The following is a 57,671-nucleotide window of genomic DNA, read 5'->3' as shown; positions in this document are numbered from 1 at the left end:
TAACCTGAACGTTGCTTTCGTCGGCGACCTGAAGTACGGCCGTACCGTTCACTCACTGACCCAAGCCCTGTCGAAATTCAACAATGTAAACTTCTTCTTCATTGCACCTGAAGTACTGGCGATGCCGGATTACATCTGCGAAGAGCTGGATGAGGCAGGCATCAACTACAGCCTGCATACCAACATCGAAGACGTCATTCCGCAGCTGGATATCCTGTACATGACCCGAGTCCAGAAAGAGCGTTTTGACGAATCTGAGTATGCTCACATGAAAGCAGCTTATATCTTAACAGCCAGCATGCTGACAGAAGCCCGTGCAAACCTGAAGATCCTTCACCCGCTGCCACGTGTCGATGAAATCACTGTTGACGTCGACAAAACCAAGCACGCTTATTACTTCCAGCAGGCTGAGAACGGCGTTTATGCACGCGAAGCCCTACTGGCACTAGTACTGAACAAACAACTTTAAGCACAGGAGATGACAGCAATGGTGAAAGAAACTCAACTGCAGGTAGAAGCGATCAAAGACGGCTCTGTTATCGACCATATCCCGGCTCATATCGGCATCAAGGTCCTGAAGCTTTTCAAGATGCACAAAACCAATCAGCGCGTTACCATCGGTTTAAACCTGCCATCTTCAGCCCTAGGCGCAAAAGATCTGATCAAGATTGAAAATACATTCCTGACAGAAGAGCAAGCCAACCAGCTGGCTCTGTATGCACCGAAGGCAACCGTCAACCAGATTGAAAACTACGAAGTCGCGAAAAAACTGACCCTGTCGCTACCAGAGCAAATCAATGCGATCTTCAAATGCCCGAACAGCAACTGCATCTCTCATGGTGAACCGGTAGACAGCAGCTTCATGGTGCTGACTAAAAAAGACGACGTCCGCCTGAAATGCAAATATTGCGAAAAGGTCTTCTCACGCGAAATCGTTACCGAACACAACTAATCTTCGGCTAATATAAATTGCCTTGAAAATAAGACAGCCGGCTCATTATTGAGCCGGCCTTTTTATTCTCATATCTAAAACATCTGCTCCTCGTAAGCGACCTCTACCTTTGATAAATCACTATAACCAATACCTCACAGGGTCAAAGCCCTGCTGCTGGCTAATGATTTACATAGGAGCGCGGTATGAAAATGACCTCGCATTACCGTTGCTTACATACCTGCTGCCAGGCTTTCAGCCTCACTCTATTCTCTTTTCTAACTGTCTTAATTTCCGGCTGCATTATGAGCAACGGCCCTGTCAGTGATACAAACAGCCACAATGCCAACCAAATGGTGATGATTGGCGTGCCTATCCTGCTTGGTGGTTTCGGCTCTGCCGTACCAATCAGCAAAGACTATATGATCACAGCCAAGCACGTTGCCCAACTGTCCTGGGACCTCAATGTCATTCATCACCCCTATTGCGATCTTTCTCTGATCCGGCGTTCATCCGACAACGTCCCAACCTGGGGCTTGATCTACCCTAACCAGCCTGTATCCCATCATGGTCATTCCTTAGTCGGCAACAGCATCAAAGGGGACGGGAAATACCTGCAGGATGTCATCGATACCAATACCGACTGCCTTTACTCACTCAGTGACGCTCCGGTAATGTCGGGGATGAGTGGAGGCCCGGTATTTAATTCGAATGGCGAAATCGCCGGGATCACCGTTGCAATCGTGCATAACCCGGAAGATCTGGAGAACCTTCGTCCGGCACGGCGCTACAGCCAGTTTGTCCCGGCAACCCTGATCTTTGACTGGCTTGACGCCTTAGGTATTGAAGCACCTTCAGCAAGTACAGAGCTCGCCTCCATTCAGGTTTCTGAGTATGTCGCCAGCCTCAATCGCCCGGGCAATATCGCCCCGCGGATTGCCACAACCCGACCAGCAACAAAAGAAATAAAGGAAACAAGCACTGATCAACTTACCCCAGTAGCAAGCGAGCAGGCTAGCACTATAAACACTGCACCTTTTCCCAGGCATCACACACCTGTCGTTTCAACCTTCCAGCCCCCCTCAAAACGTATCGCCCCTGATAGCAATACAGCAGAAGCCTTATCCGGACTAAGAAACGAACAGGAAGAGGGCTCTAAGCTAACGCTGAAGCAAGAGAAAAAAAATCCACCGCCTAAATAAGACCAATGAAATCTATCGGAACATAATTCCTCAGATTGACGACAAAATCGGCTTTTTGTTTTGGTGATTGCGGTCAAGAAAATATTTTTGCATTGTTGCTATGATGCTTATGCAAGATCATGCAACACCTTTTTCCGATCTTGTGCTCTATGCCAGCAATGGAACAAATTATAGATATCACGGCCGGAGCAATGCTTCCCGTTCAAAAAAAGCTGGTACACAAAATTGATACGATCTTAATACCCTATGAATTACAAGGAGTTGCCCGTGAATGGATCCAATATGCACGGCGCGATTGATGCATTTTCGAATGACGAGAACATTACGACTGCCTGCAAGCGCCTGCTTCAGCAGCAAAGTTTCTCTACCCAAGATGAAATCCGTCAGCAGCTAATAGAAATGGGCTTCGACGACGTCAGCCAGTCAACCGTCTCTCGACTGCTTTCTCGCCTGGGCGTCGCCAAGGTACCGAATGCCTATGGCAAAAAAGTCTACTGCCTGACAGTAGAAAATGAACCGGTGCAGGTCGGTTCATCTATTTCCTCGCAGATTGAGTTTATTACCCATAACCAACTTGTGGTGGTCGTCAAAACCCACCCGGGCGGTGCCCAACTGGTAGCTCGCCTGATTGATATTCAACCCCATGCTGAAATTCTGGGGACAGTTGGCGGGAATGATACGGTGATGGTTGCGCCCAAAGACATCAGCCGCATCGATCAATGCGAGCGCGTAGTCAAGGCTCGGCTAGGTATTCCCGCTTAAGCCAAATACGCGCTACAACAAACAGGAAATGCTTTGACCAAAACAGTTTTGGGCTGCAAACTAGTGCCCGCTTAAAAGTTGCAAATGACTTAGTAAGGACAATCAATGACTCAAGTATTACACACAGATCAGGCTCCAGCAGCTATCGGCCCTTATGTTCAAGGTGTTGACCTAGGTAACATGATTCTGACTTCAGGCCAGATCCCAGTAAACCCGGTTACGGGCGAAGTACCTGAAGATATCGCAGAGCAAGCGCGCCAGTCACTGGAAAACGTAAAAGCTGTAGTTGAATCTTCAGGCTTGAAAGTGGCTGATATTGTAAAAATGACTGTGTTTGTCAAAGACCTAAACGACTTTGCAACAGTTAACGAGGTATACGGTAAGTTCTTCGACGAGCACAACGCACCGTATCCAGCACGTTCTTGTGTTGAAGTGGCACGTCTGCCTAAAGATGTAAAAATTGAAATCGAAGCGATTGCAGTTCGCAAATAATCTCGCTTTCGATAAAAAAAGCTGTCGTAAGACAGCTTTTTTTCGCCTGGATACACAGCCAATCAGTAACTTAACGTGTGCTCCAGCACCTTTGAAAACCAAGCAGTAAAACAGTGAGGCTCTGATTCCAAAGCCAGCTCAAGTTCAGCCTGTGGCCACCATCGATAAGCCATCACCTCATCAACATTAGGTTCAACCTTTAGATCTGACACGCAAGCTACCAGCACATGGTCCAGCTCATGTTCAACCAGATCGTTATCCAACTCGGCGCGATAAAGAAAAGTGGCAACATCTTCCAGCTGGTGAACTCCAGTGGTCCCCATCTCTTCATCAAGACGGCGTAATCCTGCCTGCTCCAGGGTTTCTCCCTGACGCGGATGTGAACAGCAAGTATTGGTCCACAAACCACCACTATGGTACTTCCCCATAGCCCGCTGCTGCATGAGAAATTCTTTACCTTGATCCGTTTCACGATACAGCAAAACAGAAAAAGCCAGATGCAGAGAACCATCTCGATGCGCCTGCATTTTTTCTTGAAATCCCTGCACCTTGCCCTGCGGATCTACTAATACAACCTGTTCTTCAATCATGATATCTATCTATGCAAACAAAAAGGACACGCCAGGCATGTCCTCATTCAATCTCTTTCCGCCCGGAGCTCACCGGGATCTGGCACGCTTATTTCTTGGAACGCTCCGCAGCCTCAGCATTCAGCTCAACCAACTTAGCTTCCATCAGAGAGCGGCACTGATTCGACAGGTCACGAACATCTTCCTTCGTATACCCTTGCGTTGGTACCGGCGGCAGTACCTCAACAATCACTACACCGTTATCCCAACGGTTCAGCTTTACATTTTCAGTCGAACTACAAACAATCGGCACAACTGGTACACCAGCACCGATAGCTGCATGAAAAGCACCGGTCTTAAACGGTAACAGGCCACGACCACGAGAGCGGGTACCTTCTGGGAACATCCACACTGATACTTGCAACTGTTTGATCTTATCAACCACCTGACCGATAGTCCCTACCGCCTTAGTTCGATTAGCACGGTCAATCAGGATATTACCAGTGATCCAATACAACTGACCGAAGAGCGGCAGCCAAACCAGGCTTTTTTTACCAACCGTCACTGTACGCGGCATAATCGCCCCGGATACAGTAAATAGATCAAAATTATTTTGGTGATTTGCCACATAAACGCTGGCACCCACATCCTCAGCACCCTCCGCATAGCGGAATTCCAACTTGATACCCAAAATCCGGGACATTTTGCTGAACAGACGACCAAAAGTATGCACGTGCTTTGGGTTACGTGGACTAAATAAACAGTAACCACAACCAAACACAAACATGGCAATGGCAAAGATAGCGACTGCGACAACGCGCAATAAAAATATCATGGAAATCTCCTCAGCGTACAAGCGTTCGCTAGTATACTCAGGCACCGGGAAATTACACCCTTTATGTGTGTAATTTATACCAGACAACACAATAATCAGATCAACCCAGGCTCAATCCGCGAATTGAAAGAAAACCCCATTAAGTATGGCTGCTAAAAATCAAAAAAGCCCTCTAATGAGGGCTTTTCTCGTAAGCTAATAATGCCGTTACTCTTCTGTCGAAGTGGCTGACATATCAACTTCTATCCGGGTAACTCGCTGCAAGCCGCGCGGCAACATAGCGCCACGTCGGCCACGCTCACCACGGAAGTTATCCAGGTCCGTCGGCTTAAGACCTAGCTTGCGTTTACCAGCATGCAACGTCAGATGGCTACCCTGCGGTAGAGCAATCAGGTGCGAGAGGAACTCTTCCCGCGCTTTGGAGCGTGCCGCCGGAATGTTAATAATCTTGTTACCCTTACCTTTGCTCAACTGAGGCAAATCTTTTATAGGGAACAGCAACATACGACCTTCATTGGTAATCGCCAAGATCTCATCCGAATCAATATCTGAAATGAGCTGAGGTTGAATCACCTCAGAACTTTCCGGCACTGTCAGCAACGCTTTACCATTCTTGTTCTTCGAGACCATATCGGTGCTCTTGCAGATAAAGCCATAACCGGCATCCGATCCCATCAGCCAGAGCTGGTCATCGTCTGCCATCATCACTTGACGCATATGACTGCCCGGCGTCAGGTTTAGGCGGCCAGTGATCGGTTCACCTTGGCTACGTGCCGATGGCAAGGTATGGGATTCCAGAGCATAACTACGTCCATCCGACCCCAGGAAGATAGCCGGCTGATTACTCTTACCGCGCGCATGGGCCAAGTAGCTATCGCCTGACTTGTAGTTCAATGAGGTTGGATCAACCTCATGTCCCTTAGCGTGGCGGATCCAACCCTTCTCTGAAAGAACAACTGTGATAGCTTCGCTCGGGATCAAATCACGCTCAGTCAGGGCTTTAGCTTCTTCACGTTCAACCAACGGAGAACGGCGGTCATCACCGTACTTCTCAGCATCAGCTAAAATTTCTTTCTTGATCAGAGTATTAAGGCGACGCTCAGAACCCAGTAGCTTCTCTAGCTTCTCCCGTTCTTTCGACAGCTCATCCTGCTCACCGCGGATCTTGAACTCTTCCAGTTTGGCCAACTGACGCAGCTTGATTTCCAAAATGGCATCAGCCTGGATAGCACTCAAATCAAAGCGTGACATCAACTCGGCTTTCGGATCATCTTCAGTACGGATAATCTCGATCACTTCATCGATGTTGAGGTAAGCGGCTAACAAACCTTCAAGAATATGCAGACGGGCAATCACTTTGTCCAAGCGATACTGCAAACGACGGCGTACCGTCGAACGGCGGAACTCAAGCCATTCACCTAGGATCTGAACCAACCCCTTAACCTGCGGACGACCATCAAGCCCCAGCATATTGAGGTTAACCCGGAAGCTCTTTTCCAGATCAGTCGAAGCAAACAAGTGATTCATCAGCTGCTCGCAATCGATACGGTTCGAGCGCGGCACAACCACAATACGCGTCGGGTTCTCGTGATCCGACTCGTCACGCAAATCATCAACCATCGGCAGCTTCTTAGCACGCATCTGGCTGGCAATTTGCTCAAGCAACTTGGCGCCTGATACCTGATGCGGCAATGCCGTGATCACGATATCACTGTTTTCCTTATGCCAAACCGCTCGCATCTTAATGCTACCACGGCCGGTACGGTAAACCTTTTTCAGATCACTCTTCGACGTGATGATCTCCGCCTCTGTCGGGTAATCCGGCCCCTGAACAAAGCCCATCAGCTCATCCAGCTCAGCCTTCGGATTCTCAATCAGGTGCACCACTGCATTAGCCACTTCACGGGCGTTATGCGGTGGAATATCAGTTGCCATACCAACGGCAATACCGGTAACGCCATTTAGCAGGATATGCGGCAGACGTGCTGGCAGCATTTTCGGCTCTTTCATCGTGCCGTCAAAGTTCGGTACCCAATCAGCCGTACCCTGCCCAAGCTCGCCTAGCAATACCTCGGAGAAACGAGACAAACGCGATTCTGTATAACGCATCGCCGCGAAAGATTTCGGATCATCCGGCGCACCCCAGTTACCCTGACCATCAACCAGTGGGTAACGGTACGAGAAGGGCTGAGCCATTAGCACCATGGCTTCATAACAAGCCGAGTCACCGTGCGGGTGATATTTACCCAGAACGTCACCGACAGTACGCGCCGATTTTTTATACTTCGCCGTCGCCGACAAACCAAGTTCTGACATTGCGTAGATAATACGGCGCTGTACAGGTTTGAGGCCATCACCGATAAACGGCAAGGCACGGTCCATGATTACGTACATGGAGTAATTGAGATAAGCGTCTTCGGTAAACTTCCTCAGCGGGAGCTGTTCAACGCCGTCCATTGAGACATCAGTCATCGTTGGGTATTCCGTTCAATCATTCTTTGCTACCGCCTGCAACCGAGTTGCAGGCAGTAGGCATCATATTTTGAAATAGTCTTGCGGGCTCTGGTAGCCAGGCAGCAGCCTGACTTACACCTCGGCCATGTCGCCTTTGTCCTGTAACCAGTGACGGCGATCTTCAGCACGCTTTTTGCCCAGCAGCATATCCATCATTTCGTTGGTCTGCTGATCATCATCAATCGTAAGCTGAACCAGACGACGGGTATTCGGATCCATGGTAGTTTCACGAAGCTGGAGCGGGTTCATTTCACCCAGACCTTTGAATCGTTGTACATTCACCTTACCACGCTTACCGCTCAAACGCTCCAGGATGCCATCTTTCTCGGCCTCATCCAGGGCGTAGTAAACTTCTTTGGCTAAATCGATACGGTAAAGCGGCGGCATTGCAATAAACACGTGACCGGCACGCACCAGCGCTTCAAAGTGCTTCATGAACAGAGCACACAAGAGAGTGGCAATGTGCAGACCATCGGAGTCCGCATCGGCAAGAACACAGATTTTACCGTAACGCAGTCCACTCAAGTCATCACTGTCCGGGTCGATACCCAAAGCTACAGAAATGTCATGCACTTCCTGAGAAGCCAGTACCTGATCGGCAGACACTTCCCAGGTATTCAGGATCTTACCGCGCAGCGGCATAATGGCCTGAAATTCACGATCGCGAGCCTGCTTAGCTGAGCCGCCTGCCGAATCACCCTCCACCAGAAAGAGCTCGGTACGGCTCAGATCCTGCTGCGAACAGTCAGCCAGCTTACCTGGCAATGCCGGGCCAGAGGCGACTTTCTTACGCACCACTTTCTTGCTGGCACGCATACGGCGATGGGCATTAGCGATACACACTTCTGCCAGCTGTTCAGCCAGCTGCGGGCGCTCGTTCAGCCACAGGCTGAAGGCATCTTTTACGACACCGGAAACAAATGCTGCACACTGACGGGACGACAGGCGTTCTTTGGTCTGGCCGGCAAACTGCGGATCCTGCATCTTAACTGACAATACGTAAGCACAGCGATCCCAGATATCGTCAGCCGTCAGCTTCACGCCACGCGGCAGCATATTGCGGAATTCACAGAACTCGCGCATCGCATCAAGCAAGCCCTGACGCAGGCCATTCACGTGAGTACCACCCTGTGCCGTCGGGATCAGGTTCACGTAACTTTCAGTGATCAACTCACCGCCTTCAGGCAACCACAGCAGAGCCCAGTCTGCCGCTTCTGTCTGGCCACTGAATACACCGGTAAACGGCTCTTCCGGCAGCAGGGTATACCCCTTCACGCCTTCTGCCAGATAATCTTTCAGACCATCTTCGTAGCACCAGCGCAGAGTTTCATCGGTGTTTTTATCCGTAAAGACAATCTCAAGCCCCGGACACAGTACCGCTTTAGCTTTCAGCACACTCTTCAGGCGTGAAACTGAAAATTTCGGGCTGTCGAAGTACTTAGCATCCGGCCAGAAATGAACACGGGTCCCCTTGGCACGGCGGCCACAGGTACCAATCACCTCAAGCTCAGAAACTTTATCGCCGTTTTCAAACGCAATCTGGTAAACCTGACCATCACGCTTGACGCTCACTTCAACCCGCGTTGACAAGGCGTTCACGACCGAAATACCTACCCCGTGCAAACCACCGGAAAACTGGTAGTTCTTTCCAGAGAACTTACCACCAGCGTGCAGTTTACAAAGGATCAACTCGACCCCGGATACCCCTTCTTCAGGGTGGATATCCACCGGCATCCCTCGGCCATCATCGACGACCTCCAAGGATTGGTCAGCATGAAGGATAACTTCAACTTTGCGGGCATGACCGGCCAATGCTTCATCGACACTGTTATCGATAACCTCTTGACCGAGGTGGTTTGGCCTCACGGTGTCGGTGTACATGCCGGGACGGCGTCGTACTGGCTCCAAGCCATTAAGAACCTCAATGGCTCCGGCGTTATAGCTTTGATCTGTCATATTACGGAAGTTTACGAGAAAATTTTTGCCACAATAGTCAGTAACCCCAGCCCGGTTGTCAAGCTGAGGTCGAGGATAAGGCCCACAATTGTGAGTCCGGCTCCATCGTCTGCCAGTCGGAGATTGCGACCGGGTTAACGGTTAGAGCCCAAGAAACTTGATGATTTCAGAGGGAAAACGTTCAAAACCGACAAAACTGTGGTCGCCATCCGGCTCCACTGTTTGACGGCAGGCCGCGTATTTTTCAACAGCCTGGCGATAGTCGAGAATTTCATCACCTTCCTGCTGCAACAGCCAAAACGATGAAGGATTGCCAATATCAGGCACATCTATCTGTTTCAGTTCATCCATATGCTTTGCTTCCAACAGGTATTGCTCGCCCGTATAAGGATTCTCCTGGCTCCCCAGATAATCCACCAGCAGCTCATAAGGCTTGACTGCCGGGTTAACCACCACAGCCGGAAGCTGGTAGCGACGATTCAGCCAAGTGGAAATATACCCCCCCAGTGAGCTGCCGACCAAGCCAATCCGGTATTCCCCACACAGCGAGTCCACCAGCTGGTCAATAAAAGCTGCTGCCTCTGCAGGATAACAAGGCATCTGCGGGATTTCGACCCGGATATCCGGACGGTGCTGATGACAATACTCAGCCATCATTGTTGCTTTCATCGATTTAGGTGAACTGTTAAAACCATGAATATAAAGCAGTAAGGGTTTCATTTAGTACCCGCAGGAATCCAATTCAGGAGAGAAATCATCTCCATCCAAACGATATACCGACGTCACCACTTCACCGCCTTTCCTCAGTTCAAGGTAACGCCAGCCTGGTTTTTGCGGATCGAGAGCAAAGTCACTCGAATCCGGCAAGAATTGAATGCACGTCGACGGTGTCGCCAAAACCCGCACCCCGTGATAAATACGATCCAGCTCCTGGTGAATATGACCACACAAAACAGCCTTAACCTGCGGATACTTATCAACCACCGGCCAAAATGCTTCAGCATTATGTAATTTATGCTGATCCAGCCAGGAACTCCCAGCCTCAAGAGGATGATGGTGCAGCAATATCAGAGCATGACGCTCCGGGTACGCCGTCAACGCCTCATCCAGCATTACCAGTTGAGCTTCACTCAGCTCACCGTGCGGCACGCCCTGCACCTGGCTATCAAGCAGCACAACCTGCCAGTAATCACCCGCCAATACCTGATGGCATGGCTTAATCGTTGGTGACGGCAATACTGATGCCATACTCGGCTGATAATCATGATTACCCGGAAGCCAGAAACACGGCTGCGGCCAGCGGGCAATTCCGCTAATAAAGCGCTGATACGAATCTTCACTGTGATCCTGCGAAATATCCCCCGTGGCAACTATAGCCTCAAACGGACGTGCAGCAACATCTACAGCATCCAGAACTGCATGAAAGCTATCTTTTGTCGCGACCCCCAATAGGCTACCTGCTTCATTCGCAAATAGATGGGTATCGGTGATTTGAAGGAGAACCACACTATCTGGGCTCGTCTGTGGCAGAGAATACGTCTGCAAAACGTCAAAAACCTTGTCTATCTAATACTGTTAACAAACCGATTGTTTACTGATCCCATTTTTAAGGCAATAGGCCAGCCAGTCACCCAAAAAGCGATTCACTTGATGTTTTTCATCTTTCTGGTGCATCCGCAAATTGGGGTAATCATACCGCGGCTTCAGTCGAGAAATCTGCTGTACGGAACACACTTCTGCCACTCTGGCATCGTGGTACAGCCGCACAGTCAGGCGTGGGATCAGGTAATTCGGCAACTCCCCATTGGCGCGCTGCCACAGCTCGATCACTGTGGTGTAACGAGTCGATTCCGTAATTTTCAACTGGTACTCATGGTCGAAAACTTTATATACGCACTCATCACCCACCCTGTCAGTTTTTGGCAGTAATGGGAGCAGCTTCGCATAATTTGTCTCATATAAGCGCATGATGCCCGCAAAATCAACGGTGTATCTTTTATTCAATCGGTGTCCTTAAACCAATGGGCTGGTTATTGAGCCTGGGACTGTAAACGTAAATAGTTTAGCTGCAACCATTGTAGCGCAATGATTGAGGCTGCATTTTCAATTCTACCAGATTCCACCCACCGATATGCTTCCTGTCGAGAGACAACATGAACTCGAATATCTTCTCCCTCATGAGCCAAGCCATGAATGCCCTTTGCTTTGCGACTATCGACACGCCCGACAAATACATCCAGCATTTCAGAACAGCCACCAGAACTCGACAGATAACGAGTAATTTTTTCCAGCTGAGTAACAGACACCCCAGCCTCTTCAACCGCTTCCCGGCTCACCACATTTTCTGCGGTTTCATTGGGCTCGATAATACCGGCCACAATTTCCAGCTGCCAGGGCGCACAGTCGGCAGCCATCGCTCCGACCCGAAACTGTTCGACCAGAACGACATTATCCTCAACCGGATCATAAGGTAACAAGGCGGCGGCATGCCCACGTTCGAACATCTCACGTTCGAGGGGCTCACTCCAACCTCCGGCAAAAAGCTTATGGCGAAAGCGGTACTTCACCATGCTGAAATATCCCTGATATAGCGTTTCCGTGGACAAAACTTCAACATCATCTTTGCTATAAGCATCCAGCACAGAGCCAGTCGGCATCTTGTTACTCATATGTCATCTCCCTTTGCTATATATTTTTTCATTCAAACTGTCAGTCAGCAATGATTTAATTCAACATTTATGACAATTATTATGATTTTATTTAAGTCCAATTTTGGAGTTGGATAGATTACAATCACATATGATTAAGTAAACAGCGTAAAATTAAGTAAAAGTGTTCACTGATCAGTTTCAGGCAAGGTATCTTCGAATAAACTAAATTTTTTGCTCTCTTTTATATATTGTCAGGACCAGGAAAGGCACCCATGAAAAAATTGCTTCCGCTTATCATTAGCGTTGCGCTTGGTGGCTTCAGCCAGGCGTCACTAGCTGACGATCTAGCCGACATCTACCAACAAGCCAAACAAAACGATCCTCAGCTGCTTCGTGCTGCCGCCGACAAAGATGCAGCGTTTGAAGCGATTAATTCCTCCCGAAGCGCACTACTACCGCAAGTTAACCTGGCAGCAGGCTATAACGTCGCGCGAATGGACGGTGATACGGATGGCTTCAATGGCGGATTGACACTAGAACAATCAATTTACAACCGCTCAAGCTGGGTCAACCTGGACATTAGCGAAAAACAAGCACGCCAAAGCGATGCCGCTTACGCAGCTTCCCAGCAAGGTCTGATCCTGCGCGTAGCCAATGCTTACTTTGATGTCTTACGTGCTATGGATAACCTTGATTTTGTCCGAGCTGAAAAAGCTGCGGTGGGCCGCCAACTTGAGCAAACCAAACAACGATTTGAAGTTGGCTTGTCAGCGATCACCGATGTTCATGATGCACAGGCTCAGTACGACAATGTGCTGGCAAACGAAATCCTGGCAGAAAATGAGCTAACCAATAGCTACGAAGGGCTACGCGAAATTACCGGTCAGGAACATTCAAAACTGAATATCCTGGATACGAACCGTTTCTCGGCAAGCAGCCCTGAAGCCCAGGTACTTAAACTGATCAAAGATGCAGAAACTGAAAACCTCAGCCTGCTGACAGCCCGTATTTCGCAAGATATTGCCCGCGATCGTATTGCCCTGGCAGAATCAGGTCACTTGCCAACCCTGTCATTCAATGCTGGCTATAGCTACGATGAAAAACAGCAATTCAACGATGACGGTACGCTAACTGCCGGCATCAACCTCAACCTGCCTGTCTATACCGGTGGCCGTACAACCTCCGAAGTTAAGCAAGCACAGTTCAGCTATGTGTCTGTAAGTGAAGATCTGGAAAGCTCATACCGCAGCGTCGTAAAAGACGTACGTGCTTTCTACAACAACATCAACGCGTCAATTGGTGCGATCCGAGCTTTCCAGCAATCCGTCGTTTCAGCCCAATCAGCACTGGAGGCCACTGAAGCCGGTTTCGATGTCGGTACCCGTACTATTGTTGATGTACTGGATGCAACCCGCCGACTGTATGATGCCAATCGCCAGCTGGCCAATGCCCGCTACGACTACATCATCAACCAGCTACAACTTAAACAGGCTGTTGGTTCACTGAATGAGCAAGATGTCCTGGATGTGAATACCGGACTGGTTACGGCCAAGAAGTAAGGCTCAACTTATCTCAGGACGGTACAAAACCAAACAAAAAAAGCGCCATCTAAGATGGCGCTTTTTCTATTAAGGCAGATCCGGCACTTAGCCGCGACCACCACGAATAGCATCAATGATCTCGGTTGTTGAACAGCCATCTTCAAAGTTCAATACCCGCACTTCACCGCCAGCCGCAATCACTTCCTTACCACCGGCAATCTCTTCCGGCTTATAATCGCCACCTTTTACCAAAAGGCTTGGCAAAATTTCGCTAATCAAACGTTGTGGCGTTTCTTCAGAGAATGGTACAACCCAATCAACAGCGCCAAGGCCTGCCAATACCGCCATCCGACGGTCTTCCGGATTAACCGGGCGACCAGGGCCTTTCAGCGCCTGAACCGAGCTGTCGGAGTTCACGGCAACAATCAGACGGTCACCCAGCTTGGCAGCTTCATTCAGGTATGCCACATGACCGGCATGTAAAATGTCGAAACACCCATTGGTCATGACCACTTTTTCGCCACGAGCGCGAGCAGCCTGCACAGCCTGCTTAAGCTGAGCTTCGGCAATCACACCAAAACCGCTGTCCTGGCTACCATAAATCGCCTCAGTCAGTTCAATGGTCGACAGGGTAGATGTGCCCAACTTACCAACCACAACACCGGCAGCCGCATTAGCCAGCTTACAGGCATCCGACAGAGATTTCCCCGCGGCAAAAGAGGCCGCCAGCACAGAAATAACAGTATCACCGGCACCAGTCACATCATAAACTTCCTGAGCCTGGGTTGGCATATGAAGCGGCTTCTGGCCTTTTTGCAACAAGGTCATACCGTTTTCGCTGCGCGTCACTAACAGGGCCTCAAGATCAAACTGCTCAATCAGACCTAAGCCTTTCTCTACCAGCTCTTCATCCGTCTTCACCCTGCCGACAACGGACTCGAATTCAGACAGGTTCGGTGTCAGCAGAGTCGCGCCACGGTAGCGATCAAAATCTGTTCCTTTCGGATCAACCATCACAGGTACACCAAATTTGCGAGCCAGAACGATCATCGCCTGGATATGCTCCAGGGCGCCCTTGGCGTAATCCGACAGCACCACCGCTTTCACATTCGACAGCGACTGCTCCAGACGAGGCAGGATCAGATCCACATCGACATCATGGAAACCTTCTTCAAAATCCAGGCGGATCAACTGCTGACCACGGCTCATTACACGTAGCTTAGTGATCGTCGGATAATCCGGCAACGAAACAAAATCACAACGCACATCCAGCGATGAGAGCTTCTCAGTCAGTGCTTTAGCCGGCTCGTCAATGCCCGTCAAACCAATCAACCGAGCATGGCCTCCCAAGGCCGCAATATTCATAGCCACGTTGGCCGCACCGCCCGGACGCTCTTCAACCTGATCTACCTTAACAACAGGTACCGGCGCTTCAGGTGAAATCCGCCCAGTTGGTCCATACCAATAACGGTCTAGCATGACATCACCAACAACCAAAACACCTGCTTGATCATAATCAGGAAGCGTCAGTTTCATTATTATCTCCGGGATAGAAAAAACGGAAAAATACTAACACAAAGCTTTATCACTCTGCATCTTGAGGTTACTTGGGTATAAAGCACTGAGACCAGATCTGCTGCACAACTTTACGCTCAACTATAAATTTATCTGCAGGTACATATGCAGCTTGTCCCAGTAAATTCAAACGGTGGATCTCATCACGCATGCAACAATAAGCATTCTTCAATGCTTCGGTATCGGGCTGGCTCATGATCCCGCATTGCGCCATGGCATCGAATATTCGGACATTATCAGACCAACGCGTCAGGGCTCGTTCACCACATGCATGCTGCAGCACCAAGTACTGAGCAATAAACTCTATGTCAGTGATCCCGCCTTCATCCTGCTTGAGGCCGAACAAACCGGCTTTCTTACTACCAAGATGTTCACGCATTTTCTGCCGCATCTCAACCACTTCCCGCTGCAGCTGCTGAGGTTCCCTTTGTTGCATCAGTATGTTGCAACGAACCTTGGCAAAGTCCTGCTGAAGCCGCTTATCACCATAGACCATCCGCGCCCTGACCAGCGCTTGATGCTCCCAAGTCCAGGCTTCACTTTGCTGGTAATCGGCAAAGGCATCCATGGTACTAACCAGTAAGCCGGATGCCCCGGACGGACGCAATCGGACATCCACTTCATAAAGTACGCCCGATGCTGTACGGGTCGAAAACAGATGAACTATCCGTTGTGCCAACCTCAAATAAAACTGACGGCCGTCTATTTCCTTCTTACCCGTGGTGTAGACATCTGCCGGGCAGTCATGGAGAAAAACCAGATCAAGATCGGAGCCATATCCCAGCTCCCAGCCGCCGACCTTACCGTATCCCAGCACCGCAAACCCTCCGCCATCCCGCTCCTGCAGATGAGACGGCTCACCGTATTTTTCGACCATCTGTAGCCAGGCCTGATTCACCACAGCCCCGATAATCGCCTCAGCCAGATAAGTCAGGTGATCGCTCACTTTCATCAATGGCAAGGCTCCCGCAATATCGGCAGCAGCGATCCGCAGCAACTGAGCCTGCTTAAACTGACGAATAGCCTCCATCTGCTGCTCCATATCCTCTTCCGGGATCCGCGCCAGAAATTCGTGCAGCTCGTCTCGGTATTGCTCAAATGGCGTCGGATTATAAAGGTGTTGGAGATCAAGCAGTTCATCGAGCAATATCGGATACTGCGTTAACTGCTCGGCAACCATCGGGCTGGCAGCGCACAAACGTACCAGTTGATCCAATGCCGCCGGATGCTCACTCAGTAATTCAAGGTAAGTAGTACGTGTCGCCACCCGGGTGATCAGCTTGGTTACCCGACACAATACGGACTCGGCATCAGGCCGGGTAACAATCCGCATCAAGACTTCCGGCATCAGCTTAGCCAAGACTTCCCGACCTCGCGGGCCCAGAGTGCGTTTCGACAGCTCTGATTTCATGTCATGCAGAATACTGACCTGGCTTGCCCCATCCGGGGCGCCCAGCTCATCAAGAATGCTGTGCAGCACCTCTTCATTTTTCACCATTACCCACATTTCCTGATACTGGGCTCCGGCAGCAGCATGCTCCTCTTCCTCGCCATTACCGATAATGTCATCAAACACCTGATGAATAGCCGTCATATGACTTTCAACGTCAGTCAGCAAAGCGGTCCAGTCTTCGTATCCCATAGCGCATGCAAGGCGTATTTGGTCTAACGGCTTATCCGGCAGGGTTTGGGTCTGCTTATCATCAATGGCCTGCAGCAAGTTCTCCAGCCTCCGCAAAAAGGCATACCCCTTCTCCAGTGCTGCGATTTGTTCTGCCGGCAATAGCGACAGCCGTTTCATCGCCGCCAAGGTTTCCAACAATCCACGATGCCTCAGGCTCGGCTCACGGCCGCCTCGGATCAACTGGAAAGACTGGGCGATAAATTCCACTTCCCGGATCCCGCCCGCCCCCAGTTTAATGTTGTTACTTAGCCCACGACGCCGCACTTCACTGCTAATCATCGACTTCATCCGGCGCAGCGACTGAATCGCACTAAAATCGATATAACGGCGGAACACGAACGGCCGTAGCATCTGGCGCAGTTCCTGGTATTGGCTGAAACTTTCCCGCCCCATCACTCGGGCTTTGATCATCGCATAGCGCTCCCAGTCTCGTCCCTGCTCCTGATAGTAATCTTCCAGTGCCGCATAGCTCATCACCAGCGGACCACTGTCACCAAACGGACGCAGGCGCATATCTACCCGATAACAGAAACCATCGAATGTCTGCTGATCCAGCGCTTTGATCAACCGCTGCCCCAGCCGGGTAAAGAACTGCGCATTAGCTAAGCTACGCCGCCCGCCCTGTGTTTCTCCGTTTTCCGGATAGGTAAGGATCAAATCGATATCAGAGGAAAAGTTCAGCTCCCCGCCTCCCAGCTTGCCCATTCCAAGGATCAGCATCGGCTGCGCCTCACCATGGACATTCATCGGGGTTCCCCACTCCTTGCAATATTGGGTATAGAGCCAGTTATAAGCTTCCATGATCAACGCTTCCGCTAACTGCGAAAGGTGTTCAAGGCTCTGCGTCAATGATGCCTTACCCGTAAAATCCCGCCAGGCAATCCAAGTCATCTCCTGACGGCGAAAAGCGCGCAGCAAACGCATCAGGCTATTTTCATCTGTCGCCGCAGAAAGCTTGCCGGCCAATTGACTGCGGTAGAGGCTGGCGTGGTCATGCTCATCGACATGCTCGGCCAACCAAGGCAACAGTTGGCTATCACGCACAATTGAAGCGGTAACAAAGTCGCTATAACCTAACACTTGGCGCAATTCTTCCTGACGTTCCTGCGGCCATTGCGCCAACTGTTCGGGATGGGCTTGTTGGATTTTTTCAATGGCCTTGTCGGCGGCGGCAGTCAATCGTTCAGGCTGGGTCATTGCGGTTCCTTTTTATTTTCCCGGACAGGCTTATATCCAATAACATAACACAACGCCCGCATATTAGCGGGCGTTGTAAAGTCTCTGAATCACGTTCCGAGAACGTAGGGAAGATCAGACGTGGAAAGCCTGGATCTTGTTTTCCAGTTCAGTTGCATGGTTCTGCACCATATCCGAGGTTTCAGACAGCTCAGACACCACCACAACTGAAGCCTCAACCAATTCTCGAACGTTGGTCAGGTTCTGGCTCATTTCATCAGCTACCGAGCTCTGCTGCTCGGCAGCAGAAGCGATCTGGAAGTTCATGTCATTAATTAGCTGAACTTGATCAACAATCTTATCCAGCTCACCACCGGCATTGGTAACCAACTCAACACCTTCGGCTGCCTCAACCACACTTTGCTCCATCAAACCAACAGCCTGCTGAGCACTGCTTTGCAACTGAGAAATCATTTCCTGGATTTCAACTGTCGCGGTCTGGGTGCGCTGAGCAAGGTTACGAACCTCGTCGGCAACCACGGCAAAGCCGCGACCGGCATCACCGGCTCGGGCCGCTTCAATCGCTGCGTTCAATGCCAATAGGTTAGTTTGTTCAGAAATACTTTGAATGGTGACAATCACACTGCCGATTTGATCTACACGCTCTTCCACCTGGCTGACGGCATTTGCCGACTGGCTAATATCCAGAGAAAGCTGATTAATCGTTCCTATAGTGTCAGAGACGAACTGCTGCCCCTGCTTCGCCTGTGTAGAAGTGCCCTCTGTCGCTTCCGAAGCTTCACGAGCATGACCTGCTACCGTCTGGACTGTCGACGTCATCTCGCTCATTGCCGACGCAAGCTGATCCACTTCATTGAACTCTTCCTGTGATGATTCTTTGGTTTCCACCATACTGATTGACATGATCTCAGCCAAACCAGACAGCTCTGAAGCCGCATCACGCTGGCTACGGATCACATCATGCAGCTGAACCCGGGTTTTCTCCAGCTCGCGAGCCAGATCGCCGTATTCATCACGACAATCCATCTCAATCGGCTGCGACAGGTTACGTGCCGCAAGCAGCTGGATACTGTCTGCCAGGTAACGGGTCTGGCGCAGCATCACGCTGGAACCACTGAGTAAGATCACCACAAAGGCAATAATCATCAATCCTGTCTGCCAGGCAACCTGCATCAAATAATCACTGTGATATGCCTCTGCTTCAGAGACCGGTTGAGATGCCACCACCAGCCAGTTACACTGCGACAACTCTACGGCATATTCGAAACGTTCCTGATTCGCCAGAATCAAACCAGATGAGCCGACTAGCTGATTAAGAAATCCCGACAAAGACGTACCATTTTCCAACGAGGTAGTTAGATCACGAAGAGAACGAGCCTGAGGATGGCCCAATACCTTGCCGCTATCGCGTTCGACCAGGTATAGATAAGCGCCTTCTTTGAGGGTTCCTGCCTGGGCAATTATGGCCTGTTCTGCCATCGCCTTACCGGCTTCGCCCTGAGCCAGGAATGTCTTCAGCATTGCCGCATTAGCCTCGGCCTGCTCTTTCGAGCGATCCTGCTGAATTTCAACCACCGACTGGTAAAAAGTATTGGCATCCCAGAGTTGCTTACCGATCAGCAAAACGGTACTGAACACCATCAACAACACTAACTTCGGCACCAACCGAATATTCGTCAGCCCTTTTTCCCATGGTTTGAAAACCATCCTCGCCATTTGGAATCTCCATATTAAAATAATCTCGCCCCTGACAAAGAGGTAACTTATCGAGGAGGAGACGTTATTGCTCCGGTAGCCATGGTCTTAATCTGCCACAGATCCGCTTTTTATCGGCAGTGAGAGTTCCCCGTCCCACGACCGTTAGGATTATTTTCTAGCACAAAACAATAGCTGCTATTCTATATGTCTGCAGGCCATGACAAAAATTTAATGATGAAAAAGATCGACGCCATCAAACATGAACTCAATCCTATGAGCCTAATGGCCCTAGTATTATCTTTCGTCTCTCTTGCGATTGTGACAAGCTTAATATTTATTCCACAAAGTGAAGGGATTTATTCACTATTTCTGACTGTCGATACCTTCATCTGCCTGCTGTTCTGGTGCCAACTTCTGACCGACCTCGCTCGTTGTAACGATAAGCGAAGCTACCTCAAGCATCACTGGCCTGACTTTGTCGCCAGCATTCCGGTTATCGAGCCCGTCAGGTTCGCTCGAATCGTACAAATATTCCGAGTGATCCGGTTACTCCGCTCCGGCCATCAGATCATCAGCCATATCCGCCGCAACCGGCGCGAAGCAACTGTTGCCTCCATTTTCCTTCTGCTGACCGTCTTGGTTACCGTCGGCTCGGCACTGATGCTGCTGCTTGAAGGGAATCACCCTGAGTCTAATATCCATTCAGCGGGAGACGCTATATGGTGGGTATTTGTTACGATTTCGACAGTCGGCTATGGTGATCACTATCCAGTCACTGAACTTGGAAAAGCCCTGGCAGCCGTGATCATTATCTCCGGTGTCGGACTCTTTGGTATGGTGGCAGGCCTTATCAGCTCAATTATTTCCGATCCAACCCAAAAGAAAGAACAAAATGCCCGTCGGCATGAAGAAGAATGGCAGCAAATGCTGGCAACCCAGCAGCAATTACTTGAACGCCTCACCCGACTAGAACAACAGCTCAACGCGCAGCAACTCCTCCCTCGCCAAGCCAGGCAAACAGAGCAAGATTACCAAGAATAGATGATATAGAAACGCCCTGCTTTAGCAGGGCGTTTCAAGTAATCAATCTCGAGGCGACTATGGCCAGTACGGTAACTGTTCAATCCCGTTATGGCGAGTCTGTTCCATCGCATGGAGCAACGACTCTTCCTGACGACCCAGCCACTTTTCAATCTGGCTACGATCTTCCTCTTCCTGCTCTTCCAGTAACACTCTGATCGGCTCAAGCTGGCGCAAGTCTTCAATTCCGCGCAACAAGTCCAACCAAGGCATTCTAAAGCTAGCACGTTTATCCTCATCATACAGCTTGGCAAAACACAGGCCGCTCATCAAATTGCGAGTCAGGCGAGGCTGCTGATCAAGATAATCAATGCGACTCAGCTGTCGCTGCGCGGGGAACACATCCGCCAGCTCTTCCCAAGAGCGGGTCAGGACATTATCGGCAAAAGCCTTAATATTTCCAGCCAATCGCTCACGGGCCTTGTCATCAAGGAACGGCTGCCAGCCATGACTCAAAATCCAACGACTAAGATCCAGTAGCAAGCTACAATAACGGGCAGACTTCAGTAGCTCCATCATCTCATCCGCTTCCGGGAACTCAGCCTGACGAGCGTTCAGCAATTTCATCAATGCCTTACGGGCATTAAGCTTTTTCAGGGCATGGCCCTTGTCCGCCAGCAACTGTTCAATGCTAGCAAACTCTTCTAACCACTCCAGCTCACCTTCGAGCCAGTTCAGTTCCTGACGCAATAAGGCACTGGCTCTGCGCGGGATCATTCCACCAAACATCACCAAGGTCTGACGGATCAGAGTCAAAGCCTGATGAATCTGATATAACGCAGCCTGTTCCTGACGCTCGGCAAAAATCTGCTCATGGTAATGCCAATGTGCTAGCGCATGCTCCAGCGTTTTAACAAACACCGACTCGACGCTTTCTCGCGCCTGTACCGGTACAAACTGCAACGGTTTAACTGCATCTCCCTGGTAACCTGCTGCTAGACGGTAGCCACGGGCCGCCTTACTCAAGTTACCCAGACGCATGCCACCGTCGGCACACAATTCGCGGGCAAGGGTAAATAGCGCATCGGTCTGGCCGGATTTAAGCTCAAGCTCAACTTCGCAAATCGGGCTTGTCTGGCCATTGGCACTCACTTCACCCTGATCAAAAGCCAGTTCAATCTGGCTACCGTCCGGCATGGCTATTAGCCACTGCTGGCGTTCAAAGTCAGTAGAAAAAAGAGGTGCTAACTGCTGCTGTACTTCTGCAACATTGATATCTTCCGGCCAAGCATCGGCTGGATGCAAGGAAAGGTCAGGATCATTTCCATTGGTTTCAGCATTGTATTCCGGACGCTGGTGCAATCCTGCTACCACTCGTCCTGCTGTTTTCAATGTTTGAACAAAAACATCATCAAAACGACGGACCCGTAGGCCAATATCGTGCTGGCGAAGGATTTGGTCTGGGGTGTCGAAGTAGACATTGCCTAACATTCGACTACTTTGCTGCAGTATTTTCGCTTCAGATATTTTGCGTAATAATTGACTCGAAAATTCTGGTGAGACGAAAAACTTCAGTTCTATCTCGGTTTCCATAGTTATACCTATAAACAGTGGCAAACCAAGGATATTTGCAATTGGGCTTCGGGGCAAGCATGAAATATCGACAAAACCTTGATCGAAAATAGTTCCCCTATACTAACTTATACGTTAACATGCGCGCCTTAATGACCATCGCTCAAGATTTAGCCTTATAAGGCACTCTTTAGGTTGATCGGCTATGCCAGTAAATACAATTATGGGGCTCTTTGCTAAATCCCCAATCAAACCATTGCAACGTCATGTTACTCGTGTAACTGAATGTTGCGAATTGCTTGTTCCTTTTTTCGAGGCATGTCATGCCGGCGATTGGGAAAAAGCGTCGAACTTACGCGAACAAATCTCGCAGCTTGAAAAAGATGCGGATGTGTTGAAGCGTGAGATCCGCCTCAAACTACCTCGTGGTCTTTTCATGCCAGTCGATCGTACTGACATGCTTGGCCTTCTAACCCAGCAGGATAAGCTTGCTAATCTGTCCAAAGATATCGCTGGTCGAGTCTTGGGCCGTCAGCTGCGAATTCCTGATGCCTTATACCCGGATTTCATTGCCTACGTCCAACGTTGCCTTGATGCAGCCAATCAGGCTAGCCGTGTTATTAACGAGCTGGATGAACTGCTAGAAACCGGCTTCAAAGGCAGGGAAGTGACACTGGTTGCTGAAATGATTAATCAGCTGGATGTTATCGAAGATGACACTGACACCATGCAGATTCAATTACGCCAACAACTTATGTCCATCGAAGACCAATACAGTCCGGTGGATGTCATGTTCCTGTACAAAATTCTCGAGTGGGTTGGCAGTATTGCTGACCAGGCACAACGTGTCGGCTCGCGACTAGAAATAATGCTATCGCGTTCTTAAGCGAGAGAGTTGAATAAAAACAAGGTTTTACAATGGAAATCCTGGCTAACTACGGCACTATGATTATCATGGTGGCAGCTTTTTTCGGTTTTTTAATGGCCGTAGGTATTGGTGCGAATGATGTTGCTAATGCCATGGGGACATCTGTAGGCTCCAAAGCGCTAACTGTTAAACAAGCAATCATCATCGCGATGATTTTTGAATTTGCCGGTGCTTACCTGGCAGGCGGTGAAGTAACCGACACCATCCGTAAAGGGGTCATCGAGACTTCTTTCTATGCTGATCAACCAGAAATTTTGGTTTACGGCATGATGTCTGCCCTGCTTGCTGCGGGTACTTGGCTGCTTGTGGCTTCCTTCATGGGCTGGCCGGTATCAACAACTCACTCAATCATCGGTGCTATCATCGGTTTTGCCTGTGTGTCTGTTGGTACGGACGCCGTGGACTGGAACTCAGTTAAGGGCATCGTCGGCAGTTGGATTATTACCCCGGTCATTTCTGGTTTCTTTGCTTATGCGATTTTCGTCAGTGCCCAGCGCCTGATCTTTGATACCGACAATCCGCTAGTTAATGCAAAACGTTTCGTGCCTGTTTACATGTTCATCACGGCGATGGTCATTGCTCTGGTAACAATCAAGAAAGGCTTGAAACACGTTGGTTTGCACCTCTCTAGCGGTGAAGCTTGGGCTGCCTCAATTGCAGTATCGACTATCATTATGCTATTCGGCTACTTCTATATCAGCCGTAAGTACACTGATGACGGTACTTCAGTCGACACCAACGGCTATGCGGGCGTTGAACGCGTCTTCAGTCTGCTAATGGTTGTAACAGCCTGTGCGATGGCATTTGCCCATGGTTCAAATGACGTAGCCAATGCGATTGGCCCACTATCTGCCGTTGTATCAACAGTAGAAAACATGGGGCAAATCACGGCTAAAAGTTCAATTGCCTGGTGGATCCTGCCTCTTGGCGGCGTCGGTATCGTCTTTGGTCTGGCGACCCTGGGTCATAAAGTAATGGCAACCGTAGGTACCGGTATTACCGAACTAACACCAAGCCGTGGTTTTGCTGCTCAATTGGCAACTGCATCCACTGTAGTTCTTGCATCAGGCACAGGTCTGCCAATCTCCACCACCCAAACTTTGGTTGGTGCAGTATTAGGTGTAGGCTTTGCCCGAGGCATTGCAGCCCTAAACCTAGGCGTTGTACGTAACATTGTTGCCTCTTGGGTTGTTACCCTTCCAGCCGGTGCGCTGCTTGCAGTCATCTTCTTCTATGCTATGCAAGCCATCTTCGGCTAAAAGTGGTACAGGTTCAAAAGAGGGAGGCTTTGCCTCCCTCTTTTCTTGCACCTTGGACACAAAGTTCTTAGTATTTGTGTTCAGACAGAATACTGGCTCCTCAAGGACTATATTGTGAAGCATCTAATCAGCATCCTATTACTCGCTTGCACCGTGCTGACCCTACCGGTGAAAGCCGCACAGGTTCGTTATATCTCTGACGATCTGTTTACTTACATGCACAGGGGCCCTAGTACCCAATACCGTATTATTGGCAGCATCAATGCAGGCTCTAAAGTTTCTCTGCTGGAAACCAATAAAGAAAGCGGATATAGCAAAATCACCGATAGCCGCGGCCGTACCGGCTGGGTTAACACCGATTTCATCTCCAAGCAGAAAGGCTTGAAAGAACGCTACCCGGCATTGGAAAAAGAACTGGGCGAAGTAAAAGCCGCACTGAACGAAGCTCAGTCTTCGAGTGACGAGAAAATGGCTAGCCTGAAAGACTCATTGCAGATCCGCACTGAACAAATCACGGAGCTGGAGTCACAGAATAACCAGCTTAATGAGCAGCTGATGTCATCTCAGGCTGAGATCCGCGAGCTACGCGCCCAAATTGATACCCAGAAAGATGATCTGCTAATGAAGTGGTTCACCTACGGTGGTATGGTCGCTGGTGCAGGTTTACTATTCGGCCTTATTCTGCCACACCTTATCCCTCGACGCCGTAAACGTAATAACGGCTGGGCGTAAATATCATCTGAATTCACAAAAATGGCAGCCCGTGGCTGCCATTTTTTTATCTTTGGTTACCGCCGTTACCACTCCGATAACGAAGGCATGGAAACCAGATAAGACTCAAAATCAAAGACAACCTGCCGCGGCTCAATCCGGCGCAACGTTACGCCGGGCGCAATCTCATCGCCTTCAAAAGCCTCACGGCCATTCACCTTAACCCAACGACTATTCGCGGTAGAAGAATAGATATGAGTTTGGAAATCAAGCGACGGTATTCGGCTTTGAACCGATGCTGGCAACTCTCCTAAGGCTATCGCCTTAATCTCCGGTTCTGTCTGTTGAGCTAGTGCCGACTCACTCGGTTCCTCTGGCTGAACAGGCGGTTCATCACCATCCGTTGCTGCAATTGCCGATTTCAGCTGCTCTGCCAATTGTGGCGATAGCTCAGAGTAGTCCAGTTCATCCAAGTTCCAATCATTATCAGCGGCCTCTGCTGATACGGTCTTTGTCTTACTCACCGGTTGGTTATTAGCCGGGACTGCCGCTGGCTGCACTGAACGTACTGCTGCACGGTTCGACAACAGATGATTCAGCGACGGTAGCGGCTCTGTTCGCAGTTCAGGATAAGGCAGTAAACGAATCGTACTCTCACCTGCAAGCAGTAATGTTTCATCCATATACGTCTCTGTCTGCCCGGCTTTTACCATAACAGGCGCTGGCATTACCTTCGGTGCCTCAATTTTTGCCTGAATCACTGCAGCAGGAACAATCTCTGCAACCTCAGTAATTTCAACAGAGCGCCACTGACTATAAGCCAAAGTCCCCGCAACCGGGACAGCCACCAGCAAAGCAGGTAATAACCAGGATGAAAGCTGGCGCGCTGTCGTAGCCGACCTCACAGGCTGGCTAGGCTGTGAGGAATAAACCTGGTATTGCTGCTCTGACTGCGCAATCGCATTAAGTAAGTTCGACATTAACTTTTCTCCGGTTGCAGTGTCGGTCCAGGTAAATTCAGGGCTGAGTCAAGAAGCATCAAGGTTCTCGGCCCGGCAATACCGTCAGCCGTCAAATCTTGCGCCCGCTGGAAACGACGTAACTTATCGAGCAAGACCTGATCAAACCGATCTGCCTGCGATAGAGGTTCACCGAGCAATAAGCTCAACTGCTGGCTCAGCCACTGCACCCTAGGTCCCTGCTGGCCATAACGGATTGTCGTCTTATCTCCCAGCGGCGGACGCCACAATAACGTATAGGCCCTCTGCCAACGTGCATTGAACCAGTCATAATCGACAGCTATCCGCTTCCCAGCCAGCAATAGCTCTATGCTGTCATCATAGATGGCATACAATACCGCGTAGGAAACCGGCTGCTCGGCTTCCTGCAATGGCACGATAACCGGCCGGTTGATAATACTCAGCTGCTCAATATTGCTCTTGCCCTGGTAGCAACTCAAATCGATTCGCTGGCTAGTCTCGCAGTTAGCCTCATTCAGTCGGGTCTCATAGCCCCACAAACGATAGAGTGTCTGCATTGCCTGACGCTCCGAACGACTTTGCTCTTTCAGCTGTTGCCATCGGTCCACCGGATCAGGTTTCACCGTCTTCGGCACCACCACTGGTTGCGATACCACGGCAACCGGTGAAACATCTGGCTGAGCTTCCACTTCCTGCACGGCGACGACAGAAGAGGCTTTCGGCACCCCCTGCAAGTACCAAATACCAGCCGACATCAGCCCACCAAGCACCAGAGCACCACCCCAGCGAAGAGCCCAACCGGCATATACACGGGAACCGCCTATCATTGGTCGCTCTGCAGGCAACTGCCAACTCAGCACCTCATCACACGCCCTGCTGACAATCGCCTTAGTCACCTGGTGAGTCGTCTGCTGACAAGCCAGCAGCATCGCCTTGTCACAAACCAGGTTGATCAAGCGTGGAATACCATTGGTAGCCTTGGCTATCTGCCGGGTCAACGACGGTTCAAAAACGTTATACAGGCAATTGACCGCCCTCAGACGGTAATTAATGTATTCATCAACTTCTTCCGGTGTCAGCGGCAACAAGTGGTAACGGGAGGTGATCCGCTGGGCTAACTGACGCAACCGCTCCTGCTGCAACAACTGCTGCAGTTCAGGCTGACCGACCAATACCACCTTTAGTAACTTGCGACTCTCTGTTTCCAGGTTCGTCAACAAACGCAGCTGCTCCAGTACATCCGGCATCAGGTGCTGGGCCTCATCAACCAACAGCAAGGTTTGCTTACCTTCACCATGATTAGCGAGCAAATGCTGGTAAATACAATCAGTTATTTTTTTATAACTGGCATCTTCCGGGTAATCGACACCCAGCTCATCACAAATAGTGGCCAATAGCTCATGGGCTGACAGAGCCGGATTTAAAATAATGGCCACCTGGGTTTCCTGAGGCAAGCGGGATACCAGAGCCCGTAGCACAGTAGTTTTTCCGGTTCCGACTTCACCCGTCAGCAACCCAAAGCCGCCCCCCCCCGACAAACTCGCCAGCATATGAGTCAACGCTTCCCGGTGACGTTCGCTGAGATAGAGGAATCGAGCGCTGGGTACAATTGAAAATGGGGATTCGGTTATTCCAAAGAAATCCTTGTACATACCTTATACTCTTGTACCTGTGGTTGATGATACTTGGCCTATTGAAACACCAAACTGAACAATGTACTAACCTGTCCGTAACATTGAAAAGGCTTAGATTCTTGTTCAGTTTGGTATTCTTTATCAGGACTGTAATATATTTGTGGAATTAGCACTAAATTACCTTTGCTACCCAAGATTGTATACCCTGATACCGTATTGAAGCGATCTATAACGCAAAGGTGATCAATACGATATCCAAATTCGTCGTTGTAAAACGAAAGGAGTTAAGCTTGCAAACCTATCTTGTCGGTGGTGCCGTCCGTGATGCGCTGCTGGGATTGACAGTAAAAGACAAAGACTGGGTTGTGGTTGGTGCCACACCGCAACAAATGCTCGATCGGGGCTACAGCCAGGTCGGCAGTGACTTTCCTGTTTTCTTGCATCCAAAAACCAAGCAGGAATACGCATTAGCTCGGACAGAGCGCAAGTCCGGCCATGGTTATACTGGTTTCATCTGCCATTCGGCTCCAGACGTCACCCTTGAACAAGATTTGATGCGGCGGGATCTGACCATCAACGCCATCGCCCGGGCCGACGACGGAACCCTGTTCGACCCTTATAACGGCCAGCAGGATCTACAGAACAAGCAACTGCGCCATGTCTCGCCAGCCTTTGTCGAAGACCCACTACGCGTTCTTCGTGTTGCTCGTTTTGCCGCGCGCTTTGCCCACCTTGGCTTTACCGTTGCACCGGAAACCATGGCACTGATGCAGGAAATGGTGGTGGCCGGTGAACTCAAAGCCCTGACTCCGGAGCGAGTTTGGAAAGAGTGGGAAAAATCCCTCTCATCAGCCAACCCGGAAGTATTCCTCAAGGTTCTCAGACAATGCGGCGCCCTTGGCGTTATCATGCCAGAGCTTGATGCCCTGTTCGGCATCCCACAACCGGAGCAATGGCACCCGGAAATCGACTGTGGACTACACACCGTACTGGTTGCCGAACAAGCCGCCCGACTAAGCGAAGCTCCTATCATCCGTTTTGCCGCCCAGGTTCATGACCTTGGCAAGGCCTTAACACCAAAGGAAGAATGGCCTAGCCACACGATGCATTGCCAGACGGGGCTCAATGCCATCAAGGCATTGTGTCAGCGGTTACGGATACCGAATGACTACCGTGACCTCGCACTGGTCGTCTGCGCCCAACATACTAAGATCCATAACGCCCATGAGCTACGCCCGGGCACCTTTATCAAGATCTTCGACCAGATGGACGCCTGGAGAAAGCCTGAGCGTATTGGGCAACTGGCTCTGTGTTGCCATGCCGATGTCCGCGGTCGTACTAACCACGAAGATGATGCCTACCCCCAGGCAGATAGTCTTCAAACTGCGTTCTCGGCCGCCCAGAACGTCGATGTCAAACCAATTATCGAGGCTGGCTTCAAGGGCAAAGAGATCAAAGAACAACTGGCTCTGCGCCGTACAGAAGCTATCAAAGCCTGCCTAGCAACCTTCAGGTAAGAAGGGCTCTCTTCTCATCGAAAAATAAAAAACCCGGCAAAAATGCCGGGCTTTCTATATCTAATCAAACTCACCTTACTGGCTAAGCAAGAATGCAATCAGGCCTGCGCCCAGCAACAAGCGGTAAATCACAAATGGCAGCATCCCCAAGCGGGTTACCAGCTTCAGAAAAACGTGGATACATGCATAGGCACTGACAAATGACACGGCAATACCAATACCCAGGGAACCCAAATCAACTGCTTCACCGCTCGTAACCAGTTTCAGTCCAAGGTAACCGCCGGCAAGCAAAATAATCGGGATCGACATCAGGAAAGAAAAACGTGCTGCCGCATCTCGGGTAAAGCCCAGATGCAGTGCTGCCGTCATCGTCGCTCCCGAGCGGGAAGTCCCCGGGATCATCGCAGCGGCTTGAGCAAGACCGATAAACAATGACTGCTTCCAGCTAGTCTGATACTCATCAGCATGCAAACTTGCACGGGAGTCCACCCACCATAAAAGCAAACCAAAGAAAATCGTTGTACCGGCAATCACCCACGCCGAGCGCAGATAAAGCTCAATAATGTCTTTCATAAACAAGCCAAACAAGCAGGCCGGTATCGTCGCCAGTACGATCATCCATGCCAACTTGGCCTCGCCGCAACGGCGGCCTTTGAAAATAGAGCCCAACCAGGCTCCCAGCAAAGCCACCACTTCCTTGCGGAAATAACCAATAACAGCAGCCAAAGTACCAACATGCACCGCGACATCAAACGCTAACCCTTGATCTGCCCACCCAAAAACTTGAGACGGCAGAATAAGGTGAGCCGAACTCGAAATAGGCAAAAACTCAGTCAGCCCCTGGATCAGGGCCAATGCGAAGGCTTCAAAATGACTCATTATCTATCCTTTAACATGCAACTTTTTCTACAGGCCAAAGCGCCTGTGTATGTTCAAATGCCTGCCAAATCTCGCTGACTGTCCGCCCATCTCCAGGGATCACCCGCTCAGGACACAGCTCAACCATCGGCAGTAACACAAAAGCAAACTTATACAGATCAGAACGTGGAAGGTGCGGTGAGTTATCCTGCACCACATCACCAAACAGCAGGATATCCAAATCCAAAGTTCGACTCTGATTCTTCTGCGCGTCAGGAGCCCGCCCATAAGTCAGCTCAACCTGCTTGAGGGTCTGCTGCAAAACAGCAAGCTGCAGAGACGTTTCCATTTCAACAACGCAATTGTAAAAATTCGGCCCGCTGAACCCGACTGGTTCAGCTTCAAATATCTTCGAGACCCGGATCCCGGCTCCCAATTTTTTCAGCTCGGCAACCGCCGCATGAATGTGGTATTCACGCTCAATATTGGAACCGATACTGATATAAACGGTGGTCACTTACTGCCCCGTTCAATCAGCACCCCGACCCCTCGGGCATTCACTACCGCACCAGGTTTGGTTACCCTAACCCGGATCCACGGCACAGAAAACTGAGTCATAATCAAGGTTGCCACTTCCTCGGCAACACGCTCAACCAACAAAAAACGGCCATTCTGAATGTGCTCTGTGACAGCATTGCTTACCGCGGCATAATCCAAGGCATAAGCAACATCATCGCTCTCTGCCGCCGGGCGGTTATCATGCGCCACCTCCAAATCCAGCACTAACTTCTGCTTGATGGCCTGTTCCCAGTCATACACCCCAATGGTGGCGATAACTTCAAGATGTTCGATAAATACTGAATCCATGTTCAATCGCTAATTTTGTTAGAGGTCGGATACCTAATTTGAGCAAAAACGCGTATTATCAGGTCGTAATCGTCAACAATCATGACGCTCATCTGCCACAGTGCATCAGCAATGCGGACAGAATGCGAGCACTATACCACATGAGTGCCAATGCGGCATGAAAGTCTGCCCCTAAAGATCAGCAGTCATTTTGAAGAAGACGATACCTCTGTCACTAGCCGTTGGAAGTTTGCATGACACCACTTGTTCTTCTGATCATTATTGGCGCCTACCTGCTTGGCTCGATATCAAGCGCCGTGCTGATCTGCCGCCTTTGCGGCCTACCGGATCCCCGCGACAGCGGTTCCGGCAACCCGGGAGCGACCAACGTCCTGCGCCTTGGCGGACGGGGCGCAGCAGCCATGGTGCTGGTATGCGACATCCTCAAAGGCATGCTACCGGTCTGGCTAAGTTACTTTATTGGCGTCAACCCTTTCCTGCTAGGGATAATCGGCATTGCCGCATGCCTGGGCCATATCTACCCACTCTTTTTCCATTTTCGCGGCGGCAAAGGCGTCGCAACCGCCCTCGGAGCCCTGGCGCCAATTGGCTGGGATCTCAGCGGAATACTGATCGGCACCTGGCTGCTAACAGTTCTGATTTGCGGTTACTCCTCACTTGGCTCATTGATCACCGCCCTGATGGCACCAATGTTTACCTGGTGGATTAAACCGGAATACACCATGCCGGTTTCCATGCTCTCTTGCCTGATCGTCTTTCGCCACCATGAGAATGTCCGCCGACTGCTCGAAGGCAAGGAAAGCAAAATCTGGAACAAATTCACCCGCAATTCCAAGCACTGAAAACGATAGCTTTCTATAACAGATAAAAAAAGGGCGGCCCCTGGGGTCGCCCTTAATATATTCATCAAGCTGATACTTAGTCACGAATCGGCTTAAGCTGGTCAATCGGCCAGCGCGGGTAAGCCTTCACCCCAAGATCCATGATTTCCTGGTTCTTCAGGCGCTGCATCCCTGCATATGCAATCATCGCCCCGTTATCAGTGCAGAATTCAGTACGCGGATAGAACACCTCACCCTTCATTCCAACCATCAGCTTCTCCAGTTCCTGGCGCAGATACTTATTCGCACTCACGCCACCAGCAATCACTAAGCGATTAAACCCGGTCTGTTTCAGAGCTCGCTTACATTTGATTGCCAAAGTATCAACAACGGCCTCCTGGAAAGCAAAAGCGATATCCGCACGGGTCTGCTCATCATCGTCATTGGCACGGATTGTATTGGCTGCAAATGTCTTCAATCCTGAAAAGCTGAAATCCAGCCCCGGACGATCGGTCATCGGGCGCGGGAATTTAAAGCGACCCGGTGTGCCCTTCTCTGCCAGTCTCGACAGCAATGGCCCACCCGGATAATCCAGTCCCATCAGTTTAGCTGTTTTATCAAATGCTTCACCGGCGGCATCATCAATCGACTCACCCAGGATCTGGTATTCACCGATCCCTTTCACTTCCACCATCATGGTATGACCACCGGAAACCAGCAGCGCCACAAACGGGAATTCAGGCGGATTATCTTCCAGCATCGGAGCCAACAAATGACCTTCCATATGGTGGACAGCTACCGCTGGCAAATCCCATGCGTACGCCAAGCTACGGCCAATGGTCGCACCTACCAGCAAAGCACCAACCAAACCGGGGCCTGCGGTATAAGCAACCCCGTCAAGATCAGCCGGGGTCAGGCCAGCATCCGCCAACGCCGCCTTGATCAGCGGAATTGTCTTTTTAACATGGTCACGCGAGGCCAGCTCAGGCACCACACCGCCATAGTCCGCGTGCAGTTTTACCTGGCTATAAAGCTCATGTGCCAATAGGCCCTTTTCATCATCGAAAATAGCAACGCCTGTTTCGTCACAGGAGGTTTCGATGCCCAGTATACGCATAACAACCTCTATACTTATGGTAATTGGAGGCAATGTTACCGCCCTTAACAGAAATTAACCAGTTCAGGGTTGCAGAATGCTTTACAAATGCCCCCAGATCAGATTAGAATTTCGCACCATTTTTAATCAGCTGACACTTTTGAACGTCAGCGTTAACCGAATCACTCTGAGGTGAGTATTACATGCCAGTAATCAAAGTACGTGAAAACGAACCGTTTGACGTAGCACTACGTCGTTTCAAGCGCTCTTGCGAAAAAGCAGGTATCCTTTCTGAAGTACGTCGTCGTGAACACTTCGAAAAGCCTACTACTGTACGTAAACGTGCGAAAGCAGCGGCAGTTAAGCGTCACCTGAAGAAATTGGCTCGCGAAAACGCGCGTCGCGTTCGTCTGTACTAATCGAACGATTAATTAACAGAAGGAACGTGTTATGACTCTGATTGAACGTCTTAAAGACGAACAAAAAGCGGCGATGAAGGCAAAAGATAAGCCTCGTCTAGGTGCTATCCGTTTAGTTATGGCTGCCATCAAACAGCGTGAAGTTGACGAAAAGATCACTCTTTCCGAAGACGACGTGCTGGCAGTGCTGACTAAAATGGTGAAGCAACGTCGTGATTCTGTTGCTCAATATGAAGCTGCAGGTCGCCAGGATCTTGCTGATGTTGAGCTGGCTGAAATTTCAGTTCTGGAAGAGTTCATGCCTCAACCACTGAGCGACGACGAAGTTGCTGCTCTGCTGGATGAAGCTATTGCTGCAACCGGAGCTGCCAGCATGCAAGACATGGGCAAACTGATGGGCGTACTAAAACCGCAGGTTCAGGGTCGTGCCGATATGGGTAAAGTTAGCCAATTAGTGAAAGCTAAACTTAGCTAATACTAACCCAATTCTGCAACAAGCCGTGCTATCCATTTAGGAATGCGCGGCTTGTTTGTATTTCGCTCCCATAATTCTTAGAATTTGATACCAATCTAAATCGCTATATCCTTAAGTGCTTAATAGCTATTTAGTTTGGTATTACTCACGTTTTATCAGGTAAAGCTTTCTCTATGGCTGGAAAAATCCCTCGTTCATTTATCGATGATCTCATCTCACGACATGATATCGTGGATGTGGTTGATGCACGGGTGAAACTAAAAAAGCAAGGCAAGAACTTTGGTGCCTGCTGTCCCTTCCATAATGAGAAAACCCCTTCTTTTTCTGTCAGCCAGGAAAAGCAGTTCTATCACTGCTTCGGCTGTGGCGCCCACGGCAACGTCCTCGATTTCGTTATGGAATTCGACCGCCTGGAATTTGTCGAGGCAATAGAAGAACTGGCCTCACAGCTTGGGCTGGAAGTGCCTCGCGAACAAGGCAGCGGCGGTGGCCAACCCGGTACGCGCAGCAAAGAAAAGCTAGGGCTTTATGAGATGATGGGACAAATTTCCCAGTTCTATAAATCCCAGCTCCGCACCCAAGAAGGCCAGGTTGCCGTTGACTACCTGAAAGACCGGGGCCTGTCAGGTGAAGTGGTTCAGAAGTTCGGTATCGGTTTTGTACCCGACCAGTGGGATCTTGTTCGCAACCGCTTTGGCCGCGATATGGAAGCCCAACAGGGGCTGGTAACCGCGGGAATGCTGATCGAGAACGATAACGGCCGCCGTTATGACCGCTTTCGAGGGCGGGTTATGTTCCCAATCCACGACCGCCGTGGCCGTGTTATCGGCTTTGGTGGCCGGGTATTGGGTGATGGTACCCCCAAATACCTCAACTCGCCGGAAACCCCGATTTTCCATAAAGGCCGTGAACTCTATGGCCTTTACGAAGTCCTTCAGGCCCATCGCGAACCAGAAAAACTTCTGGTGGTAGAAGGCTATATGGATGTCGTTGCCCTGGCGCAATTCGGGGTCGACTATGCCGTTGCCTCCCTAGGTACCTCCACGACCGGCGATCATATCCAGACCATGTTCCGCCAAACAGGTACTGTCGTTTGCTGTTACGACGGCGATCGCGCCGGTCGCGATGCGGCATGGCGAGCGATGGAGCAAGCCCTGCCTTACCTGACCGACGGCCGACAGCTCAAGTTCATGTTCCTGCCCGATGGCGAGGATCCGGATACCTATATCCGTCAATTTGGCCGTGAGGGTTTCGAGCAACAAGTCAGCGAAGCGATGTCATTGTCGGAATTCATGTTCAACTCACTGGTTGCACAAGTGGATATGAGCAGCAAAGAAGGCAAGGCAAAGCTGAAAACGCTGGCCAAACCGCTATTAGAAAAAGTTGCGGGCGAAACGCTTCGTGAATACCTGTTAAATGCACTAGGCTATAATTTAGGGTTACCACCAGATCAAATCAGGCTTGAACTGAAACGGGATGACAACCAGCGACCACTTCAGCCGCAGCAAAACATCAAGCGTACACCAATGCGTGATGTCATTGCTCTACTGATCCAAAACCCCGGTTTTGTAAACAGCCTGGAATTTGATATGGCTGCATTTGAAGGGATTGATGTTCCTGGACTAAATTTATTGTTATCAGTGGTTGATAAATGCCGAACTAACCCCAATATCACTACAGGCCAGTTACTAGAGTCCTGGCGTGGCAGCAAAAGCGAGAACATGATGGCCCGTTTGGCCTCATGGCAACTGCCCCTCGCAAAAGACGAGGACAACACTCTAGATGTATTTTTGGACGCGATGGATAAAGTTATCGATCAATGCGTCAAACAACAAATCGAAAAGTTGCAGGCTAAATCGAACACCGTCGGCTTATCAGTCGAAGAGAAGCGGGAGTTGCAGTTACTTATACTCAACCGTCCCGGCTAGTAAGTAGTCAACAATTCAAAAATTTGTTAAGTTTACAGGTTTGCATCTCTGCATACTAAACTCTCACTCAGACCCGAAGTTGGATATCGTCTATGGAGCAAAATCCGCAGTCTCAGCTTAAGTTACTTGTCGCTAAAGGCAAAGAACAAGGCTATCTGACCTACGCAGAAGTAAATGACCACTTACCGGAAGATATCGTTGATTCCGATCAGGTGGAAGACATTATTCAGATGATTAATGACATGGGTATTAAGGTGGTTGAAACAGCCCCTGATGCCGATGAATTAATGATGACTGAAGATAATGCGGACGAAGACGCTATTGAAGCCGCCGCTCAAGCCCTTTCTAGCGTAGAAAGCGAGATCGGCCGTACTACCGATCCAGTTCGCATGTACATGCGCGAAATGGGTACAGTAGAACTACTTACTCGTGAAGGCGAAATTGATATCGCAAAACGCATTGAAGATGGTATCAACCAAGTTCAGTGCTCAGTAGCAGAGTATCCGACCGCCATTGCTCACTTACTTGAGCAATTCGACAAGGTTGAAGCAGACGAACTTCGTCTAACCGACATTATTTCTGGTTTTGTTGATCCTAATGAAGAGGAAACAGCAGCACCAACCGCAACACATATCGGCTCAGAGCTAAGCGAATCTGATCTTGAAGACGAAGACAAAGATCTTGAAGAAGACGACGACTCTGATGAAGACGAAGAAGATACTGGCATCGATCCGGAGCTAGCGCGTGAGAAGTTCATGGAACTTCGTGATTCTTACGAGAAAATGGCTACCGCAATTACAACTTACGGCCGCCACGATGCGAAAACCGAAGTTGCAGTTGAAGAGCTATCAGAAATCTTCAAACAGTTCCGTCTTATCCCGAAACAATTTGACCGCCTGGTTAGCTCACTACGCGATTCAATGGACAGGGTTCGTACTAACGAACGCCTTATCATGCGTATGTGTGTCGACAACAGCAAGATGCCGAAGAAAACCTTCATCAACTTGTTTGCTGGCAACGAATCCTCTACCGAGTGGATCGACGAAGCACTGAACTCTGGCAAGCCTTACGCTGAACGCCTGAAGAACTACGAAGAAGATCTGCGTCGTTCTACACTAAAGCTACGCATGCTGGAAGAAGACACCGGCCTGACTATTGAACGTATCAAAGATATCAGCCGCCGCATGTCTATCGGTGAAGCCAAGGCTCGCCGTGCGAAGAAAGAAATGGTTGAAGCTAACCTGCGTCTGGTTATTTCGATCGCGAAGAAATACACCAACCGTGGCCTACAGTTCTTGGATTTGATCCAGGAAGGTAACATCGGTTTGATGAAAGCGGTAGATAAATTCGAATACCGTCGCGGTTACAAGTTCTCGACTTACGCAACATGGTGGATCCGTCAGGCTATCACCCGTTCAATCGCCGATCAGGCACGTACTATCCGTATCCCTGTTCACATGATTGAAACCATCAACAAACTGAACCGTATCTCTCGCCAGATGCTTCAGGAGATGGGCCGTGAACCACTGCCGGAAGAGCTGGCAGAGCGCATGCAAATGCCGGAAGACAAAATCCGCAAGGTACTGAAGATTGCTAAAGAGCCAATCTCAATGGAAACGCCAATCGGTGATGATGAAGATTCGCACTTAGGTGACTTCATTGAAGATACCACGCTTCAGCTACCGATGGATGCCGCGACAGCGACCAACCTGCGCGCCGCAACCAACGATGTACTGGCTGGCCTGACACCACGTGAGGCAAAAGTACTGCGTATGCGTTTCGGTATCGATATGAACACTGACCACACCCTAGAAGAAGTGGGCAAGCAGTTCGACGTTACCCGTGAGCGTATCCGTCAGATCGAAGCTAAGGCACTGCGTAAACTTCGCCACCCAAGCCGCTCAGATGTACTGCGCAGCTTCCTGGACGAGTAAACGTATCGACCTAGATCAGAAAAGCGAGCCAACCGGCTCGCTTTTTTATTTGTGGCGATACATCTAAATATCAATATCTTAGCTATTTCCCGCTATCGCCATACACTTTCCGTCAAATGATTAAAAAGCAAACAAAACAATCACTTTATTCGCTAGACAAGTGCGAAACCATCTCATATAATTTCTCGCACAAAGGCCCCTTAGCTCAGTGGTTAGAGCAGGCGACTCATAATCGCTTGGTCCGCAGTTCAAGTCTGCGAGGGGCCACCAGATTGAAGAAAGGCTGATAGGGAAACCTATCAGCCTTTTCTGTTTCTGGCCTGTCTATATCCGGTCCGCAGTGACTTCCGGTAAGCATCTTTCCATCTAGCTAACTGAAATACATCAGAAATATTACTCTTAGCTACATTTCTATCTGCAATTTCATACCACATATCACAAACAACACTCTTCCGCGCAATCATCAAACTAACCAATTTCATACCACACTTCAGCTGTACTACGCTGGCTGAAAATTAGCGAGCGGTTACTAACATATATAACCAACATCCGTTCCCTTGGGTTCAAGTTATTAATATATAAATGATTTAGATACCTGACTGATTGAGTCTGACAGTAAGGCCAGAATACTCAGACAGAAATTCAGGACGATACAGATGTGACAAGATTAAGACCAATTGCCAAGGGCGGTAATTGGTTCGTTATCCCATAAATCATTCAGCCCCTCACCTGTTAGGAACCACTCACACCGCCAGAAACAGCCGTTAATCTTTAGACTGATATTCATACTCAGAACCGTGTTCTGTTCGTCAGGGGTGATTCTGAGGGCAATCAGCTATGAATCTGGGATGAGATTCTCCTGAGTAGATAGTGGTGAAGTTGACGGGGGGATTTTCTGATGGAGTTCTGTCGTCGACGACGACTGTAATAGGGATAAAATCTCAGCCAAAGACCGGAGACAACAACGTCAACAGAATCATTAGAAGGCTATGCTGTGAGATCCAGGCAGAACAAGGGCTGAGAGATGATTGCAAGGCCAGTCTGGTTTGACTTGCTGCCCATATTTTCTAATCAATCTTTCGAGAAATTCGGGCTCAAGAAAAGTAGCATATGAGAGCTTACCTCTGAGGACCAAAATTTCTTCTAACTCAAGCATCTGGGATGCGTAGCGATAGACCGCTGCAGATAACTTTCGCTTCTCTTCTCGACCAATATTCAGTTTTCCATCATTTGTGAGGGTTATACCAGTAACATGTCTATTATGGGCCTTAGAAGATAGCACCGTTTTTCTAAGGTTTATCTTGATGTTGCCATCATAGAGTGTGCCAAGGATTCTTCTTACTTTTGGTGGAAATGATAAAATAGCCCCTCTTTTATTAGTGGAGAACGTTAGGTCATCTGCGTAACGTGTGTATACTATTCCTTCGGATTGACATAACTGACTTATAGCATTATCAAATCTATAAAGAATAAAGTTAAATACTAGCGGAGAACTAGGAGCTCCAATGCTTAAACTCAAACTTTTTGCCCGCCTAGTTTTCCAAAAAAGAACCCCTTCTAAAAGGTCTTTATCTAAATCAGATAATGCAATTCCTTGGTGTCGGCACTCTTTAAAAAATAAGTCAGGCTTTATACTTGGAAAAAACTCTTTAAGTCCATTTTTAACAAGTATTTTGACTTTGCATGTGGGAAAGCATTGTCTTTGATACTTTTTCCTTTGATATATGCAGTCGCAACATCATGGATTGGTAATTTAGATTGTAATTGATTGATAATTAAATCCTGAATAAATTTAAGTTCTTTTGATGGATGTGCAATCATGAACCACCTGCAAAGCCGGGGGTATGATGAAAGCCCCCGGAGGGGGCTATATTTATAAACCTGAGAGTTGCAGTTGTTCTTGTCGCTTCTCTTCTGATTCCTGATTTCTTATATATTCACGAATCATCTGTTCATCTAATCCAACAGTACTTACGCAATATCCTCGTGCCCAAAAATGCCGTCCGGTAAAATTGCGCTTCACCTGCAAATGTTCTCGATAAATCCTGATAGCTGACTTTCCCTTCAGAAAGCCTATTGTGTTGGCAACGCTGTATTTCGGTGGAATCATTAGAAGCATATGAATATGATCTTTCATCGCATGAGCTTCCACAATTTCTATTCCTTGTTGCCTACACAACTCACTAAAAATCTTGCCGATATCTCGACGAAGAGAGCCATAAATGGCTTTCTTTCGATATTTAGGCACAAATACGACGTGATATTTGCAATAATGCTTTACGTGAGCTTGGCTCTGCCAATCTCTCATCATGGCCTCCTTGTGAACTTGCCGGTTCTATAAAGGAGACCATTTTCTCACTTCTGCACGCCTGAACGGCGGAGCCTTGTCGAGTCACACCGCCAGAGGCGGTGGTTTACCTAGATTTAATTATTCTTTTATTTTCAGAATTACGTTTTGATCTGCCCCAACAAGATAAAGCCAGCCCTCACTTATCATCAAGTAGGTGATATCGCCAGCCCACTTCTGATTCGGTGCATCAGCAGTAAAATCTTTTTCCAGAAGTTTAGGCGCAACGGGTAAGGAATGCTTACTATCTGTTGTGACCTAAAATTTACGCGCAACTTTTGCAACCAGGCTTTGCCTTTTCATGCTGTCTGATATCGTATGAGGTTGTGCTTGTTCCCTTGCTCTGCCAGTTCTACCTGGATACATCTTGCACCATCACGACCTTTGCTAGCTTCGAACGCCTTTTTGACCGTTATGTCACGCAGCGTACGAGCTCTATCCCGTTGACTAATTTCATGACGATGCTTTAGCCAGTAGTAAAACCCACTACGCGATACAGCAAGAACCTTGGCCATCCTCATTACTGAGAACTGCTCAAGGTGCACTTGCATGAACTCAAAGCTCGCTATTTTAGATGTTTCGCGAAGTAGGTGGCGGCTTTTTTTACTATTTCAAGCTCCTCCGCTTGCTCGGAGAGGAGGCGCTTCAGACGAGCGTTTTCGGTTGCAAGATCAGCCTCGCGTTCACTGGCGGAGTCCTTCCTTGCGTTCTTACGCCAGCCATATATTTAGGAAGCATGTAGATTAAGTTGTCGTACTGCCTCTGGAACCGATGTTCTTAAGCACCAGTTCCTTAAACTCTTCGGTGTGCCTGATACGTGTTTTAGTGTTTGTCATTGTTTATCTCGTTAAGTGATTTTACTCGCTTAACTCGGTGTCTAAAACTGCTGGGTCAGATCACCCGTTCTCGGAATCCTTGTTCCGGACGTTGAAATACAGACCACAGTGGCCTTCATCCGGCTTTTGGGAAAAGAGCTTAATGGCATCCTCGTGACCGACCGGTACAGCAGCTATCGATATATCGATGAAAACCAGAGGCAACTTTGCCGGGCCCATATTCTTCGTAGTGTGATTGCTATCGCTGATAATGTCGGTAAGGACAACCCACCAATCGGCGCTAGGCTGGTACTCGTCGCTCAAATGGTATTTAGAACCAGACACCAATATGAAGCAGGTAAATTGACTCATGCCTTATCTTGCGGGCGGTTCAAGCGGTTAAGATCATCTTGGCAGGCACAACTCAGAAAGGGTCAATATCAGTGTTCAAAACGATATCGAGGTCGTTGCAAGCGATTGCTTGATGACGATGTCATGCTGTGGCGTTTTTTAGATAATGCCAGTATCCCTCTGACAAACAATGCTGCTGAGCGGGTTATACATGGCTATGTAGTCTGGCGTAAGTGTTGTTATTGTGTGCGTTCCCATCGAGGAGAACTGTTTAGGCAACATATACTATCTCTCCTTGAAATGGCAAAGCTGCTAAGGCTCAATTCGTACGACTGGTTAAAATCGGTAGTGCATGCCTGCATTGAAAAGACCGATTACCCAATACCCAAAAAGCTAACGTGCGAACTATCAACCGCTTGCGGGTGAACAGTTACTTTTGTTTTAAGTTCAATCGACAATTTAACCTTGGACAGTTGCAGGAACAATTGATTTTACCAGTATTCAAACTGCACCTATACCTCAGCGGTTACTTAAATTAGCTGATACTCGATAGTAATCAAAAAACCATTTGGTAAACAACATCATCATTACCAATTAGAATACCCGAGATTTTATCTTTCTTAGTTCACTTCTTTTTTCAGTAGATGTTTCAAGAAAAATAGATGTATTGATCAAATGCTTAAACCGCTCATCATTTATACCCAACTTGCCCAATGATACACATGATGCATATGATAATTCATTAGATAATGGGTATTGTCTATAATTCTTGTAAATACCATCGGCATTATTGCATTCTGTAACATTTTTAATCTTTAATTTTACCTCTTTTTCTATTCTACCTGTTACTTTTAATACCGTTTTATGCTGTGATTGGTTAAAAGCTTCAGGATTATCATCGAACTTGATTCTATTAGAGTAACTGTTTCTGCCAAGCAGAGAAAACATCAATGAATATACTATCGCTTCTTTAGGTGAAACATCATAGTCTTCTAATTCTCGAATCTTGCGCTTTATAATTTCTGCCACTGCATAAGATTTACCCGCTAATAAAATCGGTATCACTGATAACACAACACCCGTCTCTTTCGAATAACTTTGAGTGATTTTCTTGGTGATATTTATCCTTGTCCGATTATTCCTGAGTGCACTAACAAAAAACTTTCTCAGTACTTTTGGCTGATACAAAAACCAACTTACTGCTGATATTGCTAGATCCAACACAGCATCTTCCCGTGATAGAATATATTTATTTAGGATTCCTAATGAGCTGCTAAACTGGTTTTTTACCTGCAGTTCGAAAATGAAGTCAGGATCTATTTCACCCAACTGACTTTGATCTGTCTTTAAAAAATGTGCTAAAGATCTTTCTGGTGACTTGGCTATATAATACTTACTTAGCATAAGATTTGCCCTGAACGACCAGGGGCTTGCTTTTAACAATTTTGCGGAGTAACCAAGTCCACGCTGAAAACTATTACCTTCTACAAAGTAGTGTGTTAACTCAGTCAACAAGCTAGTTTTATTAGTTTTTTTATAGAGAGTCTCAAGGTTTTCAATCTTGTATTTTCTGTTTATATAATCCCGGAAAATAATCTTCACAAGGCGATGATCGGACAAAAACTTAAATATAATCTGAATATACAATGATTCAGTTATTTCCACGGTGTTAAGTTTAGAGGCTAATAGCTTTCTTGCCTTTATTTTTTTATATAATGGGTGAAATTTTTTATTAAATTCAACCAACTGATAAGTGTCATTTAAAATAAGATCATAACCTTGATCTATTAAAAAGTTTAACGACTGTGTATTAAATACATTAGGTATTGCAACGATAATGGTTTTGATATCATCTGCAATAGGTTTACTTTCATAGAATTTATTAACGCTACGATATATATCTTTTAGATACTCTTCAGAACCAGCAATGAATATTAATTGAATAGGATGACACTCCAAGATCTGGATGATATCACCTTTCCGATTTGAGTGATAGGCTTCTACTTTGCATAAAGAATTCAAGGTGCTTCGCATCAACATTCCAGCTGATTTATCGTCATAACAAAACAGGGTTACCAGTCTCTCATTTAACTCTTTCATATATTTTAGTTCATATCTTTGTTGGATCATTATGAGCGTTTTGATTAATTTATCATAATATGCTAAATATCTAAATATATTAGCGTAAAACCTGATTTCAGATAATAACTGCGACACTCATGGGAAGGTGTAGAAGAGGAAGCCAATGGCCGAAATTGGTACGCTCTTCTCATCAAAGAAACAAGCAGTACTACCATGAGTTATCAGCAGTTGACCGAAAGGAGAATATACCAGATTTCTGCCCTTTTGGAACAGGGGATTTCTATTTCAGATATCGCTAACACAATAAAATGCCATCGTTATACTGTATGTATATCGAGAGTTAAAGAGATACAGCGATGGGGAAATTTATTGTCCCAAAGTGACTCAGATATAATCGCAAGTAATCCGAGAGTGCAAAATACCAACAAAGCGAACAATATTCATCCAGCCATTATTTGAGAACAACTGGAGTCCTGAGCAGATATCGAAGAGGTAGACAGGACAAGATTCCAGCGAATAAGAACGCCGGTTACATTGATGAGCGCCTACCTATTGTATGTAGCCGAGAACGATATGGTGATTGGAAAATTGATACTGCTTTAGATAAGCATGGCACCGTCACGATACTGGAACGTAAAAGTCGTTTTATTTGTAAGCGCCCCATAATCACCACATTCAAATAGCCCTTCAGCACGCTTATCATCATATTTCCCTTAAGGAACCGAAGATATCAGTGAAAAGCTCGAGTTCATCCCCGCTCAACTGAAAGTACTGAAGTATGTGCAGCCGAAATACGGCTGCCGCCAGTGCGAGAAAACAGCTGAACAGGCCAGTGAGGCCTTTACGCCGTTATTACAGCAGTTGTTATCCAGGCTGATGAGGATCCCCTGAATGTCCCCAAGGAAAATAAACAGTGTTATATGTGGGTTTACTGTTCAGGGGCAGACTCACCCGACTTCTCACCGCCAGGGGCAGAAATATCGCATTGTTCAACTATCAAAATAATCGGGCTGGCGCGTGCGCGGCTAACTATCAGGGGGACTTTTCCGGCTATTTGAAAACTGGTGGCTACCAAGCTTATGATACCTTAAAGACGATTGAACATCTAAGGTGCATGGTACATGCCCGCCGTAAGTTCATGGATGCCAAAAAAGTCCTGGGAAAGGTATAACTGGCAAGGCGGATGTGGTCTGGCAAAAATCCAGAAGCTCTATGCGCTGGAAGCGCGTCTGAAAAAATTTACGGTTGAAGAACGCCTAGCCGAGAGGCAACTGCGAGCCTAACCGATGCTGGATGACCTCTATCAGTGGCTGAACAAGCAAAAAGTCATTGGCTCAGGGGCAGTAAGGCAAAGCGATTAAGTACACGTTAGAGCAATGGCCAAAGTTGATACGCTATGTGGTAGATGACCACCTGTCTATCGACAAAAATCGCGCTGGACGTGCAATAAAACCTCTGATCATTGACAATGAAAAACTGACTGTTCGCCGATACGCCAAGCGGTACTGATGCCAGTGCTGTCCTCTACAGCATCATTAAAACGGCAAAGGCTAATGACCTGATTGTGTATGACTACCTGGTGCATTGCATGAAGGCGCAGGCCAAGCCAGAGCCGGATATCAATGCATTGTTCCCCTGGAACTTTTCACATTAATAACCGCCCCGTGGGTTTATGAGACGCTTACTTTCCTCAAGGTTCCTTAGAAAGTAGATAGAGCAAAACGCATATTGAGGACTTTGTTGAACAAATCAAAAATGAGGCAGATTGTTCCCGTATTTAGCTGATTTTTCGTGTAATAGGCATATCTAGCCCTGTGAGCTTATTTAATACTCGGGTTGATGCATAAGTTTCGCCCACTTGCGCATTATAATCTCGTAAGGTGAGTGACGGGTTAATCAGCTGCTTATATCGGAACATCGCAGTTTCTAATATCGAGCGTTTATGATACCCAATCGTCTTTTTCCAGTGATCATTACTACCATAAAGGCGTTGATTGGCAACACTACGATTTCTTAGATGCCCATACTCCCAATAAGCAGCACCGGTGCGAAGAGGAATTAAATGCTCCGCTTTCTTTCACCATTTTCTAGTTGTAATTTTTGCCATTGAGGTATGAAAACTTGTCAAAAATCATCAACATGACAAAATAAGTCCACTGACTTGTCCATAGCTGGCTCACAAAATTCTTATCCCGGGTTCAGGTTGAATAAGAATCAGCTCTAATCAAAGCGGTTTTACTTCAAGGTAATTGAAAGCAGATATCAAGTAATTGAAATACCGACCAGAAACAAAATATAAAAACATCACAACGGTGTTCTTTTGTTTTAGTTGGTATAAATACACAAACTATTGAACCATCTTATATCTGAACCTTTTTATTCTTACTGATAGAACAGACTATTTCCCCCAAAAACACATTGCACACATTTGGAAACAAAAAGTTTACAAGCGGAAACAATTAAACCTCAGATTTATTTTGAGGCAAAAAATAAATCAATTTACAGCAAAAATTCGCCATCTCTTGATAAATAACAAAACTTTTCTGTGAATTATGTAGATAATTTCAGCCTCAATTAGCACGACATGCAAAAAGTTTGCATGTTATCACAAGGTGATAAAAGAGTTGGGCTGTGCTATAATCCTTAGCTTGTCTGCCGGACAATTTTATGTAAGGGCGACACATTCATGCCATGATTATATGGCAATATGCCTAGGAGGGAATCGATAAGGTAAAAATGTGTACAAGTGCTGCCTTATGAAAGCAACCAATGCTTTCATAAGGCAATATTTTTGTAAAAAATTTGTATTATCACCGTCAACCAGTCAGAGGAAGTTGCAAATATTTGATCTACCCCTCAGTTTGCAGGCGTGTTTCAACATAATTGCACTTCTTTTTTCAGGTATAACACTGTGATTCAAATTTCCCTTGGGTAAAAGTTCGTCCGGAGACAATCCTCAATGAAAAAGACTAAGATCGTATGTACGATTGGACCTAAAACTGAATCAATAGAGATGCTAACTAAGCTAGCTAACGCTGGCATGAACGTAATGCGTCTTAACTTCTCGCACGGTGACTTCGCTGAACACGGTCAGCGTATCAGCAACCTGCGTGATGTAATGGCAGAAACTGGCAAGCAACTAGCTATCCTGCTTGATACTAAAGGTCCTGAGATCCGTACAATCAAGCTAGAAAACGGTCAAGACTTTTCTCTGGTTGCAGGCCAGGAGTTCACTTTCACTACAGATACTTCTGTTATCGGTAACCAAGACCGCGTGGCGGTAACTTACCCTGGTTTCGCTAAAGACCTGACTAAAGGTAACACTATCCTGGTTGACGATGGTCTAATCGAGATGGAAGTACTAGAAACAACAGAAACTGAGGTTAAGTGTAAAGTACTTAACAACGGTGACCTGGGTGAAAACAAAGGTGTTAACCTACCAGGCGTTTCTGTGAAGCTTCCTGCACTTGCTGAAAAAGATAAAGCTGACCTTAAGTTCGGTTGTGAGCAAGGCGTTGACTTCGTTGCTGCTTCTTTCATCCGTAAAGCGGAAGACGTGAAAGAAATCCGTGAGCTACTAAATGCTAACGGCGGCGAAAACATCCAGATCATCTCTAAGATCGAAAACCAGGAAGGTGTTGATAACTTCGACGCTATCCTAGAAGCTTCTGACGGCATCATGGTTGCTCGTGGTGACCTAGGTGTTGAAATCCCTGTTGAAGAAGTAATCTTCGCTCAGAAGATGATGATAGAGAAATGTAACCGTGCCCGTAAAGTGGTTATCACTGCTACTCAGATGCTTGATTCAATGATCAAGAACCCACGTCCAACTCGTGCAGAAGCGGGTGATGTTGCGAACGCAATCATGGACGGTACTGATGCAGTAATGCTATCTGGTGAGTCTGCGAAGGGTAAATACCCAATCGAAGCTGTAACTATCATGGCTCAGATCTGTGAGCGTACTGATGCAGCCCTAAAAGCAGAACTAGGTTCTCGCCTAGACAGCCCACGCCTACGCATCACTGAAGCTGTATGTAAAGGTGCGGTAGACACTGCAGAGAAGCTAAGCGCTCCTCTAATTGTTGTTGCAACTGAAGCTGGTAAGTCTGCACGTTCTGTACGTAAATACTTCCCAACTGCAAATATCCTTGCAGTAACAACTAACACTAAGACTGCAGCTCAGCTAGCTCTGTCTAAAGGTGTAACTCCAGTAGTTGTTGAGTCTATCGAAAACACTGATGCATTCTACGGTCGCGGTAAAGAGCTTGCTCTTGAAACTGGCCTAGGCGCGAAAGGCGATATCGTTGTTATGGTATCTGGCGCACTAGTACCATCAGGCACAACTAACACTGCTTCTGTACACGTACTGTAAGCCGTAAGCTGATTCAAAAACGGGAGCCAACTGGCTCCCGTTTTTTTATCCCGGATTACACAAGGCGAAACACCACTCACAAATCCACAGCTTATCTATCGCCCCTCTGTTTCTTCAACTGTATACTCACCCGGCAGCATGATACCTCCAGAGTATAACGCTTACTTGTGAAACAAAGCGCTTTAATACGCTTAACAACTCTGCTCCAACTCTAGAGGTGCAATCAGCTCTCGAACCACCTCCCTTTGGCGCAACAGCCAAAAGCAAAAACAAATAATAATGAGGAATGCAGTGTCTAGTCCCACACTGACCAACAAAGTCATGGATATGATTCGACAGGACATCTTGCTCGGCGAACTAGCTCCGGGACAAAAACTTGTTGTTGCAGACTTAAAATCCCGCTACAACGTTGGCGCTTCGCCTATCAGGGAAGCACTGGTCCAGCTATCATGGAAAAAATACGTTAACTTTACGCCACAAAAAGGCTGCTGGGTCGCTTCTGTTTCAGTAACCGAGTTGGAAGATCTGTTTGAAACCAATCAACTATTATCTCAAGTGCTGCTTGAGCGGGCGATTAAAAATGGCGATGAGGACTGGGAGCTCAATATTCTGACCAGCTTCCACAAGCTTAGCCGTATCAACCCGGCTGCGAGTGTTGTGAACTTTGCCGAATGGGAACAACGCCACAGCCAGTTTCACCTTGCTTTGCTCGAAGACAGCCTGTCACCAGTCATGCTGGATCTTTACCGTGAAGTCTACGAACAAATAGAACGTTACCGCCACATCTGGGTATGCCGAACTCGGCAATACGAAGAGCGTTACCACGACAACAATGAACATGAAGAAATGATGAAGGCTGTTCTCAATCGGGATATCAAACAAGCGCTCACCCTACTGGGCAGCCACTCCCAGCGAGCTATCGAGATGATCAAGGCTTACCTCTAACTTCCAAGACTGCAGCCAGATACGCACCCGCCTCGCAAAGTGTTACCAAAAGATCTCTTTGTGGTGGGTGTTGAGCAACAACACCGCCAACAGGAAATAAAGCGCACTGATGTGAAAACCCAGCATCACCAGAACAAGAGTGATCAGCCGTACTAAGAATTTATTCGCCATTGCCATACTCCTACTACCCACAGCCTCTGTACAGCCAGCGACGAAACCCTTCCTGCGCTCCACCACCACGGTAATACAACCTGTCATTGCTAGCTGGAAACTTCAGGACTACTGCCTATTAGACTTTAGTCTAATACCAAACTAAAGAATAAGCCCGGCTAAGGGATCCCCCGAGCCGGGCTTGCTAGTAATTATGTAATGGCAGGCTTTAAACTTTTAAAGCCCGTTCACCACGGGCCATACCGACCACGCCGCTTCGTGCGACTTCGACAATTTCCGTTGCTTCTCCAACCGCAGAAATAAAGGCATCCAGCTTATCACTGGTTCCCGCCAACTGAACGGTATAAATCTGACTGGTCACATCAACAATCTGCCCCCGGAAAATATCAGCCGTTCGCTTAACCTCCGCCCGGGCAAAACCGCTGGCCTTGACCTTCACCAGCATCAGCTCTCGCTCGACATGCTCAGTCTCGGTAACATTGCTGACCTTAAGAATATCAATCAGCTTATGTAACTGCTTCTCTATCTGCTCAAGGGCAGCATCATCATCCACATTGGTAGTAATATTCAGGCGCGACAAAGTCGGATCATCGGTCGGAGCCACTGTCAGTGATTCAATGTTATAACCCCGCTGGGAAAACAAGCCGACAACCCGTGATAATGCGCCTGATTCATTTTCAAGTAGTACTGATACAATCCTGCGCATTATGTTCTCTCCGTTTTACTTAGCCACATTTCGCTCATTGAGCCACCACGGATCAACATCGGATAGACGTGCTCCGTTTCATCAACGCTGATATCAATAAAGACCAGCTTATCTTTCATCGCCAACGCTTTTTCCAGCTCGCTATCAAGCTTAGCCGGATCTGAAATCCGTACACCGACGTGACCGTAAGCTTCTGCTATTGCGGCAAAATCCGGCACCGAATCCATGTACGAATGGGAATGGCGCCCTTGATAAATCATATCCTGCCACTGCTTCACCATCCCCAGAAAGCGGTTGTTCAGGTTGATGATCTTAACCGGAATATCGTATTGCAAGGCCGTCGAAAGTTCCTGGATATTCATCTGAATACTACCGTCACCAGTCACACACACAACCTCGGCATCGGGCAAAGCAAACTTCACCCCCATCGCCGCCGGTAAGCCAAAGCCCATGGTGCCCAAGCCACCTGAATTGATCCAGCGGCGCGGTTTATCAAACGGATAGTACAGTGCAGCAAACATCTGGTGTTGGCCTACATCCGAAGTCACATAGGCATCACCGTTAGTCAGCTTATAAAGAACCTCAATGACTTGCTGTGGCTTGATACGCTCACTACCGGTGTCGTAGCTCAGGCACTTGCGTGCCCGCCATGATTCAATCTCACTCCACCAGCTATCGATAGCCTCCTCGTCATTGCTCGCGCCCTGCTCATCCAATAGCTTGATCATGCTGTTTAGTACAGTATCAGCCGAGCCGACAATCGGTATATCCACCGCCACTGTCTTGGAAATAGAAGATGGGTCGATATCAATGTGCATGATGGTCGCATTCGGGCAATATTTCGCGACATTGTTGGTCGTACGGTCATCAAACCGCACTCCGATACCGAAGATTAAATCAGAGTTATGCATTGCCATATTGGCTTCATAGGTACCATGCATCCCCAGCATACCTAAGTAGTTCTTATGCGTTCCCGGAAAAGCGCCCAGCCCCATAAGGGTATTGACCACAGGAATATTCAGCGACCCAGCAAGTTTCAGTACTTGCTCACCGCAATCGGACATAATCGCCCCGCCGCCAACATAAAGTACAGGCTTCTTCGCCGTTAGCAATGCCCTGACACCCCGCTTAATCTGCCCCTTGTGGCCCTGTGTGGTCGGGCTATAGGAACGCATCGCGATCGACTCGGGGTACTTGTAAGGATAAGTGTCAGCCGGATTCAGCATATCTTTAGGGATATCAATTACGACAGGCCCAGGACGGCCGCTGGCAGCAATATAGAAGGCTTTTTTAATGATCTCCGGAATATCTTCCGGGTTCTTGACCAGAAAGCTGTGCTTCACGACCGGGCGGGAGATCCCCACCATGTCGCACTCCTGAAAGGCATCATTACCAATCAGGTTACTCATGACCTGCCCAGAGAGTACAACCAGAGGAATGGAGTCCATATAGGCGGTCGCAATACCGGTGATAGCATTGGTTGCCCCAGGCCCCGACGTCACCAGCACCACCCCGACGTCACCCGTCGCACGGGCATAGCCATCAGCCATATGCACCGCGGCCTGCTCATGACGAACGAGCACGTGTTCGATATCGCTTTTCTCATGCAGCGCATCGTAAATATCGAGCACCGATCCGCCAGGATATCCGAAGATATGTTTTACGCCTTGATCGATCATTGATCGAACGACCATATCAGCGCCGGACAACATTTCCATATTTTTTGCCTCCAGGTCGTGTACATCATCCCATATAGCTAATTATTCCCGAACATTAACGAACTGCTGTAACCTGACCAACATTCGTAAACAGGAGGACATCGTGATTTCATAGCAATATTCACGACTACATTTACGTACGTCAGACAGCACGGGTAGCACAGCAATTCTGTTTATGGCCGGTTCAGGTATCTTCCTCCACAACAATTAGCTATACGGGCTGATATAACATAGTTAGGGCTTACTTTTAGCCTAAATTGAAATCTAACTTGCTTCTTCATACTATGTGAGCCGCCGCCTGAAATAACAAACAACGGTAACCCGCAACAACTGTAACGTCTTTTTAGCAATCAAGTCTATCGGCTGGAGTCAGTTCACACTATTACTCTGCCACTAGATAATATTGCCTTTATTCATCCGGCTGGATGGTTATGCAATAGAGATCATTACCTGTATATGGCACAGCGATGAGAGTATTCATCTGGAAGGTTTGAGCGGAAATAGTACGGTTCTGACGTAATCAGGCAACCGAAAAACATAAACCGGGTGTATAGAAACAACAAAGGAGCCTGAGGGCTCCTTTGATAGATATGTTCAAGACTGCAAGCGTATCAGCCTGTAATTAATGCTGGCTCACCGAACTCTTGTGGCTCTCTTCGTACATCATCTCGATTTCCTGATGATAACGATCCTGAATCACCTTACGACGCAACTTCTGTGTCGGGGTCAGCTCCCCCTTATCCATCGAGAAAGCCATAGGCAACAGAGTAAACTTCTTCACCTGTTCAAATCGAGCCAGATCTTTTTGCAGTTCAACCACCCGCTTTTCGATCAACTCACGGATCTGACTATGCTTCACCAGCTCTAGGCGATCCTGGTATTTGATATTCAGCTCGCGGGCATGCTCTTCCAGAGTCTCAAAACACGGTACGATCAACGCAGAGACAAACTTGCGAGTATCCGCGATTACCGCAATCTGCTCAATAAAGTGGTCTTTGCCAATAGCTCCTTCAATCACCTGCGGCGCAATATACTTACCACCTGATGTCTTCATCAGCTCCTTGATGCGATCAGTGATAAACAGGTTACCATTTTCATCAAAATGACCCGCGTCACCGGTTTTCAGGAAACCGTCTTCAGTGAAATTCTTAGCTGTTTCTTCCGGCATCTTGTAGTAGCCACGCATTACCATCGGGCCACGCACTAAAATTTCGTTGTTTTCACCAATTATCACTTCAGCACCCGGCATCGGCATACCGATAGAGTCAGGGTTGAAGCACTCATCGTCCCAACAAGAAACCGTTGCAGTAGTTTCGGTCATCCCATAGCCCAGCTTGACATTGATACCTATAGCATGAAAAAAACGGCCAATGCTTTCATCGAGCTTGGCACCACCGCATGGCATGAACTTGATCTGACCGCCCAAAATCTTACGCAGCTTCGACAGCACCAGCTTATCGGCCAACTTATAGCTCTTCTTAAGCAGCAGCGATGGCTTGCGCTGCTCCTGATGGCAAAGCGCCATACGGGCGCCCATGTTAACGGCCCAGGTAAACATCACCTTGCGATGGAACGGTGCGCGAGAAACTTTATCGTGAACGGCAGAGTAAATTTTCTCATAAACGCGAGGCACTGCGGACATCACATTTGGCTTCACATCCAGCAGAGTTTCACGCAATTTATTGGTATCAGACAGGTAGCAGTTAACACCACCACGGTGCAGCACATAAAACGTCCAAGCACGCTCAAATACATGTGACAACGGCAGGAAACACAGCGAAACATCACCTTCATCCAGCGCCAACTTTTCATCATGACCTTCAATCTGACCCGCAACATTGGCGTAATCCAGCATCACCCCTTTCGGAGTGCCTGTCGTACCTGAGGTGTAGATCAGAGTGAACAGATCGTCCATCGCTGTCTGTGAAAGGCGTTGCTCCAGCTCAGCCTGAATATCTTCAGAACCTTGCTGAACAAAATCATCGTAGCGGCATACCAGTGGATGATCAGCCAGTTCAACCTCATCAGACATCACAACAATGCGCTCTAACTGAGGACATTCAGCGGCTACTGCCACCGCCGCGTCATGCTGAGCCTGCTCGCCCACAAACAGAATACGGATATCAGCATTGTTGATAATGTATGCTGCTTGCTGTGGGGTACTGGTCGGATAGATAGGTACCGTTACGCAGCGGTTATATAAAGCTGCAAAATCAGCAACAGTCCAGCGCGGCATGTTACTTGAAAAAATACCGATTTTATCCTGGACGTTAAGCCCCTGGCTTAAGATTGCCAAAGCAAGCTGATGGATCTGCTCACCAAACTCAGTCCAGCTAATATCCCGCCATTGGCCCTTAACCTGATGACGCAGTGCAACCCGATCACCCAAACGGGCAATCTGGGTACGAATTCGATTTACGATATGAAAATCACGTTCAGCCATAACTACTCTGCCATTTTAGCTTACACCTGTAAGCTTATTAGAGGAGCGAAGTCTACAGCCGACACCAAAAAAGGCAACTATAAAGCACAATATTTTACATTTTATGTTGCCGTGCTCTCAGTCCCTATCCCTTGCCAATACAGGGTTTATACGTCTTATTAATAGAATTAACACAAAGTGTGAGAAAGTACTGCTCGCTTGTTTATTCAAGCTGACTGCGATCAAAAAAGCCGGCTAACGCCGGCTTCATATTCCTAAATAGAGAGATCAGTATGAGTTATCACCACACACTTCCAGTAGCTGATCACGCATCCAGATATGGCCCTTATCTTTCTGCGACGACTCATGCCAGCTCAGGTAACCACTGATTTTCGCCGAATCAAACGGCAGCGGCAGGATCTTCAGCTGCTGATTATGAGCTGCTGATTCCGCCAGCCAACGTGGCATCACGGCAATTAAATCAGACTGGCCAGCAACGTACATAATGTTGCTAAGGCTAGCGCCTTGATAGGCCTCATGATAATTGGTGTGCTGGTTGTAAATATGGTCAGAAAACAATTTCACACCCGGAATCGACTTCAGTACCGCGTGCTTTTCTGCCGCAAATTCCGCTTCAGTTAGCGTATCACCAATGCGCGGATGATTACCGGCCGCTATCACAACCAGTTCATCACTGAACAGCTCGGTGCTGCAGAACCCAGGCTCGTCAAAACGAATATAATCAATGACGAAATCCACCTCCTGATAGCGCATTTTCTGAGTCAGCTCAGCATCAAACTCAGCTTCCAATTGTACGCGAAGGTTCGGAGCCTCTTCGGCAACATTTCGCAGGATACGAGGTGCAAAGCGCATATCAGACGGACTGCAAATCGCCAACTTGAAAGTGCGGTTCGACGTCTCCGGCGAGAAAATCGATGACGGCAGCTCGTTCTTCACCAACTGTAACGCCTGGCGGACAGGACCAAACAGCTGCTTCGCACGCTGGGTCGGCTGGATACCACGCCCATGACGGATAAACAGTTCATCATTAAACATCACCTTCAGGCGGGCAACAGCATTACTTACCGCGGGCTGTGACATACCCAGGTTATGTGCCGCACGGGTAATATTCTGTTCCTGCATGACGGCATCAAAAACGGTGAGCAAATTCAGATCAACACTGCGTAAATTTGACTCCATTTTATAACCATCAGCCTGGTGAATAGATGAACTTGTTCGCGTCATATTTTGCCTCTAATTCAATAATGTCTGGGGCAAAATCCGTTATGCCACCGCTTGAGTAAAAGAGCATATCCTCCGCCCCTAACCAATTGCCCCCTGAATGGGATGCGGCAAGTATTATTCAAATAGATTGATGAAACCAATAGGCGAAAATGAGCAAATGTAAATAGTTATAAGCAAACGTCAAAATTCAGAATATAAATCATTTAAAATCAAAGCATTAAACCTCTTCTAAAAAGATCTAAAATAACTATAAATAAAATAAAGGCGTAATTATAAGCAAAAACCGATGCTTTTTTGTTCAAAATAAATACCCTCCACTCACCTCAGGTCAACGTTTTTTCCAACCTGTAATAGATATCAGTGATTGAAATTTCACGCTTTGCTGTCCGTCCTGACAGTTAAAATTCCATCATCGAGTCAAAAACATCATCAGGAAATTCCACTTACCACCAGAGCTGCGGTCTCAATTCATCACAGTGATACCAATCAGGATAAACACGACCAAGAGCTGCAAGCCTTCACGAACTAAAGATAAAGCAACGGGGCCCTGAGGCCCCGTTGCTTTATGGTTGTTCATTAACCGACAACTCAAGCCGTCACCAACACCTCATGTTTTCGCACCAGGTTGAAATCAGCCAAGATGGCGTAGGCTGCCGGAATCATAAAGAGTACCAGCAGAGTCGAAGTGAAAATCCCAAACACAATAGAAATCACTAACGGCTGGATCACCTGCGCCTGCAAGCTAGTCTCCAACAGTAGCGGCAACAGCCCCGCCGCCGTAGTAAGCGAGGTCAGGAACACGGCCCGGAAACGCTCCCGGCTAGCCTTGACCACCGCGTCATGCACACTATCGCCTTCATCGACATGATGGCGGATATACTGCACCAGCAGGATAGAATCATTCACCACGACCCCGGCTAATGAAACAAACCCCATGATACTGGGCATACTTAGGGCAAAACCCAGTAGCCAATGCCCCCAAAAGACGCCAATCAAGGCTAATGGAATCGCCAACAACACCACAAACGGTTCCAGATAACTGCGGAACTGATAACTGAGGATCACAAATACTCCGAACACCCCCAGCATAAAACCAACCGCCATCGACTGCCCGGTCTTCGCCGTATCCTTGGCCTCACCTTCGAAATCAAAACGCAGACCGGGATAATCCTGCTGTAATTGCGGCATCAACCGGGAACGGAACTGCCGGGTGATCTCTGTCGAGCTGATTTTACTGCTCTCGAGATCGGTAAAGACACTCAGGGTCCGGACTCCGTTCACCCGCTGGATACGGACAAAATTGCGCTGGTATTCCAGCACCGCAATCGAAGCCAGCGGGATCTGGCTCCCGTCACTCAGGATCACAGGAAAGCTTGCCAGGGTCTGCAAATTGGCCGCTTCCTGCTTATCAAAACGAACCTCAACTTCGATATTCTCAGGGCCGATCTGGATTTCATCCGCAGTACGGCCAAAGTAAGCCGCCCGCAACTGCGAAGCTATCATCTGGCCGTCAATTCCAAAACTTTCTGCCCCCGGCCGTAACTTCACCAACACTTCCTGTTTGCCCATCCGCATATCATCCAGGACACCGGAAACCCCATCAAATTGATTAAGGAACTGCTGGAGTTCAATCGATGCAGCCTTAAGCTGAGCAAGCTCATCATGCTGCATCCGTATTTCAACAGCGCGACCACCGGGGCCAACCATCGGCTGCTTGAATACCATGGAAACCGGATCGGCTATCACCCCGACCTCTTCACGCCAGGCTGCGATAAATTCGTCAATCACAGTATTGCGTGATTCAGCCCCCAGCATATCAAGACGAACTGTCGCAACATGCGGGCCACTCTCATCAGCATCGGCATTGAAGTTGTACTGCTCGGTAATGTGTTCAACCAAGGTACGGCCACCTTCCTTGCTATCGCTCCATTCCTGGTTGAGCTTTTCCGCTGCCGCCACAATTTGCCCCACAACCCGCTCAGTCTGTGAAAGGGAAGAACCCGGCGGCAAAATGACCCGCGCTTCAGCAATATCACCATCAAGTTCAGGAAAACCGACAAACTTCAATGCCCCGCCAGCCAACAGGGAAACTGATGCCAGCAGCATGGCAATCACACCACCGAGGAACAAGTAACGCCAGCGAACAACCGCATCGACAGCCGTTACCAGCTGATTGTTACGAAATGCCTCAAATCGCTTAAGGAAGCGAGCCTTAAATGCCAATGGACGCCGTTTGCGTCGGCCCCGTTCGCGTTGCTTTTTCAGGGAATGGCTCAGGTGATTTGGCAAGATCAGAAAAGCCTCAACCAGGCTCAAGGTCAGCACCAGAATCAGCACCATTGGCACGACTTTCAGTACCGCCCCCATCTCGCCTTCCAAAAACAGCAAACTACCGAAGATACAGACAGTCGTAAGGTAAGAAGACAGCACGCCAGGAAAGACTTTTTTCACCCCTTTGGTTACAGCATCAGGTACTGACAAACCCCGTTCCAGATGGGCGGCAATTGACTCGGCAATCACGATGGCATCGTCCATCATGATCCCGATCGCCATCAGCAAGGCAACCAACGACATGATATTGATTGATAGCCCCAACCCAGCCATCAAAAACAGGCTACCGAGAAACGCAACCGGCAATCCCGCCGCTACCCAAAATGAATAGCGGAATGTAAAAAACAGCCACATGGTGGCAAACACCAGTACAACCCCCTGCCCACCGTTTTTCACCATCATCGTCAGGCGATCCCACAACACCGAAGAAATATCATTGGTCAGGCTGAGCGTCACCCCGCTCGGGGCTATCTGGTTCTCATCCTCAACAAACTGCACCACCCGGCCTTTGATCCGCAGGGCATCATCAGCCTTGTTCTT

46 protein-coding genes, 1 tRNA gene and 5 pseudogenes (2 of these 52 cut by a window edge) are annotated in these 57,671 nt (G+C 48.3%); 22 read left to right on the top strand and 30 right to left on the bottom strand.

Annotated features, from left to right (window positions below; genetic code table 11):
- The 5 genes from pyrB to Q0852_RS15430 all read left to right on the top strand — a co-directional run.
- On the top strand, positions 1–469 hold the 3' portion of the coding sequence (pyrB, locus tag Q0852_RS15450) for an aspartate carbamoyltransferase (RefSeq protein WP_299019423.1). 461 nt of this gene lie to the left of the window's left edge; only the last 469 of its 930 coding nucleotides appear in the window; the start codon falls outside the window, past its left edge; the stop codon is at positions 467–469.
- Between the two features lie 18 nt (positions 470–487).
- Positions 488–952 carry an aspartate carbamoyltransferase regulatory subunit gene (gene pyrI / locus Q0852_RS15445; RefSeq protein WP_299019422.1) on the top strand — a complete coding sequence of 155 codons (465 nt, stop codon included), beginning with the start codon at positions 488–490 and terminating at the stop codon, positions 950–952.
- 185 nt (positions 953–1,137) lie between these two features.
- Positions 1,138–2,133 carry a serine protease gene (locus Q0852_RS15440; protein WP_299019420.1) on the top strand — a complete coding sequence of 332 codons (996 nt, stop codon included), beginning with the start codon at positions 1,138–1,140 and terminating at the stop codon, positions 2,131–2,133.
- Between the two features lie 282 nt (positions 2,134–2,415).
- Positions 2,416–2,895, top strand: a complete 480-nt coding sequence (locus tag Q0852_RS15435) for an arginine repressor (protein WP_299019461.1) — start codon at positions 2,416–2,418, stop codon at positions 2,893–2,895.
- Positions 2,896–3,000: 105 nt separating this feature from the next.
- A complete protein-coding gene (locus Q0852_RS15430; RefSeq protein ID WP_299019419.1) occupies positions 3,001–3,387 on the top strand; it encodes a RidA family protein in 387 nt (128 codons plus the stop codon).
- A gap of 62 nt (positions 3,388–3,449) precedes the next feature.
- Here the strand turns inward: Q0852_RS15430 and idi are convergent, their stop codons facing one another.
- From idi to nudF, 8 genes are all read right to left on the bottom strand, one after another.
- Positions 3,450–3,977 (bottom strand): isopentenyl-diphosphate Delta-isomerase, encoded by a 528-nt coding sequence (gene idi, locus Q0852_RS15425; protein WP_299019418.1) that lies wholly within the window; start codon positions 3,975–3,977, stop codon positions 3,450–3,452.
- Positions 3,978–4,065: 88 nt separating this feature from the next.
- Positions 4,066–4,791, bottom strand: a complete 726-nt coding sequence (locus Q0852_RS15420) for a 1-acylglycerol-3-phosphate O-acyltransferase (RefSeq protein WP_299019417.1) — start codon at positions 4,789–4,791, stop codon at positions 4,066–4,068.
- A gap of 207 nt (positions 4,792–4,998) precedes the next feature.
- A complete protein-coding gene (gene parC / locus Q0852_RS15415; protein WP_299019416.1) occupies positions 4,999–7,263 on the bottom strand; it encodes a DNA topoisomerase IV subunit A in 2,265 nt (754 codons plus the stop codon).
- A 114-nt stretch (positions 7,264–7,377) separates the two neighbouring features.
- On the bottom strand, positions 7,378–9,261 hold the full coding sequence (gene parE / locus Q0852_RS15410; RefSeq protein WP_299019415.1) for a DNA topoisomerase IV subunit B: 1,884 nt from the start codon (positions 9,259–9,261) through the stop codon (positions 7,378–7,380).
- A gap of 141 nt (positions 9,262–9,402) precedes the next feature.
- Entirely contained in the window at positions 9,403–9,981 is a 579-nt protein-coding gene (gene yqiA, locus Q0852_RS15405; protein ID WP_299019414.1) for an esterase YqiA, read from the bottom strand.
- The gene (gene cpdA / locus Q0852_RS15400) at positions 9,982–10,806 is read right to left on the bottom strand and encodes a 3',5'-cyclic-AMP phosphodiesterase (protein ID WP_299019412.1); all 825 of its coding nucleotides are present in this window, start codon (positions 10,804–10,806) and stop codon (positions 9,982–9,984) included.
- Positions 10,807–10,836: 30 nt separating this feature from the next.
- Entirely contained in the window at positions 10,837–11,265 is a 429-nt protein-coding gene (locus tag Q0852_RS15395) for a DUF1249 family protein (RefSeq protein ID WP_299019411.1), read from the bottom strand.
- Between the two features lie 26 nt (positions 11,266–11,291).
- Complete coding sequence (gene nudF / locus Q0852_RS15390) at positions 11,292–11,930, bottom strand: ADP-ribose diphosphatase (RefSeq protein ID WP_299019409.1); 639 nt, start codon at positions 11,928–11,930, stop codon at positions 11,292–11,294.
- Positions 11,931–12,184: 254 nt separating this feature from the next.
- Between nudF and tolC the strand changes: the two genes are divergently transcribed.
- Complete coding sequence (gene tolC / locus Q0852_RS15385; protein ID WP_299019407.1) at positions 12,185–13,471, top strand: outer membrane channel protein TolC; 1,287 nt, start codon at positions 12,185–12,187, stop codon at positions 13,469–13,471.
- Positions 13,472–13,558: 87 nt separating this feature from the next.
- Here tolC and hldE read toward each other — a convergent pair whose 3' ends face one another.
- From hldE to Q0852_RS15370, 3 genes are all read right to left on the bottom strand, one after another.
- The gene (gene hldE / locus Q0852_RS15380) at positions 13,559–14,989 is read right to left on the bottom strand and encodes a bifunctional D-glycero-beta-D-manno-heptose-7-phosphate kinase/D-glycero-beta-D-manno-heptose 1-phosphate adenylyltransferase HldE (protein ID WP_299019406.1); all 1,431 of its coding nucleotides are present in this window, start codon (positions 14,987–14,989) and stop codon (positions 13,559–13,561) included.
- Between the two features lie 67 nt (positions 14,990–15,056).
- Positions 15,057–17,909: a bifunctional [glutamate--ammonia ligase]-adenylyl-L-tyrosine phosphorylase/[glutamate--ammonia-ligase] adenylyltransferase gene (gene glnE, locus Q0852_RS15375; protein WP_299019405.1), complete on the bottom strand. Its 2,853-nt coding sequence runs from the start codon at positions 17,907–17,909 to the stop codon at positions 15,057–15,059.
- Between the two features lie 114 nt (positions 17,910–18,023).
- The gene (locus Q0852_RS15370) at positions 18,024–19,625 is read right to left on the bottom strand and encodes a methyl-accepting chemotaxis protein (RefSeq protein ID WP_299019404.1); all 1,602 of its coding nucleotides are present in this window, start codon (positions 19,623–19,625) and stop codon (positions 18,024–18,026) included.
- A gap of 216 nt (positions 19,626–19,841) precedes the next feature.
- On the opposite strand from Q0852_RS15370, the gene Q0852_RS15365 reads away from it, so the two are divergent.
- Positions 19,842–20,648, top strand: coding sequence for a potassium channel family protein (locus Q0852_RS15365; protein ID WP_299019460.1), 807 nt, complete (start codon positions 19,842–19,844; stop codon positions 20,646–20,648).
- A gap of 57 nt (positions 20,649–20,705) precedes the next feature.
- Here the strand turns inward: Q0852_RS15365 and Q0852_RS15360 are convergent, their stop codons facing one another.
- Positions 20,706–22,220, bottom strand: coding sequence for an inorganic triphosphatase (locus Q0852_RS15360; RefSeq protein ID WP_299019403.1), 1,515 nt, complete (start codon positions 22,218–22,220; stop codon positions 20,706–20,708).
- Between the two features lie 184 nt (positions 22,221–22,404).
- Here Q0852_RS15360 and Q0852_RS15355 point away from each other — a divergent pair, with 184 nt between their 5' ends.
- From Q0852_RS15355 to Q0852_RS15345, 3 genes are all read left to right on the top strand, one after another.
- Positions 22,405–23,085, top strand: a complete 681-nt coding sequence (locus tag Q0852_RS15355) for a TIGR00153 family protein (protein ID WP_299019402.1) — start codon at positions 22,405–22,407, stop codon at positions 23,083–23,085.
- Between the two features lie 32 nt (positions 23,086–23,117).
- Entirely contained in the window at positions 23,118–24,386 is a 1,269-nt protein-coding gene (locus tag Q0852_RS15350) for an inorganic phosphate transporter (protein ID WP_299019401.1), read from the top strand.
- Between the two features lie 114 nt (positions 24,387–24,500).
- Positions 24,501–25,118 (top strand): TIGR04211 family SH3 domain-containing protein, encoded by a 618-nt coding sequence (locus Q0852_RS15345; RefSeq protein ID WP_299019400.1) that lies wholly within the window; start codon positions 24,501–24,503, stop codon positions 25,116–25,118.
- A 65-nt stretch (positions 25,119–25,183) separates the two neighbouring features.
- On the opposite strand, the gene Q0852_RS15340 is transcribed toward Q0852_RS15345, so the two are convergent.
- Entirely contained in the window at positions 25,184–26,077 is an 894-nt protein-coding gene (locus tag Q0852_RS15340; RefSeq protein WP_299019399.1) for a general secretion pathway protein GspB, read from the bottom strand.
- Complete coding sequence (locus Q0852_RS15335) at positions 26,077–27,729, bottom strand: AAA family ATPase (protein ID WP_299019398.1); 1,653 nt, start codon at positions 27,727–27,729, stop codon at positions 26,077–26,079. Before Q0852_RS15335 ends, Q0852_RS15340 begins: the two co-directional genes overlap by 1 nt.
- Before the next feature lie 272 nt (positions 27,730–28,001).
- Here Q0852_RS15335 and Q0852_RS15330 point away from each other — a divergent pair, with 272 nt between their 5' ends.
- The gene (locus Q0852_RS15330) at positions 28,002–29,228 is read left to right on the top strand and encodes a multifunctional CCA addition/repair protein (protein ID WP_299019397.1); all 1,227 of its coding nucleotides are present in this window, start codon (positions 28,002–28,004) and stop codon (positions 29,226–29,228) included.
- A gap of 75 nt (positions 29,229–29,303) precedes the next feature.
- On the opposite strand, the gene Q0852_RS15325 is transcribed toward Q0852_RS15330, so the two are convergent.
- Genes Q0852_RS15325 through folB form a run of 3 tightly spaced genes read right to left on the bottom strand, consistent with a single transcriptional unit; the run spans position 29,304 to position 30,953 of the window.
- Positions 29,304–30,107, bottom strand: a complete 804-nt coding sequence (locus Q0852_RS15325; RefSeq protein ID WP_299019396.1) for an undecaprenyl-diphosphate phosphatase — start codon at positions 30,105–30,107, stop codon at positions 29,304–29,306.
- Positions 30,108–30,117: 10 nt separating this feature from the next.
- Positions 30,118–30,603: a 2-amino-4-hydroxy-6-hydroxymethyldihydropteridine diphosphokinase gene (gene folK / locus Q0852_RS15320; protein WP_299019395.1), complete on the bottom strand. Its 486-nt coding sequence runs from the start codon at positions 30,601–30,603 to the stop codon at positions 30,118–30,120.
- Positions 30,600–30,953: a dihydroneopterin aldolase gene (gene folB, locus Q0852_RS15315; RefSeq protein WP_299019394.1), complete on the bottom strand. Its 354-nt coding sequence runs from the start codon at positions 30,951–30,953 to the stop codon at positions 30,600–30,602. The genes folK and folB overlap by 4 nt, the downstream gene beginning before the upstream one ends.
- A 233-nt stretch (positions 30,954–31,186) precedes the next feature.
- Here folB and plsY point away from each other — a divergent pair, with 233 nt between their 5' ends.
- The gene (gene plsY, locus Q0852_RS15310) at positions 31,187–31,795 is read left to right on the top strand and encodes a glycerol-3-phosphate 1-O-acyltransferase PlsY (protein ID WP_299019392.1); all 609 of its coding nucleotides are present in this window, start codon (positions 31,187–31,189) and stop codon (positions 31,793–31,795) included.
- A 76-nt stretch (positions 31,796–31,871) separates the two neighbouring features.
- Here plsY and tsaD read toward each other — a convergent pair whose 3' ends face one another.
- The gene (gene tsaD, locus Q0852_RS15305) at positions 31,872–32,891 is read right to left on the bottom strand and encodes a tRNA (adenosine(37)-N6)-threonylcarbamoyltransferase complex transferase subunit TsaD (protein ID WP_299019391.1); all 1,020 of its coding nucleotides are present in this window, start codon (positions 32,889–32,891) and stop codon (positions 31,872–31,874) included.
- A gap of 182 nt (positions 32,892–33,073) precedes the next feature.
- Between tsaD and rpsU the strand changes: the two genes are divergently transcribed.
- The 5 genes from rpsU (at position 33,074) to Q0852_RS15280 (ending at position 37,896) form a co-directional block, all read left to right on the top strand.
- Positions 33,074–33,289: a 30S ribosomal protein S21 gene (gene rpsU / locus Q0852_RS15300; RefSeq protein ID WP_005301411.1), complete on the top strand. Its 216-nt coding sequence runs from the start codon at positions 33,074–33,076 to the stop codon at positions 33,287–33,289.
- Positions 33,290–33,320: 31 nt separating this feature from the next.
- Positions 33,321–33,764 carry a GatB/YqeY domain-containing protein gene (locus Q0852_RS15295; protein ID WP_299019380.1) on the top strand — a complete coding sequence of 148 codons (444 nt, stop codon included), beginning with the start codon at positions 33,321–33,323 and terminating at the stop codon, positions 33,762–33,764.
- Between the two features lie 173 nt (positions 33,765–33,937).
- Positions 33,938–35,692, top strand: coding sequence for a DNA primase (gene dnaG, locus Q0852_RS15290; protein ID WP_299019379.1), 1,755 nt, complete (start codon positions 33,938–33,940; stop codon positions 35,690–35,692).
- A gap of 92 nt (positions 35,693–35,784) precedes the next feature.
- Positions 35,785–37,626 (top strand): RNA polymerase sigma factor RpoD, encoded by a 1,842-nt coding sequence (gene rpoD, locus Q0852_RS15285; RefSeq protein WP_299019378.1) that lies wholly within the window; start codon positions 35,785–35,787, stop codon positions 37,624–37,626.
- 194 nt (positions 37,627–37,820) lie between these two features.
- A tRNA-Ile gene (locus Q0852_RS15280) sits at positions 37,821–37,896 on the top strand.
- A 709-nt stretch (positions 37,897–38,605) separates the two neighbouring features.
- Here the strand turns inward: Q0852_RS15280 and Q0852_RS15275 are convergent.
- The 4 genes and pseudogenes from Q0852_RS15275 to Q0852_RS15260 all read right to left on the bottom strand — a co-directional run.
- A complete protein-coding gene (locus tag Q0852_RS15275; RefSeq protein WP_299019459.1) occupies positions 38,606–39,298 on the bottom strand; it encodes a reverse transcriptase domain-containing protein in 693 nt (230 codons plus the stop codon).
- On the bottom strand, positions 39,256–39,447 hold the full coding sequence (locus Q0852_RS15270; protein ID WP_299019377.1) for a hypothetical protein: 192 nt from the start codon (positions 39,445–39,447) through the stop codon (positions 39,256–39,258). Before Q0852_RS15270 ends, Q0852_RS15275 begins: the two co-directional genes overlap by 43 nt.
- Before the next feature lie 52 nt (positions 39,448–39,499).
- Positions 39,500–39,934 (bottom strand): IS200/IS605 family transposase, encoded by a 435-nt coding sequence (tnpA, locus tag Q0852_RS15265; protein WP_299019458.1) that lies wholly within the window; start codon positions 39,932–39,934, stop codon positions 39,500–39,502.
- Between the two features lie 162 nt (positions 39,935–40,096).
- Positions 40,097–40,809, bottom strand: a pseudogene (locus Q0852_RS15260) (IS3 family transposase); the annotation flags it as partial.
- Between the two features lie 120 nt (positions 40,810–40,929).
- Between Q0852_RS15260 and Q0852_RS15255 the strand changes: the two are divergent.
- Positions 40,930–41,565: pseudogene (locus tag Q0852_RS15255) on the top strand (transposase); the annotation flags it as partial.
- Between the two features lie 168 nt (positions 41,566–41,733).
- Here Q0852_RS15255 and Q0852_RS15250 read toward each other — a convergent pair.
- Positions 41,734–43,239 (bottom strand): hypothetical protein, encoded by a 1,506-nt coding sequence (locus Q0852_RS15250; RefSeq protein ID WP_299019376.1) that lies wholly within the window; start codon positions 43,237–43,239, stop codon positions 41,734–41,736.
- A gap of 515 nt (positions 43,240–43,754) precedes the next feature.
- Between Q0852_RS15250 and Q0852_RS15245 the strand changes: the two are divergent.
- Together Q0852_RS15245 and Q0852_RS15240 are read left to right on the top strand one after the other, a co-directional pair.
- Positions 43,755–43,865, top strand: a pseudogene (locus Q0852_RS15245) (IS30 family transposase); the annotation flags it as partial.
- 73 nt (positions 43,866–43,938) lie between these two features.
- Positions 43,939–44,875, top strand: a pseudogene (locus Q0852_RS15240) (IS66 family transposase); the annotation flags it as partial.
- Positions 44,876–44,998: 123 nt separating this feature from the next.
- Here the strand turns inward: Q0852_RS15240 and Q0852_RS15235 are convergent.
- Positions 44,999–45,298: pseudogene (locus tag Q0852_RS15235) on the bottom strand (IS5/IS1182 family transposase); the annotation flags it as partial.
- An 882-nt stretch (positions 45,299–46,180) separates the two neighbouring features.
- Here Q0852_RS15235 and pykF point away from each other — a divergent pair.
- Positions 46,181–47,593 carry a pyruvate kinase PykF gene (gene pykF, locus Q0852_RS15230; protein ID WP_299019375.1) on the top strand — a complete coding sequence of 471 codons (1,413 nt, stop codon included), beginning with the start codon at positions 46,181–46,183 and terminating at the stop codon, positions 47,591–47,593.
- 279 nt (positions 47,594–47,872) lie between these two features.
- On the top strand, positions 47,873–48,538 hold the full coding sequence (locus Q0852_RS15225; protein WP_299019374.1) for a GntR family transcriptional regulator: 666 nt from the start codon (positions 47,873–47,875) through the stop codon (positions 48,536–48,538).
- A gap of 42 nt (positions 48,539–48,580) precedes the next feature.
- On the opposite strand, the gene Q0852_RS15220 is transcribed toward Q0852_RS15225, so the two are convergent.
- The 6 genes from Q0852_RS15220 to Q0852_RS15195 form a co-directional block, all read right to left on the bottom strand.
- Positions 48,581–48,709 carry a hypothetical protein gene (locus Q0852_RS15220; RefSeq protein WP_299019373.1) on the bottom strand — a complete coding sequence of 43 codons (129 nt, stop codon included), beginning with the start codon at positions 48,707–48,709 and terminating at the stop codon, positions 48,581–48,583.
- Positions 48,710–48,917: 208 nt separating this feature from the next.
- Positions 48,918–49,415, bottom strand: coding sequence for an acetolactate synthase small subunit (ilvN, locus tag Q0852_RS15215; RefSeq protein WP_299019372.1), 498 nt, complete (start codon positions 49,413–49,415; stop codon positions 48,918–48,920).
- Positions 49,415–51,133 carry an acetolactate synthase 3 large subunit gene (locus tag Q0852_RS15210; RefSeq protein ID WP_299019371.1) on the bottom strand — a complete coding sequence of 573 codons (1,719 nt, stop codon included), beginning with the start codon at positions 51,131–51,133 and terminating at the stop codon, positions 49,415–49,417. Before Q0852_RS15210 ends, ilvN begins: the two co-directional genes overlap by 1 nt.
- Positions 51,134–51,755: 622 nt before the next feature.
- Positions 51,756–53,576, bottom strand: a complete 1,821-nt coding sequence (locus tag Q0852_RS15205; RefSeq protein WP_299019370.1) for a long-chain fatty acid--CoA ligase — start codon at positions 53,574–53,576, stop codon at positions 51,756–51,758.
- Positions 53,577–53,843: 267 nt separating this feature from the next.
- Positions 53,844–54,800, bottom strand: coding sequence for a transcriptional regulator LeuO (gene leuO, locus Q0852_RS15200; RefSeq protein WP_299019368.1), 957 nt, complete (start codon positions 54,798–54,800; stop codon positions 53,844–53,846).
- A 588-nt stretch (positions 54,801–55,388) separates the two neighbouring features.
- Positions 55,389–57,671: the 3' portion of an efflux RND transporter permease subunit gene (locus tag Q0852_RS15195; RefSeq protein ID WP_299019367.1), read on the bottom strand. Its footprint extends 840 nt past the window's final position; the window shows 2,283 of its 3,123 coding nt (coding positions 841–3,123); its start codon lies beyond the right edge, outside the window; its stop codon occupies positions 55,389–55,391.

The sequence above is a fragment of the uncultured Photobacterium sp. genome (genome assembly GCF_947502415.1).
Classification (GTDB): domain Bacteria; phylum Pseudomonadota; class Gammaproteobacteria; order Enterobacterales; family Vibrionaceae; genus Photobacterium.
Note: the sequence above shows the minus strand (reverse complement) of the source record. Positions and strands in the feature narration are given on the sequence as shown.

Bases quoted from the DNA above. Each gene is read 5' to 3' on its own strand.
- parE (WP_299019415.1), bottom strand. From the start codon at position 9,261: ATGACAGATCAAAGCTATAACGCCGGAGCCATTGAGGTTCTTAATGGC.
- Q0852_RS15340 (WP_299019399.1), bottom strand. From the start codon at position 26,077: ATGTCGAACTTACTTAATGCGATTGCGCAGTCAGAGCAGCAATACCAG.
- leuO (WP_299019368.1), bottom strand. From the start codon at position 54,800: ATGACGCGAACAAGTTCATCTATTCACCAGGCTGATGGTTATAAAATG.
- Q0852_RS15430 (WP_299019419.1), top strand. From the start codon at position 3,001: ATGACTCAAGTATTACACACAGATCAGGCTCCAGCAGCTATCGGCCCT.
- rpsU (WP_005301411.1), top strand. From the start codon at position 33,074: ATGCCAGTAATCAAAGTACGTGAAAACGAACCGTTTGACGTAGCACTA.
- Q0852_RS15220 (WP_299019373.1), bottom strand. From the start codon at position 48,709: ATGGCGAATAAATTCTTAGTACGGCTGATCACTCTTGTTCTGGTGATG.
- Q0852_RS15360 (WP_299019403.1), bottom strand. From the start codon at position 22,220: ATGGAAACCGAGATAGAACTGAAGTTTTTCGTCTCACCAGAATTTTCG.
- Q0852_RS15225 (WP_299019374.1), top strand. From the start codon at position 47,873: ATGAGGAATGCAGTGTCTAGTCCCACACTGACCAACAAAGTCATGGAT.
- pykF (WP_299019375.1), top strand. From the start codon at position 46,181: ATGAAAAAGACTAAGATCGTATGTACGATTGGACCTAAAACTGAATCA.
- Q0852_RS15370 (WP_299019404.1), bottom strand. From the start codon at position 19,625: ATGGCGAGGATGGTTTTCAAACCATGGGAAAAAGGGCTGACGAATATT.
- Q0852_RS15420 (WP_299019417.1), bottom strand. From the start codon at position 4,791: ATGATATTTTTATTGCGCGTTGTCGCAGTCGCTATCTTTGCCATTGCC.
- nudF (WP_299019409.1), bottom strand. From the start codon at position 11,930: ATGAGTAACAAGATGCCGACTGGCTCTGTGCTGGATGCTTATAGCAAA.
- Q0852_RS15295 (WP_299019380.1), top strand. From the start codon at position 33,321: ATGACTCTGATTGAACGTCTTAAAGACGAACAAAAAGCGGCGATGAAG.
- tnpA (WP_299019458.1), bottom strand. From the start codon at position 39,934: ATGAGAGATTGGCAGAGCCAAGCTCACGTAAAGCATTATTGCAAATAT.
- dnaG (WP_299019379.1), top strand. From the start codon at position 33,938: ATGGCTGGAAAAATCCCTCGTTCATTTATCGATGATCTCATCTCACGA.
- Q0852_RS15355 (WP_299019402.1), top strand. From the start codon at position 22,405: ATGCCAGTAAATACAATTATGGGGCTCTTTGCTAAATCCCCAATCAAA.
- Q0852_RS15210 (WP_299019371.1), bottom strand. From the start codon at position 51,133: ATGGAAATGTTGTCCGGCGCTGATATGGTCGTTCGATCAATGATCGAT.
- idi (WP_299019418.1), bottom strand. From the start codon at position 3,977: ATGATTGAAGAACAGGTTGTATTAGTAGATCCGCAGGGCAAGGTGCAG.
- Q0852_RS15365 (WP_299019460.1), top strand. From the start codon at position 19,842: ATGAAAAAGATCGACGCCATCAAACATGAACTCAATCCTATGAGCCTA.
- Q0852_RS15250 (WP_299019376.1), bottom strand. From the start codon at position 43,239: ATGAAAGAGTTAAATGAGAGACTGGTAACCCTGTTTTGTTATGACGAT.
- tolC (WP_299019407.1), top strand. From the start codon at position 12,185: ATGAAAAAATTGCTTCCGCTTATCATTAGCGTTGCGCTTGGTGGCTTC.
- rpoD (WP_299019378.1), top strand. From the start codon at position 35,785: ATGGAGCAAAATCCGCAGTCTCAGCTTAAGTTACTTGTCGCTAAAGGC.
- Q0852_RS15335 (WP_299019398.1), bottom strand. From the start codon at position 27,729: ATGTACAAGGATTTCTTTGGAATAACCGAATCCCCATTTTCAATTGTA.
- pyrI (WP_299019422.1), top strand. From the start codon at position 488: ATGGTGAAAGAAACTCAACTGCAGGTAGAAGCGATCAAAGACGGCTCT.
- folB (WP_299019394.1), bottom strand. From the start codon at position 30,953: ATGGATTCAGTATTTATCGAACATCTTGAAGTTATCGCCACCATTGGG.
- Q0852_RS15435 (WP_299019461.1), top strand. From the start codon at position 2,416: ATGCACGGCGCGATTGATGCATTTTCGAATGACGAGAACATTACGACT.
- plsY (WP_299019392.1), top strand. From the start codon at position 31,187: ATGACACCACTTGTTCTTCTGATCATTATTGGCGCCTACCTGCTTGGC.
- ilvN (WP_299019372.1), bottom strand. From the start codon at position 49,415: ATGCGCAGGATTGTATCAGTACTACTTGAAAATGAATCAGGCGCATTA.
- Q0852_RS15205 (WP_299019370.1), bottom strand. From the start codon at position 53,576: ATGGCTGAACGTGATTTTCATATCGTAAATCGAATTCGTACCCAGATT.
- yqiA (WP_299019414.1), bottom strand. From the start codon at position 9,981: ATGAAACCCTTACTGCTTTATATTCATGGTTTTAACAGTTCACCTAAA.
- Q0852_RS15350 (WP_299019401.1), top strand. From the start codon at position 23,118: ATGGAAATCCTGGCTAACTACGGCACTATGATTATCATGGTGGCAGCT.
- Q0852_RS15325 (WP_299019396.1), bottom strand. From the start codon at position 30,107: ATGAGTCATTTTGAAGCCTTCGCATTGGCCCTGATCCAGGGGCTGACT.
- hldE (WP_299019406.1), bottom strand. From the start codon at position 14,989: ATGAAACTGACGCTTCCTGATTATGATCAAGCAGGTGTTTTGGTTGTT.
- glnE (WP_299019405.1), bottom strand. From the start codon at position 17,909: ATGACCCAGCCTGAACGATTGACTGCCGCCGCCGACAAGGCCATTGAA.
- tsaD (WP_299019391.1), bottom strand. From the start codon at position 32,891: ATGCGTATACTGGGCATCGAAACCTCCTGTGACGAAACAGGCGTTGCT.
- Q0852_RS15270 (WP_299019377.1), bottom strand. From the start codon at position 39,447: ATGATTGCACATCCATCAAAAGAACTTAAATTTATTCAGGATTTAATT.
- Q0852_RS15440 (WP_299019420.1), top strand. From the start codon at position 1,138: ATGAAAATGACCTCGCATTACCGTTGCTTACATACCTGCTGCCAGGCT.
- parC (WP_299019416.1), bottom strand. From the start codon at position 7,263: ATGACTGATGTCTCAATGGACGGCGTTGAACAGCTCCCGCTGAGGAAG.